The 57671-nt window shown below is 43.8% G+C and carries 58 protein-coding genes and 3 tRNA genes (1 of these 61 running past the window's edge); 48 read left to right on the forward strand and 13 right to left on the reverse strand.

Annotated features, from left to right (window positions below):
* The first annotated feature begins 299 nt into the window (after nt 1-299).
* The 6 genes from AC1DXC_RS24240 (at nt 300) to AC1DXC_RS24265 (ending at nt 5855) form a co-directional block, all read left to right on the forward strand.
* A complete protein-coding gene (locus tag AC1DXC_RS24240; RefSeq protein ID WP_477461760.1) occupies nt 300-464 on the forward strand; it encodes a hypothetical protein in 165 nt (54 codons plus the stop codon).
* A gap of 112 nt (nt 465-576) precedes the next feature.
* On the forward strand, nt 577-1062 hold the full coding sequence (locus AC1DXC_RS24245) for an inorganic diphosphatase (RefSeq protein WP_477461761.1): 486 nt from the start codon (nt 577-579) through the stop codon (nt 1060-1062).
* A gap of 6 nt (nt 1063-1068) precedes the next feature.
* Nucleotides 1069-1389 carry a DUF421 domain-containing protein gene (locus AC1DXC_RS24250; RefSeq protein WP_477461762.1) on the forward strand — a complete coding sequence of 107 codons (321 nt, stop codon included), beginning with the start codon at nt 1069-1071 and terminating at the stop codon, nt 1387-1389.
* 1272 nt (nt 1390-2661) lie between these two features.
* Nucleotides 2662-3645 (forward strand): helix-turn-helix domain-containing protein, encoded by a 984-nt coding sequence (locus AC1DXC_RS24255; RefSeq protein ID WP_477461763.1) that lies wholly within the window; start codon nt 2662-2664, stop codon nt 3643-3645.
* A 123-nt stretch (nt 3646-3768) separates the two neighbouring features.
* Nucleotides 3769-4698, forward strand: coding sequence for an NADP-dependent oxidoreductase (locus AC1DXC_RS24260; protein WP_477461764.1), 930 nt, complete (start codon nt 3769-3771; stop codon nt 4696-4698).
* Nucleotides 4699-4775: 77 nt separating this feature from the next.
* Nucleotides 4776-5855: an alkene reductase gene (locus tag AC1DXC_RS24265; RefSeq protein WP_477461765.1), complete on the forward strand. Its 1080-nt coding sequence runs from the start codon at nt 4776-4778 to the stop codon at nt 5853-5855.
* A gap of 138 nt (nt 5856-5993) precedes the next feature.
* Here the strand turns inward: AC1DXC_RS24265 and AC1DXC_RS24270 are convergent.
* Together AC1DXC_RS24270 and hscB are read right to left on the reverse strand one after the other, a co-directional pair.
* Nucleotides 5994-6073: transfer RNA gene (locus AC1DXC_RS24270), tRNA-Leu, on the reverse strand.
* A gap of 27 nt (nt 6074-6100) precedes the next feature.
* Nucleotides 6101-6625, reverse strand: a complete 525-nt coding sequence (hscB, locus tag AC1DXC_RS24275) for a Fe-S protein assembly co-chaperone HscB (RefSeq protein ID WP_477461766.1) — start codon at nt 6623-6625, stop codon at nt 6101-6103.
* A 267-nt stretch (nt 6626-6892) separates the two neighbouring features.
* Between hscB and AC1DXC_RS24280 the strand changes: the two genes are divergently transcribed.
* The 32 genes from AC1DXC_RS24280 to AC1DXC_RS24435 all read left to right on the forward strand — a co-directional run bounded on the left by AC1DXC_RS24280 (nt 6893) and on the right by AC1DXC_RS24435 (nt 38493).
* On the forward strand, nt 6893-9364 hold the full coding sequence (locus AC1DXC_RS24280) for an SLBB domain-containing protein (protein WP_477461767.1): 2472 nt from the start codon (nt 6893-6895) through the stop codon (nt 9362-9364).
* A complete protein-coding gene (locus AC1DXC_RS24285) occupies nt 9364-10446 on the forward strand; it encodes a GumC domain-containing protein (RefSeq protein ID WP_477461768.1) in 1083 nt (360 codons plus the stop codon). The genes AC1DXC_RS24280 and AC1DXC_RS24285 overlap by 1 nt, the downstream gene beginning before the upstream one ends.
* A 9-nt stretch (nt 10447-10455) precedes the next feature.
* A complete protein-coding gene (locus AC1DXC_RS24290; protein WP_477461769.1) occupies nt 10456-11499 on the forward strand; it encodes an FAD-binding oxidoreductase in 1044 nt (347 codons plus the stop codon).
* 13 nt (nt 11500-11512) lie between these two features.
* Complete coding sequence (gene rfbF, locus AC1DXC_RS24295; protein WP_477461770.1) at nt 11513-12286, forward strand: glucose-1-phosphate cytidylyltransferase; 774 nt, start codon at nt 11513-11515, stop codon at nt 12284-12286.
* Between the two features lie 5 nt (nt 12287-12291).
* Nucleotides 12292-13386: a CDP-glucose 4,6-dehydratase gene (rfbG, locus tag AC1DXC_RS24300; RefSeq protein ID WP_477461771.1), complete on the forward strand. Its 1095-nt coding sequence runs from the start codon at nt 12292-12294 to the stop codon at nt 13384-13386.
* Between the two features lie 118 nt (nt 13387-13504).
* Nucleotides 13505-14554, forward strand: coding sequence for an NAD-dependent epimerase/dehydratase family protein (locus AC1DXC_RS24305; RefSeq protein WP_477461772.1), 1050 nt, complete (start codon nt 13505-13507; stop codon nt 14552-14554).
* An 18-nt stretch (nt 14555-14572) separates the two neighbouring features.
* Nucleotides 14573-16384 carry a thiamine pyrophosphate-binding protein gene (locus AC1DXC_RS24310; protein WP_477461773.1) on the forward strand — a complete coding sequence of 604 codons (1812 nt, stop codon included), beginning with the start codon at nt 14573-14575 and terminating at the stop codon, nt 16382-16384.
* Between the two features lie 11 nt (nt 16385-16395).
* Entirely contained in the window at nt 16396-17292 is an 897-nt protein-coding gene (locus tag AC1DXC_RS24315) for an acetaldehyde dehydrogenase (acetylating) (protein WP_477461774.1), read from the forward strand.
* Nucleotides 17292-18302, forward strand: coding sequence for a 4-hydroxy-2-oxovalerate aldolase (gene dmpG / locus AC1DXC_RS24320; protein WP_477461775.1), 1011 nt, complete (start codon nt 17292-17294; stop codon nt 18300-18302). Before AC1DXC_RS24315 ends, dmpG begins: the two co-directional genes overlap by 1 nt.
* A gap of 1 nt (nt 18303) precedes the next feature.
* On the forward strand, nt 18304-19356 hold the full coding sequence (locus AC1DXC_RS24325) for an NAD-dependent epimerase/dehydratase family protein (RefSeq protein ID WP_477461776.1): 1053 nt from the start codon (nt 18304-18306) through the stop codon (nt 19354-19356).
* A 97-nt stretch (nt 19357-19453) separates the two neighbouring features.
* Nucleotides 19454-20761 (forward strand): lipopolysaccharide biosynthesis protein RfbH, encoded by a 1308-nt coding sequence (gene rfbH, locus AC1DXC_RS24330; protein WP_477461777.1) that lies wholly within the window; start codon nt 19454-19456, stop codon nt 20759-20761.
* A gap of 47 nt (nt 20762-20808) precedes the next feature.
* On the forward strand, nt 20809-21213 hold the full coding sequence (locus tag AC1DXC_RS24335) for a sugar 3,4-ketoisomerase (RefSeq protein ID WP_477461778.1): 405 nt from the start codon (nt 20809-20811) through the stop codon (nt 21211-21213).
* A complete protein-coding gene (locus tag AC1DXC_RS24340; protein ID WP_477461779.1) occupies nt 21210-21632 on the forward strand; it encodes a sugar 3,4-ketoisomerase in 423 nt (140 codons plus the stop codon). Before AC1DXC_RS24335 ends, AC1DXC_RS24340 begins: the two co-directional genes overlap by 4 nt.
* Nucleotides 21619-22146, forward strand: coding sequence for a GNAT family N-acetyltransferase (locus tag AC1DXC_RS24345; protein WP_477461780.1), 528 nt, complete (start codon nt 21619-21621; stop codon nt 22144-22146). Before AC1DXC_RS24340 ends, AC1DXC_RS24345 begins: the two co-directional genes overlap by 14 nt.
* A complete protein-coding gene (locus tag AC1DXC_RS24350; RefSeq protein WP_477461781.1) occupies nt 22143-22376 on the forward strand; it encodes a phosphopantetheine-binding protein in 234 nt (77 codons plus the stop codon). The genes AC1DXC_RS24345 and AC1DXC_RS24350 overlap by 4 nt, the downstream gene beginning before the upstream one ends.
* Nucleotide 22377: 1 nt before the next feature.
* The gene (locus AC1DXC_RS24355; protein WP_477461782.1) at nt 22378-23382 is read left to right on the forward strand and encodes a 3-oxoacyl-ACP synthase III family protein; all 1005 of its coding nucleotides are present in this window, start codon (nt 22378-22380) and stop codon (nt 23380-23382) included.
* Nucleotide 23383: 1 nt separating this feature from the next.
* Complete coding sequence (locus tag AC1DXC_RS24360; RefSeq protein ID WP_477461783.1) at nt 23384-24481, forward strand: DegT/DnrJ/EryC1/StrS family aminotransferase; 1098 nt, start codon at nt 23384-23386, stop codon at nt 24479-24481.
* A gap of 132 nt (nt 24482-24613) precedes the next feature.
* Nucleotides 24614-25864, forward strand: coding sequence for an O-antigen translocase (locus AC1DXC_RS24365; RefSeq protein ID WP_477461784.1), 1251 nt, complete (start codon nt 24614-24616; stop codon nt 25862-25864).
* The gene (locus tag AC1DXC_RS24370; RefSeq protein ID WP_477461785.1) at nt 25861-26685 is read left to right on the forward strand and encodes a glycosyltransferase; all 825 of its coding nucleotides are present in this window, start codon (nt 25861-25863) and stop codon (nt 26683-26685) included. The genes AC1DXC_RS24365 and AC1DXC_RS24370 overlap by 4 nt, the downstream gene beginning before the upstream one ends.
* Nucleotides 26686-26732: 47 nt before the next feature.
* Nucleotides 26733-27362 (forward strand): DapH/DapD/GlmU-related protein, encoded by a 630-nt coding sequence (locus tag AC1DXC_RS24375; protein ID WP_477461786.1) that lies wholly within the window; start codon nt 26733-26735, stop codon nt 27360-27362.
* On the forward strand, nt 27362-28645 hold the full coding sequence (locus AC1DXC_RS24380) for a hypothetical protein (protein WP_477461787.1): 1284 nt from the start codon (nt 27362-27364) through the stop codon (nt 28643-28645). The genes AC1DXC_RS24375 and AC1DXC_RS24380 overlap by 1 nt, the downstream gene beginning before the upstream one ends.
* A 3-nt stretch (nt 28646-28648) precedes the next feature.
* Nucleotides 28649-29839, forward strand: a complete 1191-nt coding sequence (locus tag AC1DXC_RS24385; RefSeq protein ID WP_477461788.1) for a hypothetical protein — start codon at nt 28649-28651, stop codon at nt 29837-29839.
* Complete coding sequence (locus tag AC1DXC_RS24390) at nt 29839-30861, forward strand: glycosyltransferase family 9 protein (protein ID WP_477461789.1); 1023 nt, start codon at nt 29839-29841, stop codon at nt 30859-30861. Before AC1DXC_RS24385 ends, AC1DXC_RS24390 begins: the two co-directional genes overlap by 1 nt.
* A gap of 23 nt (nt 30862-30884) precedes the next feature.
* Nucleotides 30885-31991 (forward strand): glycosyltransferase, encoded by a 1107-nt coding sequence (locus tag AC1DXC_RS24395; RefSeq protein WP_477461790.1) that lies wholly within the window; start codon nt 30885-30887, stop codon nt 31989-31991.
* 68 nt (nt 31992-32059) lie between these two features.
* Nucleotides 32060-33013, forward strand: a complete 954-nt coding sequence (rfaE1, locus tag AC1DXC_RS24400; RefSeq protein WP_477461791.1) for a D-glycero-beta-D-manno-heptose-7-phosphate kinase — start codon at nt 32060-32062, stop codon at nt 33011-33013.
* 12 nt (nt 33014-33025) lie between these two features.
* Nucleotides 33026-34027, forward strand: a complete 1002-nt coding sequence (gene rfaD / locus AC1DXC_RS24405; protein WP_477461792.1) for an ADP-glyceromanno-heptose 6-epimerase — start codon at nt 33026-33028, stop codon at nt 34025-34027.
* 1 nt (nt 34028) lies between these two features.
* The gene (locus AC1DXC_RS24410; protein ID WP_477461793.1) at nt 34029-34592 is read left to right on the forward strand and encodes a D-sedoheptulose 7-phosphate isomerase; all 564 of its coding nucleotides are present in this window, start codon (nt 34029-34031) and stop codon (nt 34590-34592) included.
* A gap of 170 nt (nt 34593-34762) precedes the next feature.
* A complete protein-coding gene (locus AC1DXC_RS24415) occupies nt 34763-36112 on the forward strand; it encodes a sugar transferase (RefSeq protein WP_477461794.1) in 1350 nt (449 codons plus the stop codon).
* A gap of 3 nt (nt 36113-36115) precedes the next feature.
* Entirely contained in the window at nt 36116-36898 is a 783-nt protein-coding gene (locus AC1DXC_RS24420; RefSeq protein WP_477461795.1) for a helical backbone metal receptor, read from the forward strand.
* A 98-nt stretch (nt 36899-36996) separates the two neighbouring features.
* Nucleotides 36997-37078, forward strand: a tRNA-Leu gene (locus AC1DXC_RS24425).
* Nucleotides 37079-37154: 76 nt separating this feature from the next.
* Entirely contained in the window at nt 37155-37952 is a 798-nt protein-coding gene (locus AC1DXC_RS24430) for a hypothetical protein (RefSeq protein WP_477461796.1), read from the forward strand.
* Nucleotides 37945-38493, forward strand: a complete 549-nt coding sequence (locus AC1DXC_RS24435) for an RNA 2'-phosphotransferase (protein ID WP_477461797.1) — start codon at nt 37945-37947, stop codon at nt 38491-38493. The genes AC1DXC_RS24430 and AC1DXC_RS24435 overlap by 8 nt, the downstream gene beginning before the upstream one ends.
* 173 nt (nt 38494-38666) lie before the next feature.
* Here the strand turns inward: AC1DXC_RS24435 and AC1DXC_RS24440 are convergent, their stop codons facing one another.
* From AC1DXC_RS24440 to AC1DXC_RS24485, 10 genes are all read right to left on the reverse strand, one after another.
* Nucleotides 38667-38957, reverse strand: a complete 291-nt coding sequence (locus AC1DXC_RS24440) for a hypothetical protein (protein ID WP_477461798.1) — start codon at nt 38955-38957, stop codon at nt 38667-38669.
* A gap of 51 nt (nt 38958-39008) precedes the next feature.
* The gene (gene ruvB / locus AC1DXC_RS24445; protein WP_477461799.1) at nt 39009-40031 is read right to left on the reverse strand and encodes a Holliday junction branch migration DNA helicase RuvB; all 1023 of its coding nucleotides are present in this window, start codon (nt 40029-40031) and stop codon (nt 39009-39011) included.
* A gap of 112 nt (nt 40032-40143) precedes the next feature.
* Nucleotides 40144-40875: a polyprenol monophosphomannose synthase gene (locus tag AC1DXC_RS24450; protein ID WP_477461800.1), complete on the reverse strand. Its 732-nt coding sequence runs from the start codon at nt 40873-40875 to the stop codon at nt 40144-40146.
* Nucleotides 40876-40992: 117 nt separating this feature from the next.
* Nucleotides 40993-42480: a POT-type proton-dependent oligopeptide transporter gene (locus AC1DXC_RS24455; protein WP_477461801.1), complete on the reverse strand. Its 1488-nt coding sequence runs from the start codon at nt 42478-42480 to the stop codon at nt 40993-40995.
* Nucleotides 42481-42597: 117 nt separating this feature from the next.
* On the reverse strand, nt 42598-43515 hold the full coding sequence (locus AC1DXC_RS24460; RefSeq protein ID WP_477461802.1) for a hypothetical protein: 918 nt from the start codon (nt 43513-43515) through the stop codon (nt 42598-42600).
* Between the two features lie 183 nt (nt 43516-43698).
* On the reverse strand, nt 43699-44877 hold the full coding sequence (locus tag AC1DXC_RS24465) for an acetyl-CoA C-acyltransferase (RefSeq protein WP_477461803.1): 1179 nt from the start codon (nt 44875-44877) through the stop codon (nt 43699-43701).
* A gap of 89 nt (nt 44878-44966) precedes the next feature.
* Nucleotides 44967-45467 carry a hypothetical protein gene (locus tag AC1DXC_RS24470; RefSeq protein ID WP_477461804.1) on the reverse strand — a complete coding sequence of 167 codons (501 nt, stop codon included), beginning with the start codon at nt 45465-45467 and terminating at the stop codon, nt 44967-44969.
* Nucleotides 45468-45641: 174 nt separating this feature from the next.
* Nucleotides 45642-45806, reverse strand: a complete 165-nt coding sequence (locus AC1DXC_RS24475; RefSeq protein WP_477461805.1) for a type II toxin-antitoxin system antitoxin — start codon at nt 45804-45806, stop codon at nt 45642-45644.
* Nucleotides 45807-45816: 10 nt separating this feature from the next.
* Entirely contained in the window at nt 45817-46356 is a 540-nt protein-coding gene (locus AC1DXC_RS24480) for a hypothetical protein (RefSeq protein WP_477461806.1), read from the reverse strand.
* A 1-nt stretch (nt 46357) separates the two neighbouring features.
* Nucleotides 46358-47215 (reverse strand): SPFH domain-containing protein, encoded by an 858-nt coding sequence (locus AC1DXC_RS24485; protein WP_477461807.1) that lies wholly within the window; start codon nt 47213-47215, stop codon nt 46358-46360.
* 112 nt (nt 47216-47327) lie between these two features.
* Here AC1DXC_RS24485 and AC1DXC_RS24490 point away from each other — a divergent pair, with 112 nt between their 5' ends.
* Entirely contained in the window at nt 47328-49397 is a 2070-nt protein-coding gene (locus tag AC1DXC_RS24490) for an HD family phosphohydrolase (RefSeq protein ID WP_477461808.1), read from the forward strand.
* A gap of 188 nt (nt 49398-49585) precedes the next feature.
* Nucleotides 49586-49672: transfer RNA gene (locus tag AC1DXC_RS24495), tRNA-Ser, on the forward strand.
* A gap of 534 nt (nt 49673-50206) precedes the next feature.
* Here AC1DXC_RS24495 and AC1DXC_RS24500 read toward each other — a convergent pair.
* Nucleotides 50207-51133 carry an alpha/beta hydrolase gene (locus tag AC1DXC_RS24500; protein WP_477461809.1) on the reverse strand — a complete coding sequence of 309 codons (927 nt, stop codon included), beginning with the start codon at nt 51131-51133 and terminating at the stop codon, nt 50207-50209.
* Between the two features lie 123 nt (nt 51134-51256).
* On the opposite strand from AC1DXC_RS24500, the gene acpS reads away from it, so the two are divergent.
* From acpS to AC1DXC_RS24540, 8 genes are all read left to right on the forward strand, one after another.
* Nucleotides 51257-51631: a holo-ACP synthase gene (gene acpS / locus AC1DXC_RS24505; RefSeq protein WP_477461810.1), complete on the forward strand. Its 375-nt coding sequence runs from the start codon at nt 51257-51259 to the stop codon at nt 51629-51631.
* Nucleotides 51631-52914: a flexirubin biosynthesis putative acyl-CoA ligase FlxY gene (gene flxY / locus AC1DXC_RS24510; protein WP_477461811.1), complete on the forward strand. Its 1284-nt coding sequence runs from the start codon at nt 51631-51633 to the stop codon at nt 52912-52914. The genes acpS and flxY overlap by 1 nt, the downstream gene beginning before the upstream one ends.
* 90 nt (nt 52915-53004) lie before the next feature.
* The gene (gene flxA / locus AC1DXC_RS24515; protein WP_477461812.1) at nt 53005-54552 is read left to right on the forward strand and encodes a flexirubin biosynthesis tyrosine ammonia-lyase FlxA; all 1548 of its coding nucleotides are present in this window, start codon (nt 53005-53007) and stop codon (nt 54550-54552) included.
* Entirely contained in the window at nt 54552-55280 is a 729-nt protein-coding gene (gene flxB, locus AC1DXC_RS24520) for a flexirubin biosynthesis SDR family reductase FlxB (RefSeq protein WP_477461813.1), read from the forward strand. The genes flxA and flxB overlap by 1 nt, the downstream gene beginning before the upstream one ends.
* Before the next feature lie 3 nt (nt 55281-55283).
* Nucleotides 55284-55703 (forward strand): hotdog family protein, encoded by a 420-nt coding sequence (locus tag AC1DXC_RS24525; protein WP_477461814.1) that lies wholly within the window; start codon nt 55284-55286, stop codon nt 55701-55703.
* Nucleotides 55704-55708: 5 nt separating this feature from the next.
* Nucleotides 55709-56863, forward strand: a complete 1155-nt coding sequence (locus AC1DXC_RS24530) for a beta-ketoacyl-[acyl-carrier-protein] synthase family protein (protein ID WP_477461815.1) — start codon at nt 55709-55711, stop codon at nt 56861-56863.
* A gap of 191 nt (nt 56864-57054) precedes the next feature.
* Nucleotides 57055-57519 carry a hypothetical protein gene (locus AC1DXC_RS24535; protein ID WP_477461816.1) on the forward strand — a complete coding sequence of 155 codons (465 nt, stop codon included), beginning with the start codon at nt 57055-57057 and terminating at the stop codon, nt 57517-57519.
* A gap of 10 nt (nt 57520-57529) precedes the next feature.
* Nucleotides 57530-57671: the start of a beta-ketoacyl-[acyl-carrier-protein] synthase family protein gene (locus AC1DXC_RS24540; protein WP_477461817.1), read on the forward strand. The gene runs 1064 nt beyond the window's last position; 142 of the gene's 1206 nt are visible here — the first part of the coding sequence; the start codon lies at nt 57530-57532; the stop codon falls past the right edge of the window.

Raw genomic sequence — 57671 nt, forward strand, 5'->3', positions numbered from 1 at the left:
ATCCAAAATGCCGTAGAGCAGCAAATAAAACAGCTTGTTCCCGTGCAGAACCTTTGCGTAATGATCGATCTTAGTTGTAAGCGACAAATTTGCTATTAAGGCCTCGGGAATGAAGCCTAAGAGCTGTTTTACGGTGATACTATGATCTTTGAAAATGGCCATATCTCTTTGATTTACAGCATTAATATACTTAAAATCAACGATAAAAACAAATAAATAATTGACAATCAGATAGTTAAATAAAAAAAAACAACACATCTCTAAACAAAAAAGTCGGAAGATTAATCTTCCGACCATTCGTGGAACTGGACCACCTTTATAAATTTTATATCCGGTTGTCGGGCCTGGCTGAAAAGGACAGCGATATTACCAGCACGCATTCAATCGATGCCGCTGAAGAAAATCAAAGAAGGAAAACTGCCAACCGTAAACCAAAACAAGGAGGTGATGAGGAAGCTGGCTGATTACAAATTTTCAACGCGGCACTGCTGTCTGACAAAGTACAGTTGAAATATATGCCATCAAAATGAAAAGTTATTATCAATCTTATCTAACAGTATACAAAGGAGGCAGGCTATGAAAAAACAAAAAATGGTTACCGCCATGATTGAATGCCCAAAGGGCTATAACCAAAAATTCGACTATGACCCGGAAGAAAAGCGATTTAAGCTGAGCAAGATCCTCCCGGCCGGATTGGTATTCCCTTTCGATTTCGGGATGATTCCCGGCACTAAAGGTGAAGACGGCGATCCGCTGGACATCATCATAGTTTCGGAAAGTTCCACCTTTCCAGGTTGCCTGGTTGATTGCCGGATCGTCGGTGCATTCAAGGCCGAGCAAACTGAGTGCGACGGGGAAAGGATGCGGAATGACCGCTTTATAGGCATACCGGATGTTTCCCAGTTGTTTGCTGATATTCAAACGCTGGAACAGTTGCCCGATGGAATAGTGAACCAACTGGAAGCGTTTTTTAACAATTATAATGAGCAAGCCGGAAAAAAGTTCCGTGTTGCTGAAAGGCTATCTGCAAAACAGGCCAGTCAATTATTGACCTCAAACTAAAATGTTATGGAACTGTTGATCAAAATTTTCGGAGAAGGTAAGGACCTTAACGCACTGCAAATGAGCAGCCGGGGCATTGTCATGTTTTTCATCGCGCTTATCCTGATCCGTGTATCGGGCCGACGCTCGTTCGGCGTGCGTACGCCTTTGGATAATATCATTACCATCTCGCTCGGTGCGATCATGAGCCGCGCTGTAGTCGGTGCATCCGACTTTGTTCCGGTCGTCGTGTGCTGCTTCGTGATCGTACTGCTGCACCGGTTGTTTGGCTGGCTGATCGCGCATAGTACATCTTTTGGTCCTCAAAAATTTTTATTTAAAAATTGATAAGTTTTCAGGGCGACGTTGTTGTGGGTTGTAACAGCAAATGATCGCACGGAAAATCTTCCGGCTGAAAAACCTGGAAGAAACGAGCTCAGGAGAAATATGCTACTGATCGCTGCGGGTTATACAAAATTAAAGGTAAATTGAAGCAAAAACATTAAAAAATTGCCTCGGAATACAATTACGAAACCATACGAATAACAAATGTTAGCATTCCAATAGCCAATCCTATCTGTAAGGCCCAAACAACATTAAAGTTGATCTTGCGGGCAGCAAATTGCGTTACAAACATAATAAACTGGGTTTAACATAACGTGAATGAAATTATTATAACGGTAATTTCGTGTCAATTTATCTTTATCATACATGTTCCTATTGGGAAAATTCATCGTGAACAAACGTCCAGAAGAAATTTTGCTGTTATCTACAAACGCTGACAATTAACAACCTGATTATGAAAATTACATAAGGTTCATCGAGTACAAAACTTCATGTAAAAATGCCTTCTTTAATAGTAAAACATTTATTGTTTTTGTATAACAAGTTCATTGACTATCTGTTACGAGTGCTTTAAAGATTCAAATGCAATCAAACGAAGTCTAATAAAATGAGACACATTCGGTTACCGTTTCCTAAATTTAACTTGATAACTTTAACATAATCAACCCTTTAAGGGGTGGGATACTCATCCTGCCATCCCGACAGAAAGCGATACCAATACAAAGAAAACCCTCTTTAAAGCAATTTAAAGAGGGTTTTCTGTTTTGGGGTGAATTTATTCCAAGCCGCTGCGTTAGGGGCGGGGTAGTCCGGTCTGAACTAGACAACTCATCCTAAGTAGTTAACTTACAGTCTTCTATGTCAACTTAATGTACCCCTGGCCCCCTGCGCAGCAATAAGTTTCTGGATGATTTGAAGGCAATTGCCAATATCAAATTGTTCCTGAACGAAAACCACATTAGTAGAGGCTTTAAAATCAAGTACAAGCGATGTTATACGGATAATGAAAGTAAAAGAAATTCATTGTCAAAGCTTTGCGAGAATGATTGTTTGCAGTTAAGCAAATCTAAAGATACCGAAGAATAGATTGTTTAATCCATAGTAGGTATTTTCGCTGTGTATATTTTGCTGGCAAGATGCTTACTATGGTATTTTAGAAAAAGGGATGTGCCTTTAAAATGTGGAATTAAAATCTAAATTATTAAAATGTTAATATACTGACTTAAACTTAAGAGAGTTAAATAACCTTAGATGTATTAATTTTTACTTCCTGCAATGATTTTTGAATTTACGACAGCCCCGGGTTTTGACTTTATAACACTGTTTTCAAAACAGATCAATGCGCCTGTAAGGGATAATGTATTGCAAATCCCGAAGGCACTTGGAGAAGGTTATGTACGTAAAGTTGGGTTTGGGGACGATTTTAAATTAACGATCCACCGGTATGTATTGAAGGAAGATCTGATTGTTAAACGCAATCCGGCTGCAATAGCTAATGATGTACGTACCATTTTCTTTTATAATAACAGGGAAGATCTTGAAGTAAAATGTAATACCGGGGAAAACATCCCATGCTCACAAAAAAATGATTCTTCCATACTCCTGTCCTCTAATGATTTGCGCACGGAAATTCGTTTTCCTGCCGGCAGCAACATTCAATACGTAGTAGTTGGGATTACCGCTAACAGATTACGCTCGGTGCTATCTATTGAAAAGCCTAATCATACTATACAAACCATTACGGCGGAAAATGCATCCTTTCTCTTTTTCGAAAGTTTGGATCCTGAAATGCAGTTGCTGCTTAAAAATATTGTATCCGTCGATATGAATAACTCGATGAACAATTTCTACGTGCAAATTAAGGTACAGGAATTAATGTATCTGCTTTTTAGTAAGTTGTCGCTAAGGGAGAACACGACTTTTAAAAATATAAATAGTAACGATGCAGAAAAACTTTTGGTTATTCGCAACGAAATATTGAGTGATTTGAGTACCCCGCCGGTTTTAAGTGAATTAGCTATAATCGCTTCGATGAGCGAAACGAAACTTAAGCAGCTTTTTAAGCAAACATTTGGTGATGCGATCTATAATTACTATCAGAAGGCCAGAATGGAAGAAGCCGCTTTTCTGTTGAAACAGGCTAAACATTCCGTTTCTGAGGTTGGCTACGAGTTGGGGTTTTCAAACCTTAGCCATTTCAGCCGATTATTCGAGAAGCAGTATGGCATTACACCAAAGAAGTTCTCCTACACTTTATAAAGCTTCTTTTCTTTCATATCAATATCGATTGTCGGATAGGACTATTCTTGTGTCTTTTTCGGGTATTTTACCCATTTATTAACTTCTACATTTGTTTGTATGATTAATATGACAAAGTGAAAAATGATGAAAGCAATACAATACAAGGCATTCGGCAACTCCAATGTGATCGAGGTGGTAGAAATCCCTCAGCCGGAAATCGAAAATGAAAACGAAGTCTTAATTCAAGTTAAAGCAGCCAGCGTAAATCCTTTGGATATCAAATTACGCAATGGAATTATGCAAAAGATCCGTCCTGTCAATTTGCCGTTTGTACCAGGTGCAGATGTAGCAGGGATTATTATCACCACCGGAGAAAAAGTAACCCAATTTAAAGCAGGTGATCAGGTGATCGCTGTGTCTTCAACAGGAGGATATGCCGGGTATGTGCTGGTAAATGAGAGCCACGTTGCCCTAAAACCTACCAATACCACCTTCGAAGAGGCAACCTCTCTGGTGGTTAATATAGGCACTGCCCAATCGGTATTGTTTAATGAGGGGAAGTTATCGAATGGTCAGAAAGTTTTAATCCAGGGGGCTGCAGGCGCAACAGGAGCCACCATGGTACAAATGGCAAAAAACGCCGGGGCCTATGTCATAGCTACGGCATCAGGACAAGGCATAGCGTTGGTAAAAAGCCTTGGTGCAGATGAGGTGATAGATTATAAATCGCAAGACGTTACCGTATTGGCTAAGGATATTGACCTGGTAGCTGATTGCGCTGGCGGCGAATCTCAGCATAAACTTTTTGAGGTGTTAAAGCCCGGAGGTAAATTATTCAGTATAGTAACCCCGCCTTCTACCGAATTAGCGAAAAAGTACCAGGTTGACGCACGATTTATCAGTTCCAATATCTCAGCCAATAGTTTGACCGCGGGTTTGGATTTAGTAAGAGAAGGCAAGCTCCGTCCCATCGTTGCAAAAACATTCAGATTAGAAGAAGCTGCGAAAGCCCAGGATTATGTGTCCGCTGGTGGGAGCAACGGTAAAGTTGTTCTTGTAGTAGGCCAATAACATATAGGCTGGTCTAGAGAAACATTTTCCAAATCAACAGTACAATTTACAGATATCAATAAGATAAAAAAGAAATCATGAAATTATTAGAAACGATAACATTAGGAAAAGAAACATTGAAGAATGCCATCGCGATGGCACCTATGACCCGCAGCCGTGCCAATGGCGAAGGCGTCGTATCAGACCTGACCGTATTATACTATACACAACGTGCCAGTGCCGGACTCATCCTTACGGAGGCTATCAATATCTCGGAACAGGCGCTGGGCAGCCCTCTGACTCCCGGTTTGTACACCCAGGAGCAAATTGATGCCTGGAAGAAAGTGACAAAATCCGTTCATGACCAAGGAGGCGTGATCTATGCACAGCTTTGGCATACCGGACGCGTTGGGCATTCTGTGGATAGAAAAGGGAAACTTCCGGTAGCACCGTCCGCGGTCGGGATAAAAGGGCAGCAGCATTTCACCTCTCAGGGACTAAAAGATTACGAAACGCCTCAGGAATTAACTACGGCAGAGATCAAACAGATCGTAAAGGATTACGGTCAGGCCGCCAGGAATGCTATCGATGCCGGTTTTGATGGTGTTGAACTACATGCAGCATTCGGATATTTACCTAACCAATTTTTATCAGAAAGTGCCAACCTTCGCACCGACGAGTATGGTGGAAGCGTGGAGAGCAGGAACCGCTTCGTGCTGGAAGTTATGCAGGAACTGGTTGATGCGTCGGGAAGCGATAAAGTTGGCATTAAATTATCGCCAACTGTTTATTATAACAATATAGAAAACAGTGATCCTGTTGCTCAATTCAAACCTTTGATCGAAGCATTGAATGAATTGCCACTGGCTTATATTCATCTGATGAATGGCTTGTTCCCTTTGGATAATTACCCTCACTATCCTAAGAATGCTGTAGAAACATTCGGTAGCATAAGTGAACACCTGGTCATCGCCAATGGCGGGTTCAATAAAGATAGTGGGGAGGCAGAACTGGAAAAAGGGATCGCTAAAGTAATCTCTTATGGCTCATTACTTCTGGCCAACCCCGATTTGCCTAAACGGTTTGAATTGAATGCTGAACTGAATATGCCGGACGGAACTACAATGTATGGTGGAGGTGAGAAGGGATATACCGATTATCCTTTCCTGAAAGATTGATCCTGAAGCTACCATAGGGGGGATATGTTTAGAGCCGCTTTTATGGATCCGTATTCTACTATAACGTACTGAAAGTAAAAGAGAAAGGGTTGCTTTTTGTAAGCAACCCTTTCTCTTTCCTAACCTGAATCCGGTTAGTACCCAGCGCCGGAGTCGAACCGGCACGGTTTCCCACAGGTGTTTGAGACCAGCGCGTCTACCAATTCCGCCAGCTGGGCATGCTTTTATCTGAGGCCATATACTGCTCAGAAGCGGGATGCAAATGTATTCAAACTCTCCTTAATTCGCAACAGATATTTTTGCCTGTAGTAAATATTTGCGATTTTATTGAGCCTGTCTTCTTTCGCGCTATCGTCCAGGTTTTCGTATCCGCTGGTCGCAGCCGTCATTTCTTCGTCCATATCGCCTTGTATGGCAAGTACTTCTGCGGTTATTTCGGCCAGCTGCCGGGTGTCGTCAACTTCCATCAGGCGTTCGTTCACATCCATCATTTCCATTAAAAAATCTGCAGGCAGCTGCGGTTTTGCGCCCTCATTTACCAATCCATGCAGCTTCAGGATGTATTCTGCAAGCTTATTCGGGTCGGAAAATGTTTGGTAGGCCTTATTGTTTAAGGTAGATAGCTCCAATATTTCCTGCTGGCGGGCATCATCTTCGTTGGCGTAAAAATCGGGATGGTATTTTTTGCTGAAAGCATAGAACTGCTTTTTCACAGTCGCCGCATGTGGGCTAAAGGTTTCGGCAATGTTGTAAAATTCAAAATAATTCATCGCTCAAAATTAAGCTTTTAACTGCCGTTTGCCATTTTTGTTGGCGCATTATTAATAATTAACACTTTTCCGACAAACAATTCGGCGCGTCTTTGGTTAAGTTTGGCATCGTTAACTTTTGCGGTTAGCTTCAAAATTTAATATATATTTGTACACTTAAACAGCTCTGCCGATAAAATGTTTAATTATCGCTTTAAGCACCCTGCCTACGCCCATAGTGCTTATTTAACCCTGTTTACAGCTAAGCGCAGCGTTATTTAGAAACATATGCATCTATTGAAACCCTACTTTATCCTTTTCGTTACCTTATTGTGGCTGGCATCCATTAGCCCGGCAAATGCGCAAAGCATCCCGCAGAACCTCTCTGGCGTAAACGTAAACGATCTGTCTGACGAGCAGTTGCGCCAGGCTTTGCAACAGGCGCAAGCCTCGGGATTGTCTGATGCTGCTTTGCTGCAAACCTTGCAGGCCCGTGGCCTTTCGTCTACCCAAAGCCAGCTATTGCAAACCCGCATCGCTGCCCTGCGTAAAACAGCAGGTGCCCCTCAACCTAGCACCCAGGAGCCATCGGTAGCCCGCGGTCTCAACTACCAGCCCGATACTAACAATACGCCTGCCGGTGATAAACTTTACGGCTTGTTCACACCCAAAATATTCGGTGCCAACCTGTTCCGCAACAGCAATATCACCTTCGAGCCAAACCTTAAACTGGCCACCCCCGTGAACTATATATTAGGGCCCGACGATCAGCTGAACATCAACGTTTACGGGGCATCGCTGGTGAATTGGAAGCTTGAGGTATCGCCTGAGGGCAATATTAATATACCGGGAGTGGGAGTACTCAACCTATCGGGCAAAACAATAGAACAGGCAACCGCATCTATAAAAAGCAAGCTGGCGGCCAGTAATTATGCCATTGGGCGCGGTACCAGCGTACAGGTGAGCCTGGGAAATATCCGCAGCATAAAAGTAATTTTAGTGGGTGAGCTAGTGAAGCCCGGAACTTATACGCTGCCGTCGCTGGCAACAGCTTTCAATGCCTTGTATGCAGCGGGCGGCCCAGGCGAAAATGGCACGTTTCGCCAGATAGAGATTATCCGAAATAACCGCATCATCCGCCGCCTGGATGTGTATGACTTTCTAGTAAAAGGCGACCAAAAGGACAACATCGGCCTGCAAGATCAGGACATTGTACGCGTACCTACTTACCGTACCCGCGTACAACTGGCCGGCGAGGTGAAAAACCCCGCTTTATTCGAAGTATTGGCAGGGGAGACCCTGCAGGACGTGCTGCGTTTTGCAGGTGGCTTTAGCAACGAAGCGTACACCGCCCGCATAAAAGTATCGCAGATAAGCGATCAGCAACGCCGCATTACCGATGTGGTAGAGGCCGATTATAAAAATTACATCCCACTGCGCGGTGATAAATTTACTGTGGAACGGATACTCAATCGGTTTGAAAATCGCGTTACTATAAATGGCGCGGTTTTCCGCCCCGGAGAGTATGAGTTGCAGAAAGGGCTGACGCTTTCGCAGCTGATAAAAAACGCAGCTGGCCTGCGCGAAGATGCTTTCAGTGGCCGCGGTAGCATTGCCAGGCTTAAGGCCGATAACAGTCTCGAACTGTTGTCATTCGACGTAAACGCGGTTCTGAATAAAACCGCGCCCGATATCCTGTTGCAGCGCGAGGACGTGGTAACCATAGCTGCCATTACCGACCTGCGCGACGAGTACCGAGTAACTATAAAAGGCGAGGTGCGCAGCCAGGGCGAATTCCCTTACGCCGAGAACATGACAGTTGAAGACCTGATACTTAAAGCCGGCGGCTTTGCCGATGGCGCAAGCGCCAGGCGCATTGAAGTGGCGCGCCGTACCAACAACAGCGACCCAAATTCAACAACCAGCATATTGGCAGAAGTTTTTAATATTGATGTAGACCCGCAATTAAAAAACAGCAGTGCTAACTTTAAACTACAGCCTTTTGATATCGTATCGATATACAGCCTGCCCGGATACGAAAAGCAAAGCATAGTAAAAGTAGAAGGCGAGGTGCTTTACCCGGGTTACTACGCCATTAAATTTAAAAACGAGAAGATATCTGACCTGATTACCCGTGCGGGGGGCTTAACCGCATTTGCTGATGCAGACGGAGGATCGCTAAAAAGGGACAACGTGGCCATTTTTGGCACCGATAAGAACGGCATTGATACCAACGCCATCGAAATAGAGCGCATACAGCGCCTAAACAGGTTAAAGCAAATTAATAAAGATTCTACCGCTACCGATGCCAATGAGTTGAGGTATAATTTTATCGGTATAAACTTGCGTAAGATATTAAAAACACCGGGCAGCAATATCGATCTTATTATGCAAAACAATGATGTAATAAGCATACCCAAACAGCAGCAGGTGGTATATGTACATGGCGAAGTGCTATACCCAAGCGCTGTGGTTTTTGAAAACGGTAAATCTTTTAACGATTATATTTTGGGTGCGGGCGGTTATTCGTCCAGGGCATCTAAACGCGGCTCTTATGTAGTTTATGCCAATCATACCGTTAAAGGTACAGGTAAATTCCTGTTTTTTAATGTGCACCCCGAGGTAAGGGCAGGCAGCGAAATATACGTGACCCGTAAACCCGAAAGGAAGGGCTTGTCTACTGCCGAGGCTATCGGCCTTACAAGTGGTTTAGCTTCTTTGGGGGCCATTATTTTGGCAATTATTAATTTGAGCAAATAATGGAGGACAAACCCGTTTCGGCACAAATGGAAGTTCAGGAAAAAGAGATTTCTTTAAAGGACTTTATGGGTTATGTAAAAGGAGAGGTAACCTACCTTAAATCAAGGTGGCGGATAGTTTTGGCCATAGGTGTTTTTGCTGCAGTACTGGGCTTCGCTTATGCATTCGTAAAAAAGCCGTCCTACACAGCCGTATCTACTTTTGTTTTAGAGGACGGCAGCAAAGGCGGCGGCTTGGCCCAGTACGCCGGGCTTGCCTCGTTAGCAGGCATAGATATCGGTGGTGGCGGAGGCGGTATCTTCGAGGGCGATAACATACTTGAGCTGTACAAATCGCGCCTGATGATCGAAAAAACATTGCTTAGCCCGGTAGTTATTGATGGGAAGCAGCAGCTATTAATTGATAGGTACATCGCCTCCAATAATTTGCTGGAGAAATGGAAGAAAGACGATAACATCAGCACGATAACATTTACTGGCAACCCGGATAATTTTAGCCGCAAGCAGGATAGTATTATCACTGATCTCACCAACAAATTCAAAGAGAAAATGCTGAGCGTTGCCAAACTGGATAAAAAGCTAACCATTATAAAGGTGGAGGTAAACACCGCCGATGAGCTTTTCTCCAAAGTATTCAACATCAAACTAGTAGAAACCGTAAATAACTTTTACGCGCAAACCAAAACCAAGAAAAGTTATACAAACGTGCAGGTTTTACAAAAACAGGCCGATAGTATAAAGAATGTGCTGGGCTCCGCAATAAGCGGCGTTGCTTCGGCAACTGATGCCGCGCCTAACGCCAACCCGGCCATGACCAGCCTACGGGTGCCATCGCAAAAAAGGCAGGTAGATGTGCAGGCCAGCTCGGCTATTTACAGCGAAATAGTGAAAAACCTGGAGGTATCGAAAATATCCTTACGCCAGGAAACACCGTTGATACAAATTATAGACCAACCTGTATTGCCTTTGCCAATAAGCAAGGTTGGCAAGTTAAAAGGTATGGTAATTGGTTTTATACTCGGCATATTCTTAGCATCAGCATGGATTGCCTGCAAAAGGATACTTAAACATTTATTGGCTTAAATAAACGGGATGCTTTTTTTTACTTTAAAAGTCGTAGACTTACGTGTAGAAACGGCGGATACCATAACGGTGGGTTTTAAACAGCCCGGTTTAAAAAAAGTGAAATACCTGGCGGGCCAGTACCTTACGCTCATGTTCAGGATAAACGGGCGCAGGTACATCAGGCCTTATTCGTTTTCCTCCGCCCCGCTGATCGATGCCAATCTGGAGGTCACCATCAAACGTGTGCCGGGCGGCGTGGTATCAAACCATATCATAGATACGGTAAAGGTTGACGACATGGTAGAGGTGATGGAACCCATGGGCGATTTCACGCTCAACGAAAATGTGCTTACACCTGCAACGCATATTGTGCTTTGGGGAGCCGGCAGCGGCATTACCCCGCTGATGTCGATAGCAAAATATGCTTTGCATAAAAACTTAGCTGCCCATGTTACGTTAGTGTACGGAAACCGTAATGCCGAAAGCGTGATTTTTTTCGATAAGATAATGGCGCTGCAAACACAGTTCGGCAGCACATTTTCCGCATGGCATTTCCATACGCAACCGGTAATATCGCCCGAAAACCCGTACCTGGTACAGGGCAGGATAGACCCTGCAAAGGTATTATCGGTAATGCAAAACGAGGGCAACCTGGCGGATACCATCCACTACATCTGCGGACCTGCGGGCTTAAAAGAATCGGTAAAAGCGGCTTTGACTGGCTTAGGCATCGGGACTGATAAAGTTTACTCGGAAGACTTTGAGGTGGTTAGGGATCCGGCTGATTTTGAGAGTATCATTACGCGTACGATATCCGTAACACTTAACGGCACTACCACAGGGGTAGAAGTAATAAAAGGCAAAAGCATATTGGAAGCCGGCCTGGATGCCCTTTTGGATATGCCATACTCCTGCCAAACCGGCAATTGCCTGGTTTGCAAGGGGCGTGTAGTAAAAGGCGAAGTTAAGATGATAGTTGTACAGAAGCTGCCCGAGGGCCTGGGTGCAGGCGAGAGCTTGCTTTGCAGCAGTTTCCCGCTTACAGATGGCTGCGTAATTGAAGTTGACTAACGAAAAACAAAATATGAAAGTTGTATTATTAGCTGGCGGCTTAGGTACCAGGTTGTCTGAAGAAACGGTGCTGAAACCTAAGCCGATGGTAGAGATAGGTGGCATGCCTATCCTGTGGCATATCATGAAGATATACTCCGCACATGGCTTCAATGATTTCATCGTGTGCCTGGGCTACAAAGGTTACGTGATAAAAGAGTATTTTGCCAATTACTTCCTTCATAAATCGGATGTAACTATCAATTTGGCTGATAATTCTATTAAAGTGCACGATTCGCAGGCCGAGCCTTGGAAGATAACCCTGGTAGATACAGGCAACGAATCCATGACCGGCGGGCGCATCAAACGCATACAACCTTTTGTAAAAGACGAACCGTTTATGCTGACCTACGGCGATGGCGTAAGCGACATTAACGTAAAAGAATTAGTAGAGTTTCACAAAGCAGGGGGCAAGCTTTGCACGGTTACCTCGGTACAGCCATCGGGCAGGTTCGGTTCGTTGGATATCAACGCCCATAACGATGTACAATCCTTCTTCGAGAAGCCAAAGGGCGATGGTTCCTGGATAAACGGCGGCTATTTCGTATGCGAACCGGGCATATTCGATTATATAAAAGCTGGCGACAGCACTATATGGGAAAAAAGCCCGATGGAAAGCATAGCCGGTGACCGCCAGATGGATGCCTATAAGCATCACGGCTTCTGGCGCCCCATGGATACGCTGAAAGACAAACACGATTTAAACGAAATGTGGGACACCAACAAGGCTCCCTGGAAAATTTGGTAAAACGTATGTTAGAGGCACTTAAAGAAACATATAAAGGCAAAAAGGTATTCCTTACCGGCCACACGGGCTTCAAGGGTTCCTGGCTGCTGAAGATATTCAGCATGCTGGATGCGGATGTAAAAGGCTATGCCCTGGCGCCGGAAACGGAGCTGAACCTATACAGCGTGATACAGGGCGATACGCTTTGCCAATCGGTAATCGCCGACTTGCGTGACAGAGCCGCGCTCACAGAAGCTGTTAGCAGTTTCCAACCCGATTTTATCTTCCACCTGGCGGCGCAGCCCTTGGTGCGGCTATCTTACCAAATACCTTCAGAAACCTTCGAGGTAAACGCCATTGGCACCGCTAATGTGCTGGATGCCATGAGGCAGTTGGATAAACCATGCAACGCCGTTTTGATAACCACAGATAAGGTTTACCATAACAATGAGTGGGCTTACCCATACCGCGAAACCGACCGCCTGGGCGGTTACGACCCATACAGCGCCAGTAAAGCCTGTACCGAGTTGGTAATCGATTCCTATCGTAACTCCTTCTTCAATACCAAGGCTTATAGCACGCACCAAAAAGCTATTGCCGTTGGCCGCGCAGGCAACGTGATAGGAGGGGGCGATTGGTCGAAAGACAGATTAATTCCCGATATCGTGCGGGCGCTTTCTGCCGATAAGGAGATAGAAGTGCGCAACCCCGCATCAATACGCCCATGGCAACACGTGCTGGAGCCATTGTTAGGCTATTTATTATTAGGTGCAAAGCTCGGCGGCGCGCCGCAAACCTTTTCGCAGGCATTCAATTTCGGGCCGGACGTGAACGACGCTTTCCCTGTAAAGAAAATGGTGGAACTGGCTATCGAATGCTGGGGCAGTGGCAGCTACTTTACCAATGTAGACCCTAATCAGCCGCACGAGGCGGGCTTGCTCAAATTGGATATCAGCAAGGCGATGTCTGAACTTAAGTGGACGCCTGTTTTTAATGCAGAGATAGCAGTACAATACACGATAGATTGGTATAAGAGTTTTTATACCGATAGGTATAATGCGGCTATATATACAGAAAAGCAGGTTTTGACATTTCTAAACGCACAGAATATTCAACAATAAACCGTCTTAGACGGTTGGGGAACAATATACCGGTTGGCAATTTAAATATAGTATATACCGATAGGTATAATTTAAGTGTATGTACAGAAGACAGTTTTTAGCTTTTTAAACACTTTGAATGACCAGCAATAAAATTGTACTGGAAGATTTGGAAGCTATACGCCAATCCGCAATAGATTGGCAACGCTTTGCCGGTAAAACGGTGCTGATAACGGGCGCAAATGGTTTCCTGCCTGCATATTTGGTAGAGACGTTGTTATACGTAGGGGCTACCTCGGGCCAGGATATCAAAGTAATCGGCATGGTGCGCAACATCGCGAAAGCAAAAAAACGCTTTTCAGAATATGCGAATAACAATAATCTTAGCTTTATCGAACAGGATGTAAGCTTGCCGGTATCCGTTGCGGGTGATGTTGATTTCATCATACATGCAGCCAGCCAGGCCAGCCCTAAATATTACGGCACCGACCCGGTGGGTACCCTTAGCGCAAACGTACTGGGTACGCTGAACCTGATGGAACTTGCCCGTGAAAAGAACATCGAATCGTTCCTGTATTTTAGTTCGGGCGAGGTGTACGGGCAGATTGATAATGAGCATAACCCCGTAAGGGAAGATTATTACGGCCATCTGGACCCGATGCAGGTACGGTCTTGCTACGGCGAAAGCAAAAGGATGGGCGAGAACATCTGCGTAAGCTATTATAAACAGTACGGTGTAAGCGCAAAGGTGGTGCGTCCTTTCCATACCTACGGGCCGGGCATGCAGCTGGATGATGGCCGCGTGTATGCCGATTTCGTAGCCGATATATTGGCCGGGCGCGATATTGAGATGAAGAGCGATGGCTCGGCAAGGCGTGCGTTCTGTTACCTTAAGGATGCCACTGTAGCATTCATAACGGTGCTGCTCAACGGTACGCCCGGCGAAGCTTACAACGTGGGTAATCCGCAGCAGGAGCACAGCATATTAGAGCTCGCCGAAACAGTGGTTACCTTGGGCAAGCCTGGCTTAAAGGTAATAAAAGCGGCAACTAACGATAATACGCAGTACCTGAAAAGCCCCTTACTGCGCAATACCCCTAATGTAGATAAATTGTTAACTTTAGGCTGGCAACCTCAAACCGATATAGCAACCGGTTTTAAGCGGACAATCGACAGCTACCTTGTATAAATAAGTATAATACGATCCATGAAAATAAGCGATGCAATAGCCGACTTTTTAGAAGAAAAAAAAATAAGGCACGTATTTGGGATAATAGGCGCGGGCAACGCGCATATCTTCGATTCGATATTCAGTAAAGGCTACACCGAAATAGTTTGCGTGCACCACGAACAGGCTGCCTGCATGGCCATGCAAACCTATTACCGCCTTACCGGCAAAGTTACCGCAGCGTTGCTCACTACCGGCGCAGGATCAACCAACGGCACCACTGGTGTGGTGAGCGCCTGGGCCGATTCTATCCCCGGCATCGTTATTTCGGGCAATGAAAACTCCAAGTTCATCGATCTGCATAAGGACGTGCGGATGTGGGGGGTGCAGGGGTACGATAGTTCGCTGATGGTAGAGAAGGTAACAAAATACGCTGGCCGCGTGCTGGAACCCAAAGACATCCTTGTAGAGCTGAACAAATCCTGGGATATAGCCCTTGAGGGCCGCCCCGGGCCGGTTTGGCTGGATATCCCCATGAACATACAATCAGCGGTAATTGACGAAAGCGCCATCCTGCCTTACGAGAAACCTGCCGCAGCATCACCATCCAAGGATCTGCCATCACAGGTGAGCAGTATAGTGGCCGATTTGAAGGCTGCCAAACGCCCTTTGCTATGGTTGGGCCACGGCATAAGGCTGGCTGATGCAACTGATCTTATTGAGCCGCTGTTGGAGCAATTGGGCTCACCCGCATTGGTTACCTGGGCAGGTATAGATATGGTAGATTCGTACCATCCGCTGGTTTACGGCCGCGCCGGTACTTATGGCCAGCGTTGCGCCAATTTTGTGGTGCAGAACTGCGATTACCTACTGTGTATAGGCACGCGTATGGCTATTCCGCAGATCGGTTACGAGATAAACGAGCTTGCCCGCGAGGCGCAGATAACGGTAGTAGATATAGATGAGCACGAACTAGCCAAATATGCATCGCGCTACAAAACTATCGTAGCTGCAGATGCTAAGGACCTCATAACAGAATTATTAACGCAGACAAAAGATTTTAAGTCTAACCTGAGCGAGTGGGTAGCAACATGTGACAAATACCGCGCAGATTTCCCATGGGTGAACCCTTTCGACCATCCGGATCAAGACGGATTCATCAATTCTTATCCTTTTATGGATAAGTTGCACCCGCATCTGAAAGACGACCAGATCATTGTAACCGATATGGGTACCGCCTTATTGAGTGGGCACCAGGTACTGAAGCTAAAAAAAGGCCAACGTTTGATGACCTCTACCGGCCTTGGTGAGATGGGCTACGGCCTGCCTGCCGCTATCGGCGCATCCATCGCTACCAATAATGGCGAGGTAATGTGCCTCAATTGCGATGGCGGCATGATGATGAACCTGCAGGAACTGCAAACCATGGCGCACCATAACCTGCCCATCAAGCTGTTCATCTTCAATAACGATGGCTACCTGATGATCAAGAATACCCAAAAAGCACTGTTCAAAGGCCGCGCCGCCGGCACCGATCTAAAATCGGGCGTAAGCTGTCCCGATTTTTCGGCACTGGCCGATGCTTTCAAGTTCAAAAGCTTCCGCATACGCACCTGGGAAGATTTCGACGAGGTGCTGCCGCAGGTACAAGCACACAATGGCCCGGTTATTTGCGAAGTATTTACGCACCCGCACCAAACATTTGTGCCGAAATTATCTTTAGCAATTCAAAAAGACGGTACTTTAATATCACCGCCGCTGGAAGATCTTTCGCCCTTCATACCAAGAGAGCAGCTTAAGGCCATTATGCTGGGCGGCCTGCACCCAAAATCGGCAGATATCGAGGCTTAATTTAAAAGACAATGAGCAAATTAAAAGTAGCCATATTGGGCAGCGGCAATATCGGGACGGATCTGCTGATCAAGATACAGCGATCGGAGTACCTGGAGTGCGTGCTGTTCATCGGCCGTAACCTGTCCTCGCCCGGTATGGCCAAAGCCATCAGCCTGGGCGTAAAGGTGTCGGATCAAAGTATCAACGCTATCGTAAAAGATCCCGATTGCTGTGATTTGGTATTCGATGCCACTTCGGCAAGGGATGCGCAGCACCATTGGGCTATCCTAAAAAAACTAGGCAAAATTGTAGTAGATATGACGCCCGCTAAAGTAGGCGGCCTTTGCATCCCGGCAGTAAACCTTAACGATGCCGTAACGCAGCAAAACGTAAACATGGTAACCTGCGGCGGGCAAGCTTCTATACCTATCGCTTATTTGATTGGCCAAACCCACCCGGACGTGGAGTATATAGAAGTAGTATCGAGCATCGCATCGCGTAGCGCGGGCCCGGCAACGCGCCTTAACCTGGATGAATATATAGAAACTACCGAAGAGGGCGTAAAGATGTTCTCTGGTGCCAAGCGTGCCAAGGCCATTCTTAATCTTAACCCGGCAAACCCCTGCATAGATATGCAGACCACCATTTTCGCCAAGGTGGCCAAACCCAATATCGAAGCTTTGACGCTGGCGGTGGAGGCGATGGTGAAAAACATCAATTCCTACGTACCGGGCTACCAGTTGTTGGTGTCGCCAATCTATGAAAACGGCCGCATCGTGGTAATGGTAAAGGCGCAGGGGTTGGGCGATTACCTGCCTAAATACGCAGGCAACCTTGATATTATCAACTGCGCGGCCATTGCCGTTGCCGAAGAGTACGCCAAAAAAGCGGCTAACCCATCGGCTACTACCTTTTTAGCAAATTAATGAAACAACATATACTCATCAGCGATCCCACCCTGCGCGACGGCAACCATGCCGTATCGCACCAGTTATCGGCAAAGCAGGTGGCTTTGTATTGCGAGGCTGCCAATAAAGCCGGCATACCTATAGTAGAGGTTGGCCATGGTAACGGTTTGGGCGCATCGTCTTTACAAGTAGGCGAGAGCCTGGAAACTGACGAGGTATTGCTGACGACTGCCCGCAAGCACCTCAGCAGCAGCAAGCTGGGCATACACGTTATCCCCGGTTTTGCTACCATAGAGCGCGATTTGAAGAAGGCAATAGAGTGGGGGGTAGACGTTATCCGCGTAGCATCGCATTGCACCGAGGCCGATATCACCCAGAGGCACATCGGCTACTCGCGCGAAAAAGGCAAGGAAACCTACGGGGTGCTGATGATGACGCATATGGCATCACCGGAGCTATTGGTTGAGGAAGCCCAGAAAATGGAACTTTACGGTGCCGAGGGCATCATTATCATGGATTCGGCAGGTGCTTATTTGCCTGAGGATGTTACCGAACGTATCGCCGCACTGGTTGATGGCCTGGCCATACCTGTGGGCTTCCATGGGCATAATAACCTGGGCATGGGCATTGCCAACAGCATTGCCGCCATAGAAGCAGGGGCCACCATTTTGGATGGTACGGCACGCGGCTTCGGCGCAGGCGCAGGCAACGCGCAACTGGAGGTACTGATAGCCGTTTTGAATAAAATGGGCTACAGCCACGGGGTAGACCTTTACAAGATGCTGGATGCTGCAGATATAGCCGAAAAAGGAATAATGCCGCTGGTGCCCATCATCACCTCAGACAGCGTGGCGAGTGGATTGGCGGGCGTATTCTCGGGTTTCTCCAAGCACGTAAACCGTATTTCTAAAGAATACAGCGTAGACCCGCGCGACGTTTACTTCGAGCTGGGCAGGCGCAAGGTGGTTGCAGGGCAGGAAGATTTGATTATAGAGGTTGTTTTAGATTTAGTTAAACGCCAGAACTAACATGAAGAAAGAAGCTATAAACGATATTAAGGCCGATTGCAGGCAATCGCTGGCAGGATACATCCCCGCGTTGGATTGCCTGCGCGGACAGAGCATTTTAGTTACCGGCGGCACTGGCTTCATTGGCAAATGGATAACCGAGGTGGTTTCTGTTTTGAATGATGAAGAGGGTTTTGATATCAAATTGTACCTGCTGGCGCGCGATATGGAAGACTATCGCGCCGAGGTGCCGCACCTGGCCGCCCTTAAATATGTTACGCTGATTGAACAGGATATACGCAACATAAGCGTTTTGCCCGAAGATGTCCGCTGGATAATAAACGCCGCCGGTTCGCCGGATAACCGCACGCACGTAAGCAACCCGTTAAAAACTATCGAAACGTTTTATAAAGGCACACAGGCCCTGTTGGATGCCTGCCTGCGTTTACCGGGGCTGAATAAATTCGTGCACCTTAGCTCTAACACTATATACGGCCATCCGGTTGCCACATCAGAAAAAGGCATTAAGGAAAATGAGATAGGCGTATCTGACAGTAACACCGTTAACGCTGCCTACAGCGAAGCCAAACGCATGGCCGAAACCGTTTGCGCTATTTACCGTAACCAGCAGAAATTGCCGGTGGTAATTACGCGCCCGTTCTCGTTCATCGGTCCGCACCAGAATTTAGAGAAGCCGTGGGCAATAAACAATTTTATCCGTGATAGCATCCTTAATGGCCCTATACGTATCCTGGGTAACGAAAATACCGTGCGCAGCTACCTTTACGGCAGCGATGTGGCTTGCTGGCTGCTGATGGCTTTAGCCAAAGGCAAAACCGCCGCTACATACAACATCGGCGGCGATGAGGCCATCTCCCTGAAAGATCTGACGGGGAAGATTACCGCCAACTTCCATAACAAGATTGATGTATTGGTGAAGTATTCCAAGGCGTATCCGGCGCAATCATCGATATCTATTCCCGACACTTCGGCCATTAAAAAAGATATCGGCGTAAAACAACAGGTAAGCTTCGATGCCGCGTTGAAGAAAACCATTGATTGGTATAGGAAGTAGAGCAGCAAATTAGAATCAAGATATTAGATTCAAGAGACAAGAAAAAAGTCCGTAAGGATATTTAAAAATAAAAAGAAATAGTACTAAAAGCATTACCATGTTACCATACAAAAATATCGACGAAAGTATTCAAAGCCAGTTAGCGGCTGTCATCAAAAAAAACACTACGCGGGAAATTATCGCAGGTAAAAACTACATAGCGGTAACCGGCAAAGTGATGGATGAGGAGGATATTTTACATGGAGTTGATGCCGCCCTTGATGGCTGGCTTACGGCAGGCCGCTTTGCTAATTCGTTCGAATACGAGTTTGCCAAATACTTTGGCGCACACAAAGCATTGCTGGTAAACTCCGGCTCATCTGCCAATTTGGTGGCATTCTACGCGCTGACTTCTACTAAACTTGGCGACCGCGCAGTAAAACCCGGCGACGAGGTAATTACCGTTGCGGCGGGTTTCCCTACCACGGTAAACCCCATGATACAGTTCGGCGCTATCCCCGTTTTCGTAGATGTAGATATCGCAACGCACAACGTGCTTGCTTCGGATATTGAAGCAGCCGTATCTCCAAAAACGAAGGCTATCATGATAGCGCATTCGTTGGGTAACCCTTTCGATCTAGATGAGGTAATGCGCGTGGCCAAAAAATACAACCTGTGGGTGGTAGAGGATGATTGCGATTCGTTAGGCGCAACCTACCGCGGGCAAAAAACCGGCACCTTTGGAGATATTTCAACCTTTTCTTTTTACCCGGCGCACCACATTACCATGGGCGAAGGTGGCGCAGTGTTAATCAACAACCCTGAATTGGCCAAAGTTGCCGAAAGCTTCCGCGACTGGGGGCGCGATTGCTATTGCGAGCCGGGTAAGGATAATACCTGCGGCTGCCGTTTTTCGCAGCAGTTAGGCTCGTTGCCATATGGCTACGATCACAAATACACCTATTCGCACATTGGTTTCAACCTTAAGGTTACCGATATGCAGGCCGCCTTTGGCGTATCGCAATTGAAAAAGGTTGATTACTTCGTTCAGCGCCGCCGCGAAAACTATAAGGCTCTGTACGAGCGCATGAAAGAGCTGGAAGAAATATTCATCCTGCCAGAGCCTACCAAACACAGCGACCCATCGTGGTTCGGTTTCTTATTAACGTTACGCGAGGGCGATGCAGCAGACAGGCATATGCTGGTGCAGCACCTGGAAGAAAAGATGATCGGCACGCGTCTGCTGTTCGGCGGCAACCTGTTGCGTCAGCCTGCTTATGCCAACATCAACCACCGCACCATAGGCAATTTGGCCAATACAGATACCATCATGAACCAATCTTTCTGGCTGGGTGTATGGCCGGGATTGAATGAAAGTCATTATGATTATATACTCAAAGTAATTAAAGATTATATAAATAATTGAGTCTATATTTGTCGCCTCTTAAAATTTAATTAATAGTACAAAGGCAAATGGTCTTATCAGATGTTAAGTTAATAAATCTCCCCAAAATACTTGATGAACGCGGGAACCTTTCTTTTTTTGAGCAAAACAGTCATATCCCTTTTGAAATAAAACGAGTTTATTGGATTTATGATGTACCCGGTGGCGAAGAACGCGGGGGCCATGCCTACAAAACCAACGAAGAGTTTATCATAGCCCTTTCAGGTAGTTTTGATGTTGTAGTAAACGATGGCAAAGAAACGAAGCGCATACAGCTGAGTCGCTCGTATTACGGCGTATTTGTGCCAAAAGGCATGTGGCGGCATATGGAAAACTTTTCAACCAATTCGCTAGCATTCGTGGCCGCATCAACCGCATATGATGCTGAAGACTACATCCGCGATTACGACCAATTTGTTAATTTAAATAAATGAGATCATCTATTTATAACTGCAATGTTATAGAGCTGCCCAAAATACATAACAGGGCCGGCAATATTACACCTGTAAATAATTATACCGATATCCCATTCCATGTAAAGCGCGTGTATTACTTATATGATGTACCGGGGGGAGAAACAAGGGGCGGCCATGCCCATAGGCAGTTAAAGCAGCTTATTATTGCGGCGAGCGGCAGTTTTGACGTGATGATTGATGACGGGCATACAAAAAAGCTGGTTACTTTAAACAGGCCCAATTATGGCCTGCTTGTAGAACCTGGTATATGGCGCGATCTTCTGAATTTTTCGTCTGGTGCGGTTTTGCTGGTGCTAGCTTCCGAAATCTACACCGAAGACGACTATTTACGTGATTATGATGGTTTTTTAAAATTCAAAATTGATGCTGAATCATAAAATAGCTAAATACAATATTGTTTTAGAGTTGGCAACCAAACAAGATGCCCAATTTATTGTTGATTTGAGGCTCGACCGGAAAAATATACATATATCTGCAACAGACCCTGATGTTGAAAAACAGATGGTGTGGATAGAGAATTATAAATTACGTGAGGCGGCTAATTTGGAGTATTATTTTATTGTGAAAGACGACAATAATGTAAAATGGGGCACCACCAGATTATACAATTTTGCAGGTAACGAATTCGATGTGGGCAGTTGGGTTTTTTTACCGGATGCGCCCGCCGGCATTGCTGTAAAAAGCGACATAATCGCCCGCGAACTTGCTTTTGAAAAACTTGGTTTTACTACCTGCAAATTTGATGTAAGGAAAAATAATAAAAATGTACTAAGGTACCATAGAGGCTATAAGCCTAGAGTAGTAGCAGAAGACGAGTTAAACTATTATTTTGAATTAGATAAAGAATCGTTTTACGCTCACAGAGACAAACTATTAAAATTAATCATATGAACTTAACAGAATTTACCCAAAAATTCGCATCGCAATTTGAAGAGGGTGAAGATTTTGAAATTCAACCGGATACTGAGTTTCGCGACCTGGCAACCTGGGATTCGCTGACTGCTATGTGCGTACAAACCATGGTTTTAGATGACTACGGTGTTACGATGGCAGATCACGACTTTAAGAAATTATCTACCGTACAAGAGGTTTTTGATTTTGTTGTAAACGCTAAAAATTAATATGCCGGTTTTTTTGAATGCCATTTCTTTTTATCTGCCCGGGTATGTTTTAAATAACGATCAATTAAATACGGAGTTTCCGGAGTGGTCTGCGGAGAAGATATCACAAAAAACGGGTATTTACGAACGTCGAATTGCGGAAGAGGACGAATATTCGAGCGATTTAGGCCTTAAAGCCGCCTTAAAATTATTTGGCGAGCACAATATAGATGCCAATGGCATAGATTTTATTTTGTTTTGCACTCAAAGTCCCGATTATTTTTTACCTACAACAGCTTGCATATTGCAGGATAAGTTAGGCATACCAACCAGTGCGGGGGCGTTAGATTATAATTTGGGTTGCTCTGGTTACATTTACGGATTGGCCCTTGCAAAGGGCTTGGTGAGCGCAGGTATCTGTAAAAACCTGTTATTAATAACTGCTGAAACATACAGTAAATTCATCAACCAAAAAGATAAAAGCAACCGTACTATATTTGGGGATGCAGCATCTGCCAGTTTAATTTCTGCGAAAGAGGTTGGGGGCGAGATTGGCGATTTCGCCTTAGGAACCGATGGCAAAGGCGCCGAAAACCTGATAGTGAAAAATGGCGGTATGCGCAACCGGGCGGCAAACGGCACCGACACTTATGTGGAAGATGTGTTCAGCAGTAACGATGACAACCTTTACATGAACGGACCCGAAATTTTTAAATTTACGGCGCAGGCTGTACCCTTGCTTGTTAAAGAAACACTAAACAAAAACGGCCTCGAACTATCGGATGTCGATTTATTCGTATTTCACCAGGCCAATCAATTTATGCTGGAATATATCCGTAAAAAGATAGCTATACCTGCAGACAAATTCTACATTTATTTGCGTAATTGCGGCAATACGGTATCTTCAACTATACCCATTGCATTGTATAATGCAATGCAAGAGGGAAAGATAACTACTAACACAAAAGTTTTACTTTCGGGTTTCGGTGTTGGGTATAGTTGGGGAGGAACGATTTTAAAATATTAAGATGATCAAATTTTTAGATTTATATAAGATTAATCAGCAATATAGAACAGAGCTAAACGAAGCATATACAAGGGTAATGGACTCGGGCTGGTATCTTTTGGGTGCCGAAGTTAAAAAGTTTGAAGAAAGGTTTGCGAAGTTTTGCGGCGTTAAACACGCCATTGGTGTGGCTAACGGCTTAGATGCCCTAATACTTATAATAAGGGCTTATAAAGAATTGGGCATTTTTAACGATGAAGACGAAATATTAGTGCCCTCAAACACCTATATTGCAAGTATCTTAGCGATATCGGCAAATAACCTGGTGCCTGTATTAATTGAACCGGACCTAGCGAATTATAATATCGACACTAAATTACTTGAAAGTAAAATTACTAGTAAAACCAAGGGGATTTTGCCCGTGCACTTGTACGGTCAACTTTGCCAAATGGAAAAAATAAATGCCGTAGCCCGCAAACACAATCTTAAAGTAATAGAAGATTGCGCACAGTCGCACGGTGCTTCCGCTAACGGAATTAAAGCAGGTAACTGGGGCGATGCTGCTGGCTTTAGCTTTTATCCAGGCAAAAACTTAGGTGCTTTGGGCGATGCGGGAGCTGTAACCACCAACGATGATGAACTTGCATCGGCGATAAGATCTTTGGCTAACTACGGGTCTGAAATAAAATACAAAAACAAATATAAAGGTGTAAACAGCCGCCTTGACGAATTGCAAGCCGGGCTGCTTTCTGCTAAATTAAAATACGTTGACAAGGAAACTGAATATAAAAGAGCTATTGCCAACCGTTACTTAACCGAAATTAATAACCCTAAAATTATTTTACCTGCCGTAGCCATAGAAAGCGCACACGTATGGCATCTATTTGTTGTAAGAACAGCAGACAGGATGCACCTGCAACAATATCTTACTGAAAACGGCATCCAAACCGTAATTCATTATCCTATTCCGCCACATCAACAGGACGCCTATAAAGAATGGAATGATTTGAGTTATCCCATCAGCGAAAAAATACACCGGGAAGTTTTAAGTTTACCTTTAAACCAGGTTTTAACCAATGCCGAAGTAGATGCCATTGTCAAAACTGTAAATGCATATTAAGCTTTGTTAATAAAGCTCAAATTTTATCTGCAAAATAGTACATAACAGCCGTTAATAACCAATTGCTCTAATTAATAAAAGAGGCAAGCCTGTGGGATTTTATAGGACAAACTAATTTTAAATTTCGCTTTTTTGAAACTCCTAAAAACATCTTTTTTTTCGGCCATCATAACATTTATACGTATAGCCTCGGGTTTTGTAGCTGCGAAGGTAGTTGCCATATTTACCGGGCCGGCGGGCGTTGCGCTTATAGGGCAGTTTACTAACTTCATTACCATTACATTAACTTTTGCAAACGGTGCCATCAATACAGGCGTAATTAAATATACTGCCGAATACGAAGGCGATACACCACGCTTAAAAATACTTTTCAGTACATCTTTAAAAATCAGCATTTATTGCTCTGTAGTTTTTGGGGCTGTTCTATTAATTGCCTCGTCCTTTATCTCTAATGCTATATTTCATACTCTACTGTATAACAATCCCATTAAAGTATTGGGCGTAACGATCATTTTTTATTCATTAAACTCTTTATTAATATCTATACTAAATGGCAAGCAGCAGATAAAAACCTATACTATAGTTAATACCGTTGGTAGTTTAACAGGATTATTGTTTACGCTCATATTAGTTTACCAATATAAAATACAGGGTGCATTGTACGCATTGGTTTTGGCTCAATCAATCGTTTTTTTTGTAACCTTGTTCCTGGTCTTAAAAAGTTCCTGGTTTTCCTGGGATTACTTTAACGGGGCGTTTGATGGCAAAATGGCTAAGCAATTAATCGGCTTTAGTTTGATGACCATCGTATCGGCACTTACTATGCCTATATCGCAGATATTGTTACGGAACATTCTCATAACAAAACTTGGCGTTAATAGTGCAGGCTACTGGCAAGGGATGATGCGGATCTCCGACGGTTATCTGTTACTGGTTACTACCTCGCTAAGCACATATTACCTACCAAAACTGGCCTCGCTACATAATGATAATGATTTGCGCAAAGAAGTACTGCAGGGCTATAAAATCATTCTGCCCCTGGTATTTTTGAGTTGTTTGGTTATTTATGCATTGCGGTTTTTCATCATCAAAACCCTTTACACAGCGGAGTTTGAACAGATGGAAAAGCTGTTCTTGTTTCAACTCGTTGGCGATTTTTTTAAAATGGCTGCCTGGATATTGGGATATCTCATTGTAGCAAAAGCGATGACCCGGCTATACGTTATCACCGAAATAGCTTTTACCGCAAGTTACCTGGTGTTGGGTTATTTTTGCATAAACCTATGCGGGCTGCGAGGAATAACAATTGCTTTTTTTATTAATTACCTGCTGTATTTTATAACTATGGTATTTATTTTTAGAAAATTATTATTCAGAAAATGAACAAAGCGCCGCTCGTTTCAATATTAATTCCTTGTTATAACCACGAGAAATACGTTGTTAATACGCTAAACAGCATTCTTAACGATACTTATCCTACTAAAGAGATTATCATTATAGATGATGGTTCAAAAGACAACAGTGTTGCCGAAATTGAGCGGTGGGCTGAAGATAACAGCAAGAATATAGTTGTTAACTTTCTTTCGCGGCCAAACAAAGGCCTTTCTGCAACTTTAAATGAACTTGTAAAATTAGCCAATGGCGAATTTGTCACCATGCTCGCCAGTGACGACCTTTTAACCAGCAACAGTATAGCTGTCAGGGTTAAAGCATTACAGAATAATCCCCAAAAATACGTGGTGATTGGAGATGCTTACGTAATTGACTCGGAAGGAAACAAAACGCTTAATAGCGCAATTGTTGACCTGTACTACGGCAATAAGGATAACTATAAAACAGATGATGGATTAAAGCACAGCGTTGTTAACCAATGGTCGGTACCGGGGCCGGTTATGCTTGCAAGAAAATCTGTTTATGACATCATTGGTTTATATCCCGAAAATTTGCTTGCAGAAGACCTTAACTTTTATTTACAGGTAATAGGCCGCGGGTTGCTAATGTTTATAGATGAAACTGTGGCAGAATACAGGGTGCATGATTTTAATTTATGCCGGGCGCCGGAACATAAAAAGAATATTATCTTGGCCATTGTTAAGTCGTATTTAAACAACTTAAAGTATTACGATAACAAAAACAAGATAAGGATGCTAAGATTGGCGTTGTGGAACGGTCTTGCTTATATGAAAAACAGTTTACTTAAATAAAAATTGGCGTGTATACCAGGTAAACTGTGTAACTGTAATTTTGATATATGAAGAGAAAATTGGTTAAGATATTTTATGCTGCCGGCGTAGGGATATCGTATATATTCCCTTTATTAATAGTAAGGATTTGGAGGCTGGCAAGCGATACCTTTAAATCTGGATATATAAAAAAACAATTTAAATCTTGCGGCGATAATTTTAGTGTGAGGTACCCTTTCTATTATTTGGGGTTAGAACATATTACAATAGGAGATAACTTTTCTTCGTTTCCGGGTCTAAGGATAGAAGCACACAGCCAGCACCTTAATTATACTTTTACACCTGAGTTTACCATAGGTAATAATGTTAGCGTTAATCACGATTGTCATTTCGGTTGTAGTAACAAAGTGCATATCGGTAATAATGTACTGATAGCCAGTAAGGTATTTATTACAGACCATCAGCATGGGCATACAACCCAAGAGGCGTTACAATTACCCCCGTCTGAACGAAAACTTTTCTCTAAAGGCCCGGTTATCGTTGAAGATAACGTTTGGATAGGCGAGGGCGTAAGCATTATGCCCGGCGTAACTATTGGCGCCAATTCTATTATTGGAGCTAATGCAGTAGTTACTAAAAGTTTTCCGGCAAATTCTGTTATTGGCGGTATACCCGCCAAACTTATAAAAACTATTTAATGAACGCTGTATTTACCATAGTTGCTAAAAATTACCTGCCATTGGCCTTTGTGCAGGCAGAAACATTAAAAAAATTCCATCCGGACATTCATTACTCGATTTTAGTTTGCGATTCGATTGATGGGGTTAACATAAACGCCATCCCTTACGAAGTTAAAACGCTTGATGTATTAAACATACCCGATATTGAGCAGTTGGAGTTTAAATACAACCTTACCGAGTTTTGTACGGCGGTGAAACCATACTATTTTAACTACCTTTTCAATAACGGATGTACAAAGGCAATATATCTTGACCCGGACGTTTGCGTATTTTCATCTCTTCAACCAATTTTTAATGAGTTGGATAGTGCGAGCATTGTGGTAACTCCCCACTTCATTACGCCCGAAATTGAATATACAGGCACCATAACCGAAGCGTTGCTGCTTCATGTAGGCGTATTTAATTTCGGCTTTGCGGCAGTTTCTGCAAACGAACGGGGCAGGCACTTTATCAATTGGTGGCAAAACAGGCTGCACAACCTGGCTTATCAGGACAAGATCGAAGCGTTGCATACAGACCAGAAGTGGGCCGACCTGTTGCCTGCGTTTTACGGAAAAAACGTTTTGATTTCTGCTGATATTGGTCGCAACATGGCTTTCTGGAACCTTCACGAACGCCTGTTGGTCGCCGTAAACGAAGGCATTTACGAAGTGCAAAACCGCTTTACCGGCGAAAAGGTTCCGTTGATGTTATTCCACTTTGCGGGCTATGATATTAAAAATGCCGATAAGGTAGTACACAAGAATCACCCTGAGTATAGTATGGCCGACTTCCCGGAACTTAAGCAACTTTTTGTGTGGTATCGCGATAACCTTCTTGCTAATAAGTTTAAAGAATATATTGTGTTGCCTTATCAGTTCAATAAATTTGACAACGGCAGTCCTGTTTCTAGTTTTCAACGCCGGTTGTTCCGGAGGCTTATTGAAGACGGAAATAAATTTGACCGCCCCTTTGCAACAGGCGAGGGGTCTTTTTATCAGAAACTTAAGCGTAATGGGTTATTGTCGAAAGAAAATTTAGACGGCCTCAAGAATAAAGATGTAGATCAATTCAAGACGAAAATCAGGAAGCTTAATTTCGTTATGCGAAAATTGATCGCCGTGTTAGGGTTCGACAGTTATGCATTGTTGTTAAAGTTCTGTATGCGTTATTTTAGGCCCGAAAACCAAACGTTTTTATTTAAAGATCAGGTGGAGAAATACGAGTTCAGAAACGAAAACCAACAGATAAGAAAAAAGTAGCCAATGTTGGTTAAATTTCAATCTGGCAAGTATTTGGTAATAGCTGGTTTTGCAGTTTTATTGCTATATAACTTTCATCGTTATATTTTTCAGTATAATTTTGAAGGTACATCGCCAACGTATACCAATACCCCAGTTACCTGGAAAATGGGGAAGTATGTTATAATGGTGTTTTTTACGTTGCTGTTTTATTTAGGGCTATCCTATAAGCAAAAAAAACTATCCATCAATTTCTACCTCCGTTTCGGGTCGGTATACGTGCTGGTGTTGTTTGTTTTGATAATAAATATACTCAATGTAGTAGTTTATGGCGAGGCAAGTACCGAGGAGTTTCAATACTGTGTGTGGTTTATACTCGTTATTCCGTATTGGTTCGCGGATCAATATATTACAGACTTTAATATCAATTTTCCACGCATGATCACCTTTGCAGCCATTGTGTTATATTTAAGTAACGCAGTAGCTATTGCAAACTTTTACATGACCGGCCGCCTTCCGGCTTTAGGGTATGAGGGCGGATTGGTGAGGTTTGGTGGTTTTTGGGACGACCCTAATGCTTTTGGAATTGTTTGTGTCTTTCTGTTCTATTACTTCTGTAACCGTAAACGATATTTTTTAGCATTGTTGGCGGTGCTGAATATTGTATTCACCTTTTCGTTCACAGCTTATCTGGTAATGGTACTAGCTGTAGGGTATTGGATATTTCCGTCGTATAAAACCATAAGTATCAAATGGCTTTTCGCAAGCATTGCTCTGCTGTTTTTAGTTGTTTTTATTATTATTATCAATTTTGAGAAACTGGTAGAACTCTATGAAATAAAAGCCGATTCGATAGACGAGCACTTAAATAAAGAATTGGTTTTCAATATTCTGCCATTAACAAGTTCATCATTGCAATTTACCGAGAATTGGTATAAAAGTGTGTTTAACAACTATTTCCCGATAGCCATTTTAATAGAGCTGGTTTTTTTTATATTCTTTGCCAGTTTATTCCTCAATTCGAAAAACAGGGAGCTAAAATTCTATTTCTTCCTTTTTGTGTTCTGCTCTTTCTTTTTTTCAATGCTGTATGTTTTCCCACTAAACTTCACATTTATATTTCTTTTGGCAGATCATTTAAAGAGAACCTCTCAAATAAGTAATTTCACACCGCAAAAGTCCACGGGTATTTCTGGCATGGAAACAAGTAATTAATGAAGATACTGATAGTTAAAATAGGTGCCATAGGAGATGTGATAATGGCCCTTCCCGTAATTGCCGAAATAAGGAAAAAATACCCTGGCGCGCATATTACCTGGGTATGCGGCAATGTAGTGGCCAATTTGCTGCGCGAGGTGCCGGGGATAGATGCGGTAGTGAATGTTGACGAAGGAAAGATATTTGCTAAAAACAAACTAACCGCGCTTAAAGAGATCTTTGCCTTTCAACTAAAGATGGCCTTTAGTAAGTTTGACACGGTGTTAAACTATCACCACGACAGGCGCTATCAGATTTTTAGCGCGTTAGTAAAGTCGCCGCGCAAACTGCACCTTAGCCGCAATGGTGATCGGCCAACGTTGGTACCTGCCCGTTCGCGTTCGTTTGAGCATGTGCGGTTGTTTTTGCAACATGATGATAACTACACCGGCGACATTGGTTTTCCGGAGGACAACATTAACGAAGCGAACCTATCGGCCATAAAAGGGCTTTACGATTATACCGCCAGGCCCTTTGTGATTTTAGCACCCGGTGGCGCCAAAAATAGCCTGAATGAACAGGAGCTGCGCCGATGGCCAATACAAAACTATGTGGAGGTGGCAGAACACCTGCAAAGCAAGGGGATAGAAGTTGTGGTTACGGGTATTAAATCTGATGAGTGGGTGCTCCCATCTTTTGCAGGGGTTAATATCATTAACATGGTTGGAAAGCTGTCAATTGTGGAATTGATAGCACTAATGAAGCAAAGTAAAATGGTGCTTACCCACGATAGCGGCCCCTACCACCTTGCGGTGTTTGCGCAGCAATGCTACGTGATAGGGTTGTTTGGGCCAACTAACCCGGCTGAATTTACCTACGGGAGAAATTTCGGTAAAATAAATATTTTGTGGGAAGGGCCAAACATATTCTGTAGCCCCTGTTATTTTGGTAAGCTATTTAGTACGCAATGTGAAAATAATATTTGCATGCAAATGATAACACCAGAAAAAGTAATTAAACGGGTCGACAGCCTTTTATAGTAATTAATTATTAGAACGATATTTTGAAAGTTGCATTAGTTCACGAGTGGCTTACCATTATTGGAGGGTCGGAGAATGTTTTTAAAGCGATTGCGTCCCTTTACCCGGATGCAGATATATATACCTTGGTGGCCATAGACGAAACCGTACAAACACTTGGCCTTCAAAACCATAAAATCCATACCTCTTTAATCCAAAACCTGCCCTTTAGTAAAACCAGATACCGTAACTACCTGCCGCTCTTTCCATATGCTATCGAGCAATTCGACCTGTCATCGTACGATCTTATTATATCCTCATCTCACGCGGTGTCAAAAGGTGTCTTAACAAACGCCAGCCAGGTACACGTTTGTTATTGCCACTCCCCGATACGCTACGGCTGGGATTTGTATCACCAATACATTAAAGAAGCCGGGCTAACTAAGGGGCTGAAAGGCTTTTTTGCTAAATATGTTCTACACCGCATAAGGCTGTGGGATTTCATCAGTGCCAACCGCGTAGATTATTTTATAGCCAACTCTAACTACATAGGCCGCCGGATAAAAAAAGTTTACGGGCGCGATAGCGTAACTATTTATCCCAATGTCTCCGTGGCCGATTTCGAACTATCCACAAATCGCGATGATTACTACTTTACTTGTTCGCGCTTTGTGCCCTACAAAAAGATAGACCTTATTGTAAAGGCATTTGCCGCTATGCCCGATAAGCAATTGTACGTTATAGGCGAAGGCCCAGATTTTAATAAAACGAGAAAGATAGCCCCGTCAAATGTGCACTTGCTCGGTTACCAATCCTTTGATGTATTAAAAAACTATATGGCTAAAGCAAAGGCTTTCGTGTTTGCTGCGGAAGAAGACTTTGGCATAATCCCTGTAGAAGCGCAGGCATCGGGCACACCAGTGATAGCCTACGGTAAAGGCGGAAGCCTGGAGACGGTTATCGATAACAAAACGGGCGTTTTTTTTTATGAACAAAGTGTAGAATCTATTGTTGACGCCATAAAATATTTTGAGGAAAACTCGGCACGGTTTAACCACACCGAAATTGCCGAGCACGCACAGACGTTTTCGTTGGCCATGTTTAAAAAACAATTTAGTAGCTATCTGGCCCAAGTAACGGGCGATCATTAATTATAAATGATAGTGTTGAACAAAAAACAAAGCCCCCCCGAACACGCCCATTATATTGTTTTTAACATATGAATTGTAAAATAAATACCACAAAAAAAATACTGGTGATAGGCGACCTGATGGTTGACCATTACATTTATGGTAATTGTAACCGTATATCGCCCGAGGCACCCGTGCCGGTTGTTGAGATCACCAAAGAAACCTACACGCTTGGTGGGGCAGGAAATGTGCTTGAAAATCTGATCGCTTTTGGGTGCCAGTCCGATATTGTTGCTGTAATTGGCGATGACGAAAATGCGTCAATAGTGTTTGATGAGTTAGCATCTAACAATATAACCGGGCAGGGTGTAATAAAAGATGCGGGGCGCTGTACCATCATGAAATCGAGGGTGCTGGTCACCAACCATCAATTGATACGCCTCGACCGCGAGATAACTAAACCATTGCAACCCGTAATAGAACAACAGATATTGTCATACCTTAAGCAGCACATCAATGTCTACGATATTGTATTGATATCCGATTATAACAAAGGGCTGCTTACGCATGCTTTACTTAGCGGAATTTTAACAACCTGCCGCCAACTGGGCATTCAAACCATAGTTGACCCTAAAGGGCAGGATTTCTCCAAATACAAAGGCGTAAATGTTATAAAGCCAAACAAGAAAGAAGCAGTAATTGCATCAGGTATCAACATCACCGATACTGAAAGCCTTACTGCGGCTTGTATTAAGATACAAGAAATAACCGAATGCGACAGCGTTATCATCACGATGTCGGAAGATGGGATTGCAATGTACGGCAATGGTAACCTGGAGATTATCCCAACCAAAGCGCTCGATGTGGTAGATGTTACCGGTGCGGGCGACACCGTACTGGCTTCCTTAGGCGTGGCCATTGCATCGGGCAATAGCCTTTACGATGCCTGCGATTTTGCCAACCATGCAGCAGCAGTAGTGGTAAGTAAGGTAGGTAGCGCAACGGCAACGCTTGCCGAAGTAAAAGAAAAATTTGAAGAATAATTTAATATATAAATGGATAGCAATTCTGCCATTATAGTAACAGGCGCCGCAGGGTTTATTGGCTCGTGCATGGTGCAGTATTTAAACGAGAAAGGTTGTACCAATCTTATTTTGGTTGATGATTTTGATGTTGCCGATAAACGAAGCAACTGGGAAGTAAAGAAATACGCGGAGTTGGTACAGCGCGATACGCTTTTTAGCTGGCTTGAAAATTACTCGGGCCAAATAGCCGCTGTAATACACCTGGGTGCCCGCACCGATACCACCGAATTCGATTACTCCGTACATCAAAAACTCAACGTAGATTACTCTGAGGCCGTTTGGGCTTACTGCACCAAAAAGCAAGTGCCGTTGATTTATGCCTCATCGGCAGCCACCTATGGTGCCGGCGAATTGGGGTACAATGATAACCACGAGGTAGTTGAAGCCCTTAAGCCATTGAACCCGTACGGCATCAGCAAAAATGAGTTTGATAAATGGGTCTTAAAGCAAGATGCACAGCCACCAGGCTGGACCGGTTTGAAATTCTTTAACATTTACGGGCCTAACGAATACCACAAGGCGCGGATGGCAAGCGTAATTTGGCATTCCTTTAACCAGATAAACAAAGATGGTGTGGTTAGCCTCTTTAAAAGCCACCGAGACGATTTTGAAGACGGGCAGCAGTTGCGCGATTTTGTGTACGTAAAGGACTTGCTTAAAGTAATGCACTGGATGATGGTGAGTATGGTTGATGGTGCATGGCCCGCTACTCAAAACGGTCTTTACAATCTGGGTACCGGCAAAGCACGAAGCTTTTACGACCTGGTTGCCGCCACTTTTAACGGATTGGATAAAGAAACCGCGGTGCAGTTTATTGATATGCCGATAGATATCCGCGATAAGTACCAGTATTTTACCGAGGCAAATATGCAAAAGCTACATGCCGCGGGTTATAATGATAAATTTTACACGCTGGAAGAGGGAGTGGACGATTACGTAAGGAACTATTTATCAAAACAAGCATTTTATTAACATGGAACAATACATCACCTCGCTTTTTGAAGAACACATAACCGTTGCAAAAAAAACTCTGGCAACTCTAAAGGGCGATATTGCCAAAGCTTGCGAAATAGTGGTTGCCTGCAGCAAAAGTGGCAAAAAAGTACTGCTCTTCGGCAATGGCGGCAGTGCGGCCGATGCACAGCATATAGCGGCCGAGTTTATAGGTAGGTACGTAAAAGAAAGGCGTTCCTTGCCGGCTATAGCCCTCACTACTGATACCTCGGCCCTAACCGCTATCAGCAACGATTACGGGTATGATCGCGTGTTCGAGCGGCAGGTGGAAGGTCTTGCCGTTGCCGGCGACGTACTGATAGGCCTATCTACCAGCGGCAACAGCCCCAATGTGGTAAAAGCGCTGCTGGCTGGCAAAGCAGCAGGCTGCATTACCATCGGCCTATCCGGCCGCGAGGGCGGCAAAATGAACGATTGCTGCGACGTAAATATCGTTGTCCCATCAGAAATTACGGCCAATATTCAGGAAATGCACATCCTCATAGGGCATATTATCTGTGGCGCGGTGGATGATGCTTTTTAACCCGGCACATAATATTCTGCGTTAGCAGAGCATCGCGGTCCAGTTATATCGTAAAATACTCCTGGTTAAGATTTTGGCATTGTTTTGGTAATAATATTGTTAACTAAAACCCGCCATGCGGGTTTTAGTTGTAAAAAACGTACTTTTGCTACATCTTACCGGATAAACATATGACAACACGATACTCTAAGCACTTGCCGGGTTTTGTATTTCTAAGTGACTTGCTATTGTTGAATCTTGCGTTGTACAACTCGCATTTTTTTATATTCGGCTCGTTCATTCCGCAAAGCAATTCGCTTACTTTTATATTGTTGGTAAACATTGCATGGGTAATCGTTTCTGCTTTATCAAGAAGTTTTTATGTGTTCAGGCCTCTGCAACTTAGGGATAATATCAATAAGTTCCTGCTCACGCTGATATACCACCTGCTATGTGTTTTTGCTATTATTTATTTCTTTAAGATATTCGATATCTCGCGCTCTGAAGTAATGCTCAGCTATAGTTTCTTTTTTGTGTTTGTAGTGATACAAAGGTCGGCACTGTTCTTTTTTCTAGACTATATCCGTAAAAAAGGATACAATCATCGCCAGATCATCATCATAGGCGACAAGAATATTTCAGAGCGCCTGGTGAAATCTTTTTCGCAGCACCCAGAGTATGGTTACGACCTGAGCGACTTTATTTCCGACGACGAAATAGCAGCTATGTCTGAAGACGAACTGATACGTGGGCTGGTAGAAAAGGCGCCTAACGAAATATTTGTTTGCTATAAACAAATGAACCCCGAGCTGTTGAACAGGCTCGTAAAAATGGGGGATGCCTACCTGATTAAGATTAAGGTAGTATCAGACTTGATACTGGGCAATAATTATGCCCACCTAATCAATTACGATAACGTACCCGTACTGCACCTGAATTCGCACCCCGAGATTGGCTTGAAGATACAGATACTAAAAAGAGGGTTCGATGTCTTATTCTCGTCTATAGTGATGGTAGCCGGTGCACCCGTGTTCGTGATGCTTTGCATTATTACCAAGCTTACCTCTAAGGGCCCTACTTTTTTTCGCCAGGAACGTATCGGGAAAAACGAGAAACCGTTTTACATCTACAAATTCCGCAGCATGCGCGTAAACGCCGAATTGGCCGGTCCGCAGCTTTCTAAAGATAACGACCCACGCATAACCAAATGGGGTATGATGATGCGCCGCACCCGTTTAGATGAGCTGCCGCAATTTTGGAACGTGCTGAAAGGAGATATGTCGGTAGTGGGCCCGCGCCCCGAACGCCAGTATTACATAGAGCAAATTGTTGAAAAAACACCCAGCTACAAAAAGCTACTCCGCGTAAAACCGGGGTTGACTTCGATAGGCCAGGTACACTACGGCTATGCAGAAAACGTGGATCAGATGTGCCATCGCATGCGTTATGATTTGTTGTACTTGCAAAACATCAGCCTTAACTCCGACCTCAACATCATCTTGAAAACAGTTAAGGTAATGGTACAGGGGAAAGGCAAGTAAGCAATGTCCGTGTACCACGACCAATTAGGAAGGGCGGTTAATATCCCTCAGTCGCCGAAAAGAATAATATCTATAGTTCCGTCTCAAACGGAACTTTTGTTTTTTCTGGGCCTGGAGGCCGAAGTGGTTGGTATCACTAAATTCTGTGTTCACCCTGCCGGGGAAATAAAAGGCAAAACTAAAGTGGGAGGCACCAAACAGCTGGATTTTGAGGCCATTCACGCCCTGAAGCCAGATCTTATCATAGCCAACAAAGAAGAAAACGAACAAAGCCAGGTAGAGGAGTTGATGACGCAGTACCCCGTTTGGGTGAGCGATATTGATAATTTGCCCACCGCGTTACAAATGATTAAGGGTGTAGGGGAGATAACCGGCAGGGCAAAGGAAGCCGATCTGTTAGCCGATAATATAAGGCATGAATTTGCCACATTCGTAAAGCCGGTTGTTACGCTGAGCGCGGCCTATTTCATTTGGCGGAAACCTTATATGGTGGTCGGCAGCGGCACTTTTATAGATAACATGCTACAGTTTTGCGGCCTTATTAATGTATTTGCGTCATCGCGTTACCCGCAGGTAAGCGATCATGAATTGGTCGCGGCTGCTCCCCAAGTTGTATTGCTTTCCTCAGAACCATATCCTTTTGCCCAAAAACACGTTGCAGAAATACAAGCATTACTACCCAATGCCACAATAATATTAGTGGATGGCGAGATGTTTTCCTGGTACGGCAGCCGATTGCTACAAGCACCTGCCTATTTTAAGGCTTTGCTAGAAACCATTGCTTAAATTAATAGCAATATAATGAGATAGATAGCTAAAAATATCAAATACTGTTTTATTATTAAGCATTAAAAGCTATCTTTGCACACTCTAAAAAACCAAATGCGGAAGTGGCGTAATTGGTAGCCGCACCAGACTTAGGATCTGGCGCCGCGAGGCGTGGGGGTTCGAGTCCCTTCTTCCGCACCCAGAAACCGGTCACATGTGATCGGTTTTTTTGTTTCTATACTTTGGTGTAATTAATTATTACATTGTAAAAAATATGAAACTACTTGACAAGCTATTTGGTAAAAGTGCAACGATCAGAGTGCAATTTATAGATTACTCAACCGAAAAAGTTATTGGAGTGTCCGACATGCTGCCCGAACAGTTACCAGCGACCTTTGCACTTGAAACAAAAATGACTCTCGCCGACTCCGAATGGCAGGTAGAAGAGGCATTTCCGCAGAACTCTGAGGGTTTTATAAAATCAAAGAAACTCACCTTGAAATTAAGCAAGCTCGAAACGATTAATACTTCGGATCTTGCTTTTTCTATACCCACTATTTCAAATGAATTTCCCGTATTCTCAGAAAATTCACTTTTTAATGATTTTGAAGTGTCAATAAACGACGATGATTTGCGACAATATGAATTTCTAAATAGATCTGCGTTACCCTTGATTGAGATTGAGGTGGAAAAGATCAATGATATTTTAGAAAACTATAGCCGACCGCTTGGTGAAAATGAACCAGTTTTTACTAAATGCCATGCACGAGATATCATTGGAGAACCGGATTTAAATATTAATTTCAACGATTTAAAAGATGTATTAGGTGTTTCGACAGTTGGCAAAATAACAATATATGGTTACGATGGATTTGTTTTAAACAATATCGCGTTAACAACTACCGATACAACTTTTTACGGAACCCTTCATTCAGAAACTAATACTGTAACCCAATTAGGTATTTGCAGCTTTTCTGAGAACACCATCAACGAGATTGAAAATATAATAGCAAAATTTAAGTTGGTTTTTGTAAACTGGTGCCAATGTGAAATTATAAGTGGTAATGATTAGCGATAAAGAAAATATAAAAACAAGTAAATTTTTGAGTTTGGTGTTGCGGCATCAGCCCGAATTAATCGGGCTTGAACTGGATGCGTACGGATGGGCTGATGTTAAAGAACTTATAATAAAAACCAACGAAAAGGGTGTTAAACTTGATTTGAATACCCTTCAACATATTGTTGGTACCAATAGTAAAAAACGTTTTTCGTTAAGCGACGACCTAAGTAAAATTAGGGCAAGCCAGGGGCACTCTGTGGAAGTTGACTTAGGCTTGGTAGCTCAAGTGCCTCCCGAAATCTTATACCACGGTACTGCATCACAAAATGTTGAATCCATTTTACATTCGGGTATCGAAAAACGAGATAGACACCACGTTCACTTAAGTTATGATGTTGAAACGGCTATTAAAGTAGGGCAACGGCATGGCAAGCCACTGATATTCGAAGTCTATGCGGCACAGATGCACATTAATAACTTTTATTTTTTTTTATCAGAAAATGGGGTGTGGCTAACGGATAATGTGCCAGCAAAATATCTAAGGCAGATGTAAGCCCAATTCCAATTGATTATTGTGAATTACATACTGATTTGGTTATAAATAAAATATCTTCCAAGTGTTCTATCATAGTTCAATGTGGTGCACAAACATCAACAGCAGGCCGAAAAGGCTGCTTTTGATGTTTTAAGGTACTACCCACGTTTTTCCCAGATGCGGCAGGATAATTATAAGCTAAGAAGCAGGATGCAATCTTGCTGTAGTTCGTATCGGGAATTCGGTGCTTGGTCTTTTATGGTTTGTCGCGCAACAAATCCCAGGATTTCTTCGCGTTCTGCTACGTTTAATTTTGTTTTTTCGGTCCATGCTTCAATTAGTGGCACATGGATTATGGCAACACAGTCGCTACCACCAAACTCGAAAAAAAACCTCAACTCATATTCGCCGTATTTATAAACAACATAGCCGCAAGGTCCATGGTTGGTGTACTCTAATTTTGGTTGTGTATCCTCTTTCATTGTGTATTCCAAATCCGCCTGTTTACAGATAATTTAAGGAGGCTGCTGTATTTAAAACAGCGATGGGTTGCCGCCCAGCTTTATCCGGCCCAAATGCTTGTAGGCGGCATCGGTTGCTTCGCGGCCACGGGCGGTGCGCATCAAAAAGCCTTCCTGTATCAAAAAAGGTTCGTAAACTTCTTCTATCGTGCCTTCTTCTTCGCCAACGGCTGTAGCAATGGTTTTAAGGCCCACAGGGCCACCTTTGAACTTATCTATAATAGTTGTCAGTATCCTGTTATCCATCTCGTCCAATCCGTGCTCATCCACATTCAGTGCATTCAGGGCATACTTGGCAATAGCGGTATCTATGTTCCCATCGCCTTTTATTTGCGCAAAATCACGCGTTCGGCGCAGCAGGGCATTGGCTATTCGCGGCGTACCGCGACTACGACGGGCAATTTCATAAGCACCCTCATCGCTGATAGGCGTTTTTAAGATGGATGAGGAACGAAGCACGATGGTGGTAAGCAGTTTTGCGTCATAATACTCCAGCCGGGCGTTGATGCCGAAACGTGCGCGTAGCGGGGCCGTAAGCAAGCCTGAACGGGTTGTTGCGCCAACCAGTGTGAACGGGTTTAAGGAAATCTGCACCGAGCGTGCGTTGGGCCCGCTCTCCAGCATAATATCTATCTTGAAATCCTCCATGGCCGAGTAGAGGTATTCTTCTACCAGCGGGCTTAAACGGTGTATCTCGTCGATGAAAAGGATGTCGCCGGTTTCGAGGTTGGTGAGCAAGCCTGCAAGGTCGCCCGGCTTATCCAGCACGGGGCCTGATGTTATTTTGATGCCTACGCCCATTTCATTGGCTACGATGTGCGATAAGGTGGTTTTGCCTAAACCCGGCGGGCCATGCAGCAACACATGGTCAAGCGCCTCGCCACGTTGGCGTGCTGCCTGCACAAATATTTTTAAGTTGGCTAATATCTTATGTTGTCCGGTAAAATCCTCGAAAGCCTGTGGGCGCAATACTTTTTCTATATCGCGTTCGGCAGGGGAGAGGCGCTCACGGTCGGGGTCGAGATTTTCGTTCATTGCCAACGAAATTAGTATTTTTTTGGAAGATATGAGATTTTAGATGTGAGATTTGAGACAAGAATATCAGGAACCCTCTTCTATCTCACATCTAAAATCTCATATCTCAAATCTATCCCTCCGGGTACTTCCTGAAAATACTATTGATTTTCATTTGCAGCACGCCGAATACTGCTTCCTTGAATATCCCTTTCGACATTTTGGAGGTGCCGGCGGTTCGGTCGGTAAAGATGATAGGTATCTCTTTTATGCGGAAACCATGCTTTATGGTAGTGAATTTCATCTCTATCTGGAAAGCGTAGCCTACGAATTTCACTTTATCGAGCGCTATGGTTTCCAGTACCTTACGCCTGTAACACATAAAGCCTGCTGTGGAATCCTGGATATCGATGCCGGTGATAAAACGCACATACACCGAAGCGAAGTAGCTCATCAGTACGCGGCTCATTGGCCAGTTTACTACGTTTACGCCTTTAATATAGCGCGAACCGATAACGGCATCGTTATCATCTATGCAAGCCTGGCGCAACCTCAGCAAATCGTCGGGGTTGTGCGAAAAATCGGCATCCATCTCAAAAATATAGTCGTAATGATTTTCGATGGCCCACTTAAAACCCCGGATGTATGCCGTACCCAGGCCCAGCTTGCCCGCTCGTTCTATCAGGAAGAGTTTTTCGCCATAATCGCGCTGCAACGACTTCACGATTTTAGCCGTACCATCAGGCGAACCGTCGTCGATAATAAGCAGGTGGAAATCGTGCACCAACGAAAACACCTTGTGGATCATCCGCTCGATGTTTTCCTTTTCGTTATAAGTTGGTATAATTACTATACTATCAGGCACTTATCGTTTTTTTGGAATGGAGGTAAATGTCGGGGCTAAAATAGCCCATTTTAATTTGCAACAAAACAAAAAAACAGGAAAGCTATCGCAATCCTGTAATTGTAAGGTAATATTTTTTTATAGATTATTTGTATCAGCAATAACCTCGTTAGCAATATATGGGTCGGTAATGTAATTCCTTTCTTTAAGGCGCGACGAAACGATAAGGAATGCGATGATAAACACCGTGATGAAAGCCACGAAAAACCATTCGTAATTGGCTCCCTTAAGGTTTTTCGCCCACCAGCCGCCATCTTCGATGAGGCCATTGACAACTGCAGTAATCAGGTTGCCGAAAGAAACAACCAGGAACCAAATACCCGACATGGTACTCTTCATCGATTTTGGTGAATGGGTGTAAGCATACTCTAAACCGGTAATAGATACCAGCACTTCTGCCGCCGATAATATTAAAAACGCCAATACTTGCCACCACATTGATGGGTGGCCTCCGTTATCGATGCTTACATGCGTAAACCCTATCACCACAAACGATAGGGCCGTTAAAACTAAACCGGTACCCAACCTGCGCAATGGTGTTGTCTTTAATCCTATTTTGTCAAACCAGGGGTAAACTACATAGTTGAAAAGCGGTATAAATAACAACAGGAAAATAGTATTAAATGTAGACATAGACCCCGGCTCTACAATAAACGATGTGAAACCGAGGTTGATGTTCCGGTCCATTTTTTCGGCATAAAGCGTCCATTCTGAAAGGCATTGATCCCAAACAGCCCAAAACGCCAGTGCAAAAAAGAAAACCGAAATTACACGGTACACCGCCTTAACGCCCTCAACACGTTCGGGGTCGTATTTACCCTTGGCAATATCAAGCAACGATTGGCCTGGTTTCCGCTTGCTTAGGTTAGTTAACGCATACCAGGTAATAAACACCAGGTTGTTGCGGTTTACACCTTGCGGAGGCACTTTTACGTACTTTTTGCGGCCCATAAAAAATATCACGGTTGCCAGGGCCATTAATATACCGGGGACACCGAAAGCCCATTTAGCGCCATAGTATTTGTAAATGGTAGGGATAGCTATTGTTGACAACATGGAACCAGCGTTGATGCTGAAATAGAACCAGCCGTAAACTTTAGAAAGCAGATCCTGGTTGCTGGCATCGAACTGATCGCCTACGTTGGCCGAAACACAGGATTTGATGCCGCCCGCACCGATTGCTACGACCAGCATACCTATTTCGAAACCGCCCAGGCTGGTATCGAACATAGAAAGCAAAAGATGCCCCAGGCAATAAACTACGGATATATACAGGATGAGCTTATACTTGCCCGTAAACCAGTCGGCCACCATACCGCCTACAAATGGTAAGGCATAGGCCACCATCACAAATAAGTGGTTCAGCTTATTGGCGTGCGCATCGGCTTGTTGCGATAAAGCAGGATCACCTGTTGGGTTAAAGAACTGTTTTACCAAAAAGAGGGTAAGGATAGAACGCATACCGTAAAAACTGAAGCGTTCTGCTGCTTCGTTGCCTATGATAAACGGCACGGCTTTAGGGAATCTCGACTTTTTAACAGGGACTTCTGCGATGCTCTCTTGCATTAGTTGTTTGGGGATAAATATTTGCCTAAAATACTATAATTATACTAAACCAAAATTTTATACCGAAATTATTACAAATTGGTATAGCTATATTGGTTTACGGGTTTATCTACTGCCTTAATGTTTTCTTAAGGGCACTTGTTCCCTGTCTTTTAAGGCCTGCGCCTTGGGGTCTACAAATGTATTGTCTTCGGGTTGGGGTATGTTGCGCATATCCAGGTTATCTACGTAATGCCAGATGCCGTCTTTCAGTTGGTAGCCATCATAGGTAAGGTCGGGGCCGAAAGAATCGGGCCGGTCTTTCATCTTTGGGTCGGGTGGCGAGAGGTGGTCGAAAACAATAAGGTGCTGCTCGGGCACGTAACGTAATAGCATGGATGCCTGCCGGGTGTACTCAAATACAACGCGCTTGCGGGCTTTGCCGTTGCCGGCAAAAACGCCCATGCCCAGTACCGGCTTGTCTTCGCGGTTGAAAGATAGTATATCTATTACCTTTTTATTGGAGCGTACGGTGTTGCCCTTCCAGCCCAACATTACGTAGTATGGGGTGGCCGCATTTACGCGTACTATCTTATAATACTGTGCGCCAAACCATTTGTGATTATCGGTAACGCTGTCTTCGGGGTTTTTTAGTAAGGGGGAGTAATCTTCCAACGGGTACATCACCAATTTATCGGCATTCATTTGTATGGTGCCATAGAAACGATAGCTCCCATCCTGGTTCATGATATGCCAGCTGATGATGCGGAACCGGTTATCCGGCGCATTGATTATACTGACGCTTTTAAGCGAATCGAACCCGTAGTTAAAGGAGTTGCTTATTTTCAAGGCCGAAACCAGCGTGGGGATAAATTTATAATTGGCGGCCTTGCGGGTAAGATCGTCGGTATCGTTGATGAACCGTTTGCCGAGGATTGCCAGGCTATCTTCGTACATGCGCAACAATTTGCGGTTGGCGCTATTATCTGAATGCTGGGCGAAAGAACCTGTGGCAGAAAGTAAAAGGAAAATGATTATGTGTAAACGTTTGATCACTTTTGCTGTGTTGAGGATATAGGGTATAACTTAAAATAGCGGAATTTATTTTGAAGGATGTTTTTTTGACGTCCACGCATCGGGCTTTTCAAGTTCCTTAATGGCATCCTGTTCTGTAATTTTTTCGCAAAGGCGCAAAGACTCGATGCCTTATACGGCCTTTAGAGTATAAAATTACTGTTTTTACGCCATATTCTCTATTACCATGGCAGTTGCGCCGCCGCCGCCGTTACATATGCCGGCTGCGCCAAACTTACCTTTATTCTGCTTTAAAACGTTTATGAGGGTGACGATAATACGCGCGCCCGATGCGCCCAGCGGATGGCCAATGGCTACCGCGCCGCCGTTTACGTTCACTTTATCCGGATTTAAATCCAGCAGTTTATTGTTGGCTACGGAAACCACCGAAAAAGCTTCGTTTATCTCGAAGAAATCAATCTGTTCAGTAGATAAACCTGCTTTGTGCAAGGCCAGGGGGATGGCTTTAGAAGGCGCAGTAGTGAAATATTCCGGGGCCTGCTGTGCATCGGCATAAGAAACTATCCTGGCAAGCGGCTTTATGCCCATTGTTTCTGCCTTTTCCCTGCTCATCAGCACCAGGGCTGCAGCGCCATCGTTTAAGGTTGATGCATTTGCCGCTGTAACCGTTCCATCTTTCTTGAAAACAGGTTTAAGCGAGGGTATCTTCTCGAATTTTACTGCAGCGGGTTCTTCATCGTTACTGAATAAGGTTATATCACCTTTTTTATCTTTTAATTCAACCGGCGTTATCTCATCGGTGAACTTGCCAGCCGCCTGGGCCGCCTGCGCACGTTTGTATGATTCTATAGCGAACGCATCCTGCTCTTCGCGGGTAACGTTGCAATCTACCGCGCAAAGTTCGGCAGCCGAACCCATGTGGTAGTCGTTATACACATCCCAAAGGCCATCTTTCACCAATCCGTCGGTAATTTGTCCGTTGCCCAGGCGGTAGCCATTGCGGGCCTTATCCAGGTAATAAGGTACATTGCTCATGCTCTCCATGCCGCCTGCAAGTACGATTTCGTTATCGCCGTTGGCGATGCTTTGGGCGGCCAGCGTAATAGCTTTCATGCCCGATGCGCACACCTTGTTTACCGTAGTAGCGGGCAAATAGGGCAGGCCAGCGAATATGGCCGCCTGCGTAGCGGGTGCCTGGCCCAAATTGGCCGATAATACGTTACCCATGTACACTTCCTGTATATCAGCAGGCTGTAAGCCGGCATTTTCAACAGCGGATTTTATGACGAGAGCACCCAATTGTGTAGCTGATAAACCGGCAAGGGCGCCGCCAAAACTGCCAATAGGGGTACGTGTGGCCGAAACGATATATACTTCTTTCATGATTCGAGACGAATTATAATGGTGGGCAAATTTATATTTTTTGCTTTAAGAATAACGCGGTGTGGATAATTTATTATGCATGCATAGTATTAGCTTGCGTTTATGCTGAAATCGATGAGATACTTTAAGCCTGCAAATAATACGGGGAGGAAATTTGGTATTTCTACAGCGGGGATATCAACGCTTATGCAAAGAGAAGAATGAACATTGCCTTCTATCTCCATTAGTTTTTTACCATTCACATCAGTCCATATGTAGATCATCCGCCAAATGTTTGGCTGGCTCAAACTTGCTTCAAAGCCGTTGTTTAATTTGAGGTGCAGGGTATTTCTGAAGAATTTTGTCTCGGCGTAACCTATTATTTGGCCGTTGGGAGTGTTTAGCGTGATATCGCCAATACCCGTGCGTAAAGCTACTATGGAATTGCCGTCGGTTTCGAAAATAGTTGCCGAAGAAAATAATCCTTTGTGATATATCCTGCCGTACAGGTTTTGGCCATCGGTAAGCCTGAAATCCGGCCTAACCCAACCATTAGCTTCCAGCCAAAGATTATTGCCTTTTAAATTGGATAAGCTATTATAGAGGGACATTAGGACCGAAATATCTTTGTGTAATTAAAAAGCCTTTAATTGATAAAAGTGCACCTTTTTTTAACAAGAAGTTACAAAACGGAGTAAATTTCCGCAGGTCGTGAATCTACCGCGGAGGGGTGATTTGGATTGGTTCGCTATGGCCGGCTTTCTTTGAAAGATGAGCGCAAACAATCATTCCTTTTTCTTCCTTGCGGCTTTCTTCCTGTCGTTAAGTGCCTGTTGCAGCAAATACTCTATCTGCCCGTTGGTACTACGGAATTCATCGGCGCCCCAGGCTTCCAACTCCTTCAGCACCTCGGGATTTACTCTCAACACAAATGCCTTTTTTTCTGCCATGCTTTGATATTTACGCGCCCGCTCCCGCAGCAGCGGAGGCTTGGGCCTGCCGTAATAAAATTGTGCTAACTCCAATTAAAGCAAACAGCGGCAGGTTAAGCTTGCTTTTTTGTTTTTGCGGGCTTATGGTAACCTCAAAAGGCTTCTTCATGCTGAAGGGCTTCTGTTTCATATCTAATATATCGCCTTCAGTGCTGCTTGTTAACGTCAGCGATTTGGAAAAAAGCTTCTTGTAAATATAAGTAGCTTCAAAGCCATTGTCCAGTTTTAGGCTGGAATCCCGTTTCCAATGCGATGGCTTTACGCTGCCGATGGTTTTGTCCTCGCCCTCGTTCAGCAACATGGTGTTGTTGAACCAGCCTTTTATTTTCAGTGTCCATAGCCCATCCGCAGTTTCTATAATGGCGTGCCGCTTCCATATGCCTTTGTAGCTCAGCTTGCCATATATGAACTGCCCGTCGGTCAGTTCGTAATATGGGCAAAACCATTTATGGCGGGTTACAAACAATTCGTTTGTTTTTATCTGATTGAAATTCCTGAAATCGTTCATCTTAATGATATAACGTGCCTGTGTTTACTACCGGTGATACGGCGCGTTCGCCGCAGAGCACAACCAGCAAGTTGCTCACCATGGCTGCTTTGCGTTCTTCGTCCAGCTCTACGATGTTCTTTTCGGCCATTTTATTCAAAGCCATCTCTACCATGCCTACGGCGCCCTCTACAATGAGCCTGCGCGCAGCAATAATAGCCGATGCCTGCTGGCGCTGTAGCATCGCCTGCGCAATCTCGGGCGCGTAGGCCAGGTGCGATATGCGCGCCTCCACCACTTCTATGCCGGCACGGTCCAGGCGTTCGTTCAGTTCTTTCTCTAACATATGGCTTACTTCTTCGGCACCGCCACGTAGGGTGATGCTGGCGGTTTCGTCTTCGATATGGTCGTAGGGGTAGGAGTTTGCCAGATGGCGCACCGCAGCTTCGCTTTGTATGTTTACATATTGCAGGTAGTTTTCTACCGCGAAAACGGCTTTGGCGGTTTCCTTTACCTGCCATACTATTACAGCCGCTATCTCTATGGGGTTACCTACGCTGTCGTTTACCTTAAGCTGCTGCCCGTTAAGATTGAAGGCGCGTAGCGAAACTTTCTTTTTTACCGTAAATGGGTTCACCCAAAAGAAACCGCCCGATTTTACGGTTCCCAGGTAATTGCCGAAAAGGATAAGCACGCGCGATTCGTTAGGGTTTACGATAATGAGGCCCGAAAGTACGATGATTAGGTCGAACAAGCAGATACTGCCACCGATAAAGGGGTGTCGCTCCACAAAAAAATATGCTGCTGCCCCGCCCAAAATGAAGAATAACAACAGGCCTAAATAGCCCGATGGTGCTGTGATAACTTTTTCAGAGTTCATGGTTGTTGTGATTTAAAATGATATCATAAAGATATCAACTTTGATTTGATAAAAGCAAGAAAAAACACATTTAACCGAAACTTATATTATTTTTGATAGGTTAAACACTCCAATGGCAAAACTATCATCGGCACGGCAGAAGGCATTATTGCGCAAATACGCCCTTAATGTTAAGTTTTTTATGATGATAGTGAGCGTAAGCGTTATCGTTTTCGCGCTGCCCAAGCAGGCAAAATTCGGCTACGAATACGAAAAGGGGAGGATTTGGAACCAAAAAGACCTCATATCGCCCTACAACTTCGCTATACTGAAAACCAACCAGGAAATAGAAGCCGACCAAAAAGCCGCCCTGGCTACGGTAACACCTATTTACCAGCTAAATACTGATGTGGGCAAGCAACTGATAGACGGTTTTAAAACCGATCTGGAGATAAAATGGCATGGCGCCGGCATAAACGACAAGTTTAAATCCAAATATCTTGAGACGGGCGTAAACCTGCTTACCGAAGTCTACAACCGCGGCATATTTAAACCTAATACCAAATATCAGCAGGGCGGCCCCAATTACAAAATAACCATACTAAGCAATAACATAGCAACTGAGCGCAACACAGCCGACCTCTTCACCCGCGAAACAGCCATTACCTACTGCGATAATGCGATAGGCAAGGTGCCCTATGTAGACCGGGCATTTATGCTGAACCTGCTGCAAGACAGGCTACAGACTAACCTTGCTTATGACCTTAAACTAACCACCAGGCTGGAGCAGGAGGTTGTTGAGAACCTTTCGATCACCCGTGGCATGGTGCAAAAGGGCGAAACCATTATCAGCAAAGGCTCGGTTATCAATAACGAGGCTTTCCAAAAACTGAACTCCTACAAAAAAGCGTTCGAGGATAATGCGCGTATCAATGGCAACTATAAGCTGGTGTTGCTTGGTCAGTTTTTGCTGGTTGGTTTGGTGATTTCGCTGCTGATGATTTTCCTTTACCTCTTCCGAAGGGATATTTATAACGACAACCGCCTGGTGAGCCTGATATTGCTGGTAGTTACTGCAATGCTGGCCACCTTATCGCTGGCTATTAAGTTACAGTGGCCGGGCAATTTGTATTATATACCTTATTGTATTGTACCTATCATCATCCGTATATTGTTCGATACGCGCCTTGCGCTCAACATCCACTTGCTGGTGGTGCTGGTAGCAGGTTTTTTTGTGCCGAACAGCTTCGAGTTTGCGTTTTTTGAGATAACGGCGGGTATGGTATCGATCTACAGCATCAAAAATTTATTACGCCGCGAACAATTCCTAATCTCTGCGCTCATCATCACCTTTGCCTATTTTGTTTCGTTCATGGGCATATCTCTGGTTCGCGAGGGCTCGTTCGCAAGTATCGACTGGATGGACTTCCTCCCTTTTGCAGGCAGCGTAATGCTCACCCTGCTAGCCTATCCGCTTATTTATGCTTTCGAGAAGGTATTTGCCATCACATCAGATATCACCCTTATCGAACTCACCAATACCAATGCGCCATTGTTGAGAGAGATGGCTTTTAGCGCACCAGGCACTTTCCAGCATTCGCTACAAGTAGCCAACCTGGCCGAGAACGCTATCTACGCCATCGGCGGCAATGCTTTACTGGTTAGGGCAGGGGCCCTGTACCACGATATCGGCAAGATGCAGAATCCCCTGTTTTTTATCGAGAACCAAAGCTCGCACTTCAACCCACACGATAAGCTGCCATATGAGGAAAGCGCCCAGATTATCATCCGCCATGTGAGCAAGGGGATAGAGATGGCGCGGAAAGCTAACCTGCCCGAAATTGTTATCGATTTTATACGTACGCATCATGGCAACACCCGCGTAGATTATTTTTATCAGTCGTTTTTAAAGAATTTCCCCGAAAAATTCATCAACGAGAATATCTTCCGGTATCCGGGCCCGATACCTTTCTCCAAAGAGGCAGGCGTGTTGATGCTTGCCGACTCGGTAGAAGCGGCATCACGATCGTTAAAAGAGCCCGACGAAGAATCTATCGGCGTACTGGTAGATCGCATCGTAAAATACAAACTGGATCAAAATCAGTTAAACGACAGCAACATAACCCTGAAAGATCTGGAAACCATAAAAAACATCTTCAAACGCATGTTGATGAGCATTTATCATGTGCGGATAGACTATTAGCAGGTTTTGAGTGATTTTTTGAGGGAGTTTTGAGTGGTTTGTTGCTGTTTTTCATGTAATAACAGATGCATTTCTTAAATAATTCCACACATAATCAAGTGGATAGCTAATAAGTCAAATTTTTTTTTGACAGGCAGGTCGATTTGCTATATTTGCAATCCCGAAAAAAGGGAACATATTTTAACACTGGTGAGGTGCCTGAGAGGCCGAAAGGATCAGTTTGCTAAACTGACGTACGGGAAACTGTACCGAGGGTTCGAATCCCTCCCTCACCGCTGACAAAAAATAACGCCTGTAAGTCATTGACTTACAGGCGTTTCTGTTATGATTATTTAACGCTTGAAATACTCGAACCTTGGTTTTATATTTTCATAAATTTCCTATTATTAGTATTTTATGAAAAGTTAGCAAATTGTAAAGCTATTAACTCTATCGCTTCCCCGACTAATATCGCATAATTTTCTTTCCTGATGAAGGGCTTTATCAACTATGGACGCGGTGGGGGCGGCGGTAATTTTATACGCGGCAATTTTATTTTTCGGTGCCGTGGCGGCTGATGTACTACAACCCGCCTGTGTGGGCGCTTTTTAAAAAGGTGTAATGGGTCTGGTGGCGGCGGTGGTCTCTTCTGGAAGGTTTCCGCAGGTGCCACAGGCAATGCCGGCGTAGCTTCAGCAAATGGCGTGGTGGCAATAAATAGTGCTGCGGCCATATAAATTCTTATCATTTTCATATTTCTCATTTTTAGTGGCAAGTAATATAACTATAACTCAAAAGCAATCAATATGTTTAGTCTGAAAATAAAGTATTTACTTAGTTATATTGGTATACAAAAAATCGGCAGTGTACTGCCCGGCTTCCAGCCAGCGTTCTTTTGTTTTTTTGCCTGCACCAAAAACGGGGTTGAAATTTTTTTGCAGTTCGTGCGAGTAACCTTCAAATAACTTAAAGCCGTTGGGTATTTTTAAAGTGTCCGCTTTTTGGTGTATATCCAAACTGCCGTACAATGTGGTGCCTTTATTGGTCAAGGGTACAAGGCCGTCTTTACTGCCATGAACACATACAATAGGCACTTGGGCATTTTTTAACCAGTTTAAATTGAATATCGCCCCCCAGTAGCTGATAACGCCGGCCACTTTGGTTGGTTCGGTTTGGGTTGAACTTGCCACGCTATCGGGCAGGGCTGCAAGTTTTGCCAGTTGGGCATTTGTACTATAGGCAGTTTGCAGGGCTATCATTCCACCGGCGGAATTGCCTCCCAGGATAATTTTATCCGGGTCGATATTGTATTCCTTATAATTCTTTTTAAAAAATGCCACAGCGCTGCGTGCGTCCTGCACGGCATAATAACAGCTTCTTAACAATTCATCAAAATGCAAAAAGGGGTAGTGCTTACTTAAGGTGTAATTGATAGACACGCAAACATAACCACGTTTGGCAAAGGTTTCGCTCCATAATTCTACACCAGCAGCATTTTTCGAACCAAATTTAAATCCACCCCCATGCATCCATATGATGAGAGGCCGGGCGGTAGCGGTATCTCCACTGGGTTGGTAAAGGTCAAACAAATGCGCCTTTTTCTCTTTTTTAGTATCACCTGGGCTATATGTTAAATTGGTAGTTTTTATAACATTTGGGAAAACAAGATCTTTATATCTTATAGATGATGCGCTTTGCGCCCGTAAGGTTAATGTCGCAAACAATAGCAGGGCAGATAATAATGGTTGTTTAAACATAATAGTATATACGTTACAACTTAAGCAAATGGATGTTTTAACCGTTAAACAAAGGTTCCCATTACATTGGCACGAACAAAGATTTTATTAGATTTGAAATCGGCTAAACAATAGGCGCGCAATATGGTTATAGGGCTTGGAATTGACATGATTGAAGTAGAACGGATTGAAAGCAGGATAAGCAATAATAACGGTTTCAAGGAGTTGGTTTTTTCTGCCGATGAAATTACTTATTGTGAAGCCCAAAAGTATAAATTTGAACATTATGCCGCTCGTTTTGCAGCCAAAGAAGCATTTTTTAAGGCGATGGGCACAGGTTGGGCAGAAGGTACTTTGTTTAGCGAGATAGAAGTGGTGCATGCCGAAACAGGCAAACCGCAATTTAAATTTTATGGCGATACGCTTATAACAATTAACGCTATGCAAACAGGCAACATTTCGCTTTCTTTAACACATATAAAATCTGTGGCATCTGCAGTAGTAATTATAGAAAAGTAATGGATACGATAAGCGATAGGGCAGAAGAGACTACAACCATACAGGAGGCTAAATTAAAGGAATTGCTGGCCTATCTTTCAGCAAATTCGCCTTTCTATAAGCGACTATTTACAGAACACCGGGTTGATATCAACTCTATAACATCGGTTGCCGATCTGCCACTTATCCCCGTCACTACAAAAGACGATCTTCAAAAACACAACGATGATTTTTTATGTGTGCCGGCAGATCACGTTGTTGAGTATATGTCAACATCGGGGACCTTGGGCAGCCCGGTAACCATAGCGCTTACCGAAAATGACCTGGACCGGCTGGCGTATAACGAATACAATTCCTTTTTATGTGCAGGTGGTACCAAACAGGATATTTACCAGCTGATGTTAACGCTCGACAGGCAGTTTATGGCTGGTATAGCTTATTACTCGGGCATCCGTAAATTAGGTGCCGGGATGGTGCGTTTAGGGCCGGGTGTGCCTGCTCTGCAATGGGAAACCATAAAGCGGTTAAAACCAACAACCATTGTGGCCGTGCCATCCTTTATTTTAAAGCTGATACAATTTGCGAAGGATACCAATATAGATATTAACCAAACGTCGGTAAAAAAGGCGATCTGTATTGGTGAAAACATTCGTAACACTGATTTTAGCTTTAACATATTAGGCAAAAAGATAACCGAAGCCTGGGATATACAGCTTTTCTCTACCTACGCCAGTACCGAAATGCAAACTGCTTTTACGGAATGCAGCGAAGGAAAAGGAGGGCATTATAAACCCGAATTGCTGATAGTTGAAGTACTGGACGAAAATAACCAGCCGGTTGCGCCAAATACGCCGGGCGAAGTAACGATAACTACCCTAGGTATTGAAGGAATGCCATTACTGCGCTATAAAACCGGCGATATATGTATGTATTTTGATGAACCCTGTGCCTGCGGCCGAACAAGCCTGAGGTTATCATCCATCATTGGGCGTAAAAAGCAAATGATTAAATTTAAAGGCACTACACTTTACCCGCCGGCCTTGTTTGATCTGCTTAACGAACGTGAGGAGATACTTGATTTTGTAATAGAAGTGTATTCTAACGAGATAGGGTTAGACCAGGTGGCTTTATACCTTGTACCTGCCGAGGATAGTGAGGAATGCGACCATAGGATAAGAGCCTATTTGCAAGCCAGGTTAAGGGTAAGCCCACATATAAAATATGTAACGGTAGAAGAGATACAGAAAATACAATTTACCGAAGCCACCCGCAAGCCAATTAAATTTATTGATAAAAGGGCATAGCCGTTATTATGCGTTTGGTGCGTCCTTTATGCATATATTTTATACTTTAGCTGTTTATTAATCACCTTTGATAGAACAAATAATTTGCCCATGATACTTGTTGGACAAACAACACTTTCTTTAAACGACTTTTCCGAACTTATTTTTAAAAATCAGCAAATTGCTTTAGAACAGGGCGCTTTAAAAAAGGTAAACGACAGTTTTAATTTTCTTAAGCAATTCTCGTCTAACAAACTTATTTACGGTATCAACACCGGTTTTGGGCCAATGGCGCAATACAAAGTGAGCCAGGAGAATATTCTGCAGTTGCAATACAATCTTATCCGGAGCCATTCATCGGGCAGTGGTAAATTAATGCCGGCCCAACTGTCAAAGGCGTTAATGATAGCACGTTTAAACAGTTTTATGCAGGCTTATTCGGGCGTTCACCAGGAAGCGGTTGATCTTTTAACGCAACTTATCAACCTAAATATTTGTCCCTGCATTTACGAGCATGGCGGCGTCGGGGCCAGCGGCGACCTGGTGCAGCTTGCCCATTTAGGTTTAGTATTAATAGGCGAGGGTGAAGTTATTTTTGAAGACAGTGTTCATTCAACTAAAACTATATTCGACAAGTTTGGCATAAAACCGCTGTCCATTCATATCCGCGAAGGGCTTGCCATCATAAACGGTACATCGGCCATGACGGGTATCGGCCTTATAAATGTAATACAGGCCCGGAAATTATTAAACTGGCAGTTGCTTTTCTCAGCCATGATAAACGAGGTAGTTGGTGCCTTTGACGACCATTACTCGCAAGAGTTAAATATTGTAAAACATCATAAAGGCCAAAACAAAATTGCGGCCGTAATGCGCGATGTGTTGAAGGACAGCAAAATGATCCGTGACCGATCTGAGCATCTTTATAACCCCGATAACCTTGATCAGGAAGTTTTTGAGGATAAAGTGCAGGAATATTATTCGTTACGATGTGTGACGCAGGTATTGGGCCCCATTTATGATACTATTGAGCAAGCGGAAAATGTGCTGGTAAATGAGCTCAACTCGGTTAATGATAACCCGGTAATAGATCATTTGAATCAAAATATTTTTCATGGCGGTAATTTTCATGGCGATTATGTGTCGCTTGAAATGGATAAGCTAAAAATTGCTACCACCAAGCTATCTATGCTCGCCGAGCGCCAGTTGAACTACCTGCTTAACAGCAGGCTTAACCAAAAGCTGCCGCCATTTGTAAATTTAGGGGTGCTTGGCTTTAACTTTGGTATGCAGGGCATGCAATTTACGGCGACTTCAACCGTGGCCGAAAATCAAACACTGTCGTTCCCTATGTACGTGCATAGCATTCCTAACAACAACGATAACCAGGATATTGTAAGCATGGGTTGCAATGCGGCCTTAATGACTAAAAGAGTAATTGATAATTCTTTCGAAGTATTGGGAATTCATTTAATGACCATTTTGCAGGCAATAGATTACTTAGACTGTCAGGATAAACTGTCGGCGGTGTCGCGGTCATTGTACGACGAAGTAAGGGCGATATTCCCGAAGTTTGTGGAAGACGAACCAAAATATAAAGACCTGGCAAGGATAAGAGAATTTTTAGAAAGTACCGAACGGATAAACGCATTTGCCTGATGAAATGTGCACTAATCACCGGTGGATCACGGGGAATTGGCAGGGCTATTTGTAATAAGCTGGCTGCCGAAGGCTATTTTATACTCATCAATTTTAAAAGTAATACGATTGAGGCAGAAAAGACCCTTTTATTAGTGAAAGAGGCAGGAAGCAACGGCGAATTGCTGCAATTTGATGTTGCAGACAAAGACGACATTACCACAACCCTGGGCGACTGGATAAGGAACAATCCCGATAAATATATAGAGGTGCTGATAAACAACGCCGGAATAAGGGATGATAGCCTGATGGCTTGGATGGAAGCCGGCCAGTGGGATAACGTGCTTAAAACAAATTTGGATAGCTTTTTTTATGTAACCCGCCTGGTTTTAACCGGTATGCTGCTGCGTAAGTATGGCCGGATAGTTAATATCGTATCGCTATCGGGTTTAAAGGGGCTGGCAGGGCAAACTAATTATTCGGCTGCAAAAGCCGGCGTTATAGGTGCAACCAAGGCACTTGCTCAGGAAATTGCCCGGCAGGGCATCACCGTTAACGCCGTGGCACCCGGTTTTATTAAAACAGATATGACCGAGGGGTTAGATGAAAAGGAATTAAAAGCATTGATACCTGCAAAACGCTTTGGCACAACCGAAGAAGTTGCACATGTGACGGTTTTTTTGGCATCGGCGGGAGCATCTTACGTAACCGGGCAGGTACTGTCTGTTAACGGTGGCTTATATTCATAACTTATGGATTTGCCTGTCGATGATATAACCGCACTTATTCCGCAGAAACATCCTTTTGTATTTGTTGATAGGCTATTATATGCAGATGATGGTTTAACCAGGAGTAGTTTTGTTATAAAACACGGAGCAGTGTTTGTTAAAGGCGGCCAATTCCAGGAAGCTGGGCTGATGGAAAATATAGCCCAAACCGCTGCTTTGCAAGTCGGCTATACGGCAGCGAAGTTTAACGAACCTGTAAAAAAAGGTTACATTGGCAATGTAAAAAACCTTGAGATATTAAAACTGCCAAAGGTTAATGAACAGATAATAACTGAGATAAGCATAGGGGAGCAGATATTTGATGTGACCATAATAACCGGCAAAATTATGCTTGGCGATGAAGAAATTGCAAGGTGCGAAATGAAGGTTTTTGCTGATAATTGAAACAGATGATGACTGCAGGGGGAAATAACGACCGAAACGTTTACGTGGTAGCGGATAATATTATGTCGCCATTGGGTAATACTACAGCGGCAAATTTTTCTGCTTTGCAAGCAGGGCAAACCTCAGTAAAAAAACAGTTTGATAAAGAAATTGCCTCAGAACCTTTTTTTGCCTCCCTGTTTGATAAAAGCGAAATATTTTTTAAAAATATTGACGGGGATTATACCCGTTTTGAGCGTTTGGCGATGGCATCTGTGTCGGCTGCGATGAGCAATACTAACCTTAATGCTTCTGACGGGAAAACAGTTTTTATACTTTCCTCTACAAAAGGGAATATCAGCCTTTTAGAAACGCAGCAAAACAGTGCCCAACTAAACCAGAGGGTATCATTAACCACTTCGGCAAATCTGATTGCAGCCCATTTTGGGTTCATAAATAAGCCCGTCGTGGTGTCAAACGCATGTATATCGGGTGTGTTGGCCATCATTACAGCTATGCGGCTCATCCGGTCCGGAGAATTTGATACCGCGGTAATAAACGGGGCAGATGTAATATCAAAATTTGTGGTTTCGGGCTTTCAGTCTTTCCAGGCATTGAGCGACGAGGTTTGCAAACCATTCGACCATGAACGCGACGGCCTAAACCTTGGCGAAGGGGCGGGCACTATAGTACTATCAGCAAACAAACAATTTGCAAACCATGTTAAAGTTTTGGGCGGGTCGGTAAGCAATGATGCCAACCATATCTCCGGCCCATCGCGCACCGGGGAAGAATTGGCTGGTGCCATAAACAACGCATTAAAAGATGCCGGCAAGGGCGTTGATGATATCGATTTTATTTCGGCACATGGCACGGCAACCATGTATAACGACGAAATGGAGGCAACGGCGATAACATTAGCGGGTTTACAAAATGTGCCACTGAATAGCCTTAAAGGAAATTACGGGCACACGCTGGGTGCTGCGGGCATTATAGAAACGGTGATCTCGCTGCAATCTTTAACCCAAGGATTGCTGATACCAACCACCGGGTACCGGGAAAATGGTGTTACCAATGCGGTAAATGTTTGCACAGAAATGTCAGCAACAGATGTTAAAACTTTTTTAAAAACAGCTTCGGGTTTTGGGGGCTGCAATGGCGCAGTCATATTCGGTAAATAATTATTTTTGGAACACAGGCTTATTATAGAACTTTGATAACAAACAGGTATATAACCGTTAGCAGTAAAATAGTCGGTGGGCTTGTGCAAAAAAATGCCGAAAGGTTGTTTGCCAACCCGCAAACCGCTCTGCCCGAATTTTTGTTGTCTGTTTATCAGTATTTAAAATTCAGTTATCCCAAGTTTTATAAGATGGATAATTTGAGCAAACTGGGCTGGCTCGCTTCTGAAATACTACTTAAGGATGCCAATTTAAAAGAAGTTTACGATCCGGCGCGGGTTGCGGTAGTTTTGGCTAATGCAAATTCCAGTCTTGATAACGATCTGAAATATGTTAAAACGATTGCCGAAGGTGCAAGTCCGTCAGTATTTGTGTATACATTGCCTAATATTGTAATTGGGGAAATTTGCATTCGTAATAATTTTAAAGGTGAGCATGCCCTTTTTATACAGGATAATTTTGACGAAGATTTTATCTTTAAACAGGTAAATTACTTACTCGATCGGCAGTTAGCCTCGGCTTGTATATGCGGTTGGGTGGATGTATTGGGCGACAACTACAAAGCAGTACTTTTTTTGGTAGAAGATAAACAAGCTTGTGATGCAGTGGTTTTCTCGCCCGAAAACATGGCGAAAATATTTAATCAGGAAAATTAACACTTTAAACTTGGGTACTCATACAACAGTTTACATAGCGGGTTTGGGCGTAATTTCGGCCATCGGTAATAACGTTGCCGAACACCTGGATGCTTTTAAGAATAGAAAAGCAGGTATGGCAGGTATTACCATTATTGATACCATTCATAAAG

It is taken from the genome of Mucilaginibacter sp. P2_D11, from assembly GCF_056404435.1.

What these genes read in the sequence shown, in the direction of transcription:
- AC1DXC_RS24245 (WP_477461761.1), top strand. Translation starts at nt 577, where the DNA reads ATGAAAAAACAAAAAATGGTTACCGCCATGATTGAATGCCCAAAGGGC.
- AC1DXC_RS24250 (WP_477461762.1), top strand. Translation starts at nt 1,069, where the DNA reads ATGGAACTGTTGATCAAAATTTTCGGAGAAGGTAAGGACCTTAACGCA.
- AC1DXC_RS24255 (WP_477461763.1), top strand. Translation starts at nt 2,662, where the DNA reads ATGATTTTTGAATTTACGACAGCCCCGGGTTTTGACTTTATAACACTG.
- AC1DXC_RS24260 (WP_477461764.1), top strand. Translation starts at nt 3,769, where the DNA reads ATGATGAAAGCAATACAATACAAGGCATTCGGCAACTCCAATGTGATC.
- AC1DXC_RS24265 (WP_477461765.1), top strand. Translation starts at nt 4,776, where the DNA reads ATGAAATTATTAGAAACGATAACATTAGGAAAAGAAACATTGAAGAAT.
- hscB (WP_477461766.1), bottom strand. Translation starts at nt 6,625, where the DNA reads ATGAATTATTTTGAATTTTACAACATTGCCGAAACCTTTAGCCCACAT.
- AC1DXC_RS24280 (WP_477461767.1), top strand. Translation starts at nt 6,893, where the DNA reads ATGCATCTATTGAAACCCTACTTTATCCTTTTCGTTACCTTATTGTGG.
- AC1DXC_RS24285 (WP_477461768.1), top strand. Translation starts at nt 9,364, where the DNA reads ATGGAGGACAAACCCGTTTCGGCACAAATGGAAGTTCAGGAAAAAGAG.
- AC1DXC_RS24290 (WP_477461769.1), top strand. Translation starts at nt 10,456, where the DNA reads ATGCTTTTTTTTACTTTAAAAGTCGTAGACTTACGTGTAGAAACGGCG.
- rfbF (WP_477461770.1), top strand. Translation starts at nt 11,513, where the DNA reads ATGAAAGTTGTATTATTAGCTGGCGGCTTAGGTACCAGGTTGTCTGAA.
- rfbG (WP_477461771.1), top strand. Translation starts at nt 12,292, where the DNA reads ATGTTAGAGGCACTTAAAGAAACATATAAAGGCAAAAAGGTATTCCTT.
- AC1DXC_RS24305 (WP_477461772.1), top strand. Translation starts at nt 13,505, where the DNA reads ATGACCAGCAATAAAATTGTACTGGAAGATTTGGAAGCTATACGCCAA.
- AC1DXC_RS24310 (WP_477461773.1), top strand. Translation starts at nt 14,573, where the DNA reads ATGAAAATAAGCGATGCAATAGCCGACTTTTTAGAAGAAAAAAAAATA.
- AC1DXC_RS24315 (WP_477461774.1), top strand. Translation starts at nt 16,396, where the DNA reads ATGAGCAAATTAAAAGTAGCCATATTGGGCAGCGGCAATATCGGGACG.
- dmpG (WP_477461775.1), top strand. Translation starts at nt 17,292, where the DNA reads ATGAAACAACATATACTCATCAGCGATCCCACCCTGCGCGACGGCAAC.
- AC1DXC_RS24325 (WP_477461776.1), top strand. Translation starts at nt 18,304, where the DNA reads ATGAAGAAAGAAGCTATAAACGATATTAAGGCCGATTGCAGGCAATCG.
- rfbH (WP_477461777.1), top strand. Translation starts at nt 19,454, where the DNA reads ATGTTACCATACAAAAATATCGACGAAAGTATTCAAAGCCAGTTAGCG.
- AC1DXC_RS24335 (WP_477461778.1), top strand. Translation starts at nt 20,809, where the DNA reads ATGGTCTTATCAGATGTTAAGTTAATAAATCTCCCCAAAATACTTGAT.
- AC1DXC_RS24340 (WP_477461779.1), top strand. Translation starts at nt 21,210, where the DNA reads ATGAGATCATCTATTTATAACTGCAATGTTATAGAGCTGCCCAAAATA.
- AC1DXC_RS24345 (WP_477461780.1), top strand. Translation starts at nt 21,619, where the DNA reads ATGCTGAATCATAAAATAGCTAAATACAATATTGTTTTAGAGTTGGCA.
- AC1DXC_RS24350 (WP_477461781.1), top strand. Translation starts at nt 22,143, where the DNA reads ATGAACTTAACAGAATTTACCCAAAAATTCGCATCGCAATTTGAAGAG.
- AC1DXC_RS24355 (WP_477461782.1), top strand. Translation starts at nt 22,378, where the DNA reads ATGCCGGTTTTTTTGAATGCCATTTCTTTTTATCTGCCCGGGTATGTT.
- AC1DXC_RS24360 (WP_477461783.1), top strand. Translation starts at nt 23,384, where the DNA reads ATGATCAAATTTTTAGATTTATATAAGATTAATCAGCAATATAGAACA.
- AC1DXC_RS24370 (WP_477461785.1), top strand. Translation starts at nt 25,861, where the DNA reads ATGAACAAAGCGCCGCTCGTTTCAATATTAATTCCTTGTTATAACCAC.
- AC1DXC_RS24375 (WP_477461786.1), top strand. Translation starts at nt 26,733, where the DNA reads ATGAAGAGAAAATTGGTTAAGATATTTTATGCTGCCGGCGTAGGGATA.
- AC1DXC_RS24380 (WP_477461787.1), top strand. Translation starts at nt 27,362, where the DNA reads ATGAACGCTGTATTTACCATAGTTGCTAAAAATTACCTGCCATTGGCC.
- AC1DXC_RS24385 (WP_477461788.1), top strand. Translation starts at nt 28,649, where the DNA reads ATGTTGGTTAAATTTCAATCTGGCAAGTATTTGGTAATAGCTGGTTTT.
- AC1DXC_RS24390 (WP_477461789.1), top strand. Translation starts at nt 29,839, where the DNA reads ATGAAGATACTGATAGTTAAAATAGGTGCCATAGGAGATGTGATAATG.
- rfaE1 (WP_477461791.1), top strand. Translation starts at nt 32,060, where the DNA reads ATGAATTGTAAAATAAATACCACAAAAAAAATACTGGTGATAGGCGAC.
- rfaD (WP_477461792.1), top strand. Translation starts at nt 33,026, where the DNA reads ATGGATAGCAATTCTGCCATTATAGTAACAGGCGCCGCAGGGTTTATT.
- AC1DXC_RS24410 (WP_477461793.1), top strand. Translation starts at nt 34,029, where the DNA reads ATGGAACAATACATCACCTCGCTTTTTGAAGAACACATAACCGTTGCA.
- AC1DXC_RS24415 (WP_477461794.1), top strand. Translation starts at nt 34,763, where the DNA reads ATGACAACACGATACTCTAAGCACTTGCCGGGTTTTGTATTTCTAAGT.
- AC1DXC_RS24420 (WP_477461795.1), top strand. Translation starts at nt 36,116, where the DNA reads ATGTCCGTGTACCACGACCAATTAGGAAGGGCGGTTAATATCCCTCAG.
- AC1DXC_RS24430 (WP_477461796.1), top strand. Translation starts at nt 37,155, where the DNA reads ATGAAACTACTTGACAAGCTATTTGGTAAAAGTGCAACGATCAGAGTG.
- AC1DXC_RS24435 (WP_477461797.1), top strand. Translation starts at nt 37,945, where the DNA reads ATGATTAGCGATAAAGAAAATATAAAAACAAGTAAATTTTTGAGTTTG.
- AC1DXC_RS24440 (WP_477461798.1), bottom strand. Translation starts at nt 38,957, where the DNA reads ATGAAAGAGGATACACAACCAAAATTAGAGTACACCAACCATGGACCT.
- ruvB (WP_477461799.1), bottom strand. Translation starts at nt 40,031, where the DNA reads ATGAACGAAAATCTCGACCCCGACCGTGAGCGCCTCTCCCCTGCCGAA.
- AC1DXC_RS24455 (WP_477461801.1), bottom strand. Translation starts at nt 42,480, where the DNA reads ATGCAAGAGAGCATCGCAGAAGTCCCTGTTAAAAAGTCGAGATTCCCT.
- AC1DXC_RS24465 (WP_477461803.1), bottom strand. Translation starts at nt 44,877, where the DNA reads ATGAAAGAAGTATATATCGTTTCGGCCACACGTACCCCTATTGGCAGT.
- AC1DXC_RS24470 (WP_477461804.1), bottom strand. Translation starts at nt 45,467, where the DNA reads ATGTCCCTCTATAATAGCTTATCCAATTTAAAAGGCAATAATCTTTGG.
- AC1DXC_RS24475 (WP_477461805.1), bottom strand. Translation starts at nt 45,806, where the DNA reads ATGGCAGAAAAAAAGGCATTTGTGTTGAGAGTAAATCCCGAGGTGCTG.
- AC1DXC_RS24480 (WP_477461806.1), bottom strand. Translation starts at nt 46,356, where the DNA reads ATGAACGATTTCAGGAATTTCAATCAGATAAAAACAAACGAATTGTTT.
- AC1DXC_RS24485 (WP_477461807.1), bottom strand. Translation starts at nt 47,215, where the DNA reads ATGAACTCTGAAAAAGTTATCACAGCACCATCGGGCTATTTAGGCCTG.
- AC1DXC_RS24490 (WP_477461808.1), top strand. Translation starts at nt 47,328, where the DNA reads ATGGCAAAACTATCATCGGCACGGCAGAAGGCATTATTGCGCAAATAC.
- AC1DXC_RS24500 (WP_477461809.1), bottom strand. Translation starts at nt 51,133, where the DNA reads ATGTTTAAACAACCATTATTATCTGCCCTGCTATTGTTTGCGACATTA.
- acpS (WP_477461810.1), top strand. Translation starts at nt 51,257, where the DNA reads ATGGTTATAGGGCTTGGAATTGACATGATTGAAGTAGAACGGATTGAA.
- flxY (WP_477461811.1), top strand. Translation starts at nt 51,631, where the DNA reads ATGGATACGATAAGCGATAGGGCAGAAGAGACTACAACCATACAGGAG.
- flxA (WP_477461812.1), top strand. Translation starts at nt 53,005, where the DNA reads ATGATACTTGTTGGACAAACAACACTTTCTTTAAACGACTTTTCCGAA.
- flxB (WP_477461813.1), top strand. Translation starts at nt 54,552, where the DNA reads ATGAAATGTGCACTAATCACCGGTGGATCACGGGGAATTGGCAGGGCT.
- AC1DXC_RS24525 (WP_477461814.1), top strand. Translation starts at nt 55,284, where the DNA reads ATGGATTTGCCTGTCGATGATATAACCGCACTTATTCCGCAGAAACAT.
- AC1DXC_RS24530 (WP_477461815.1), top strand. Translation starts at nt 55,709, where the DNA reads ATGATGACTGCAGGGGGAAATAACGACCGAAACGTTTACGTGGTAGCG.
- AC1DXC_RS24535 (WP_477461816.1), top strand. Translation starts at nt 57,055, where the DNA reads ATGGATAATTTGAGCAAACTGGGCTGGCTCGCTTCTGAAATACTACTT.